The following is a 57,671-nucleotide window of genomic DNA, read 5'->3' on the forward strand; positions in this document are numbered from 1 at the left end:
GGCGACCATAGCGGTCTGGAACCACCTGAATCCATCTCGAACTCAGAAGTGAAACAGACCCGCGCCGATGATAGTGTGGGGTCTCCCCATGTGAAAGTAGGTCATCGCCAGGGCTTTTTTTCTTAAGCGGCTTATTGCCGCTTTTTTTATACCTGCTATTCCTGTCAAAATTATGATTTGAAGTGCCTGTGATTTTGAAAGCAAAAAATAGCAGCAAGTAGCCTGGGTGAAACGAAATGAAGCCCGAGACTCAGACATTAAACTTTTTATCAAGACTTATAGCTTGAAATCTGCTTGTATATTACTCGCTATGGGTATCCATCAAGACTCCTCAACAGCATATCGTACTGTGCAGAGAATAATAATGATTCTCAATTGCAGTGATTATTGCTATCCTTTTCCTGGCGTTTATAGTTTTGAGCTTAAAGAGGTTCTGCAATGAATCAATATAAAGGTGAATGTTTATGCGGTTCTTGTCGCTATGTCATTACCGGGGAAAAGCCAACAGCGATGTATTTATGCCATTGTAGCCGGTGTAGAAAAGAAACCGGTACAATTCATGGAGCCACTGTTTTCTTTAATAATGCTCAATTATTATGGGAAAAAGGTCAAAGTAACATTACCCATTTCAAGTTAGAGGGGACAAGAAAACAACGTGCATTCTGCAATACCTGCGGCTGTCCACTCCCTAGGCAGGAGAAAGACGCTTATGTGGTTTTACCGGCAGGGACCGTTGATGACGATGCATTTCTAGAACCAACGGCTCATATTTATTACGCCAGTCGCTCATCCTGGGAAGATAAAGTAGCAGATTTGAAACAATTTGATGAACTGCCAGAGAGTGATTAAAGGTCGGATAAGTAGTCATCTTTAAGTTTTACATAATGATTGGCTGAGTACTCTAGATTAGTCCATTCTTCCTCGGTTAGCGGGCGTATTGCACGAGCTGGATTTCCAAGGTATAAATAGCCGCTTTGCAGATGTTTTCCCGGAGGAACAAGGCTTCCTGCAGCGACCATCACATGATTCTCAATATGGACATTATCAAGAATTAATGCATTCATTCCAATTAAGCAGTAATCCTCTATGAGGCAAGCATGCAAAACCGCTTTATGGCCGACAGTAATTCCTTTGCCAAGTATTAATGGCACTCCTCCTGGCGTATAGGGGCCATCATGAGTAACGTGTAAGACTGCACCATCCTGAATGTTACATAAATCATCGATCCTTATGAAATTAACATCACCACGAATTACTGCCATAGGCCATATGGAAACATCATTTCCAAGTGTTACATCACCAATGACAGTTGCTTGAGGATCAATGTAAACTCGTTCTCCAAGGATAGGAAATTTGTTTCTATAAGCTCGAATACTATCCATTTATATTTTAAACCATTGTGACCAGTTCTTCAGAGCTGGTAGGGTGGATTGCAACAGTATTGTCGAAGTCACGTTTACAAGCGCCCATCTTAATCGCGACACCAAAGCCTTGTAACATTTCATCAACCCCATAACCTATCATGTGAAGGCCGACAATCTTCTCATCTTTACCAGTAGTTACCAGCTTCATAACGGTGGGTGTTTTTTCTTCACTGAGTGCATCAGACATGGGATTGAATTTTGTCTTATAAATCTTAATTTGCTCGTTGCCAAATTTGGCAATAGCTTCTTCTTCGCTTAAGCCAACAGAACCAATCGGTGGATGACTGAAGACAACGGAACAAATATTCTCATAATTCAGGTGAGCCTCTTTCTGGCCGCCAAAAAGACGATCAGAAAGCTTACGTCCAGCTGCAATGGCTACTGGAGTTAACGCGGGGGCATCCGTTACATCACCCAGAGCATAGATACCTGGGATAGAACTATTCTGGTACTGATCGACTTCAATAAGCCCTCGTTGATCTTTGACAACGCCTATAGCATCAAGATTAAGATCAAAGGTACGTGGTATTCTACCTACGGCTGCAATGACGGAATCTAAGTCCTCAATGACTGAGCCACTATGGCATTTGATTGTTTTGAGATTATTTTCTTGTAATACAATACTATGTGCCTGGTGGTTAAGATGGGTTTTAATTCCTTGTTGTTGCATGATTTCCAGCAATGTTTCCCCTAATGTGGAATCAAATCGTGTGAGTGGGCGGTCGCCTCGTATAAGTAAATGGGTTTCTGCCCCCAGGCTGTGTAGCAAGCCTGCTAACTCAACACCTATATAGCCGCTACCAATAACGGCTACTTTATCAGGTCTTGCAGAAAGTGAAAAAAATCCGTCAGAATCAATAGCATGTTCAATACCGAGGAGATCATGGGGAAGTAATGGCTCGCCGCCTGTGGCAATGATGATATGATCCGCCTGATATTGTTTTCCGCAAACATCAACGGTATTGGCATCCACAAAGACCCCTTTACCATGGAGGTAGGTCATTTTATATTCATTAAAACGCTTGGCATATACTTCACGTAACTTTTCAATATAGGCATTTCGTTTGGCGACTAGCATTTGCCAGTCCAGCTTCATTTCACTTGGGTGAAAGCCGTAGTCAGGTGATTTTCTTAATGCCTCAGCTATCATGGAAACATTAAACATTACTTTTTTAGGAACGCAGCCGAGATTAACACAGGTTCCTCCCAGATGTTGTTCCTCAACTACCGCAACACTGGCTCCATGTCGAGCGGCCCGTACGGCGCTGGCGATGCCACCACTGCCGCCACCTAAAACAATCAAATCAAATTTCATATATCCTCATCTGGATTTGTTATGTAAGGTTATTTCCCTATAAGGCAGGATAGGGTGTGGATTGTATACTATTTCATATTAAAGATCAGATTACCAGAATATGAGACAGTTCTGGTAATCCCGTTAATTGGTCAGTGTTAGTTATCTCAGTTAGAAGGTTTAAACACAGTGGATGATGGCTCGATGGATTCTGCATTGGTCGATTTTTTTCTTCTATCAAAAAAAGCGGAGTCTTGGGGTGTAGCCTCTTCATCTTCTAAATAGCGTTTTCTGGTTTGTGAGCGATTAGCTTCTTCCAATGCCATGCTGGCTTCTTTATTATTCAAATGCGTATCGGCGCGATAAAGCCAGGTTTTGGAGGATGTTACATGGTCATAATTTTTCCGCAAAATTTGATCAAAAAGCGTGTAAGGTATTCGATGAATCATCCTGGGGAGCTCTGGATAACTCGCGTTATTGGGGTCGATAAAGTAGATATTGCCGTCATCATCATTTAACTCTGCTCCAATAATCCTTATCACATGCGTATCAATATCTTCTTCAGCAGCAACAGCAACATTGTCAAAAATCAGATAACCTTTTTCATCCTTCCCTGAATATTCTACAAATGGCGCTTTTTCCGAATTGACCTCTATATTGGAAGTAACAGTAGCGATAAAGTGTGTTTCTCGCAGAGCCTCCAGTAGGGATTTTAGTCCGTACCTTGGGTGCCAGTCTGTGGCGGAGTAACCTTGGAGATGCCAAATATGAGCATGGAGGGCATTATCATAGAAGGATGCTTTATCTTCCAATGCCAAATCGTTAATAGCCACCCCATTTGCTATGAGCTCTTCAGCTACGGCTTTTGCTATGTCGAAATCAAATGTTTTAGCTGCTTTTTGGGCTGCATTTAAAAGTGCTTCTGATTGACGATTGATGGCAAAATAAGTCAGGTCATCTTCTTTACTAGCTATGAATTCAGTAAGAAGGTTACGATGGGTTATGGAGAAGTTACTGGAGTTATCCAAAATGGATTTGGCAAAATGCTTCTCGGATTTATGTATATCAGGATTGAAGTATTGATTAAATTTATCGATAAGCTCATCTTCCTCTGCTTTCTCTTTTGTTAGTGTTGTGGTTGTTTTGCGGTAATCGGAAATTAATATTTCATTGTAGCGTTCCGGACCTGGAAAAAATTTGCCATAGAATTGATATTTAGCTGCTACAAATGCGCACACACCTTCTTTTTGTGCCGATTGGATTTCTGCTGTTCTTGACTCAGGTAGTTGGACGAGGTTTCCTTTATTATCGAGATAGGAAAGCGTCTTCCCCAGTGATTTGAGTCCGGCTGTTGTCGAGTCGCTTTGATATAATTTGCCACCGGGGACTTTGTGAATAACTTTATTTTCCGAATTTACATAAAAGTCTGGCATGGAGTTAGTTACTATAATTTTGCTTAAATTGTCTCATAAGGCCACGACATGGAATTTTTGCAATCATAGATAAAAAATAGCCTGCACTTTTAGAAGAGCTGAAATACCCATTAGCTTCCATTATACTAATTAAAAAATATCAGAGATTCTATGAAAGCTAGATATCCGTTCATTATTCTGCTGGCAGTAATGGCAATAAGCTGTCAGCAAACTGAAAAACGCAGCTACCAAGGTTATGTGGAAGGCGAGACGGTCTATCTGGCTTCACCTAATTCAGGAATTCTTGAAAAATTGTTTGTTGACCGAGGGGACAAGGTAAAGAAAGGGCAACTACTTTTTCAGCTGGATGAAAATCCTCAGGCGTTAATTGTAAAGCAAAACCAAGCCGATTTATTGCAGGCGCAAAAAATTCTCAATGACCTGGAACAACCACGTCGAAACCCTGAAATTGCGGCTATCAAGGCGCAAATTGAACAAACTGATGCCAGGTTAAAGCTTACAGAAATCAGAGTTCACCGAATGCAGGAACTTTTTAAAAAAGGGGCTACGGATAAAGACAGCCTGGATGAAGCCATCGCTCAGCATAAAGAACAGCAACAGCTTAAGGCTCAATATCAATCTAACCTTGAGCTGGCAAGGCTTGGCAGTCGCGATGAGCAAATTAAAGCGCAACAAGCTCAAGTTACTTCATTACTTGCCAAGCTGAATGAAGCTCGTTGGCAGTTGGAGCAAAAAAAAATGTACTCATCTGATGACGGTTATGTTTTTGATACCTACTATCAGGTTGGTGAATTCGTAGGAAGTCAACAGGCGGTATTATCCATCCTGTCTCCTGAAAATACTCGTATCGAATTTTATGTTCCTGCAGAAAGTTTGCCGCTATTAAAGAAAGGGCAAACAATCCGGTTTATTTGTTATGGTTGCTCTGAAACAAGTAACGCAATAATCACTTATATCTCCCCTGAGGCAGAGTATGTACCCCCGTTAGTTTATAGTCGAGAAAATAGTGATAAGCTTGTTTTCCGGATCAAGGCAAGGATTATGCAGCCTGAAGCGTTTAAACCAGGTCAACCCGTAACGGTAATATTGCCATGAATCAAGAAGAGCCTGTTATTAATGTCAGTAATCTGCGTAAATCGTTTGATGAAAAGATAGTCGTCAACGATATTGCCTTACGCGTTAATAAAGGCGATGTTTTCGGATTTTTAGGACCTAATGGCAGCGGGAAAACCACCACTATCCGGATGTTATGCGGACTGCTCACACCTGATGCAGGCCAGGGAACCTGTTTAGGCTATGATATTTTGACGGAGTCTGAAAAAATAAAACAACATGTTGGTTATATGACGCAGAAATTTAGTTTCTATACTGATTTGAGTATTGAGGAAAACTTAAATTTCATTGCCCGTGTTTATAACATGGATAATAAAAAAGCAAGAGTGGAAAAAGCCTTGCAAGATCTTGGATTGGTTCATCGACGCAAACAACTTACAGGACAATTGTCTGGAGGCTGGAAACAACGCGTTGCCCTTGCTGCTTGCCTGCTTCATGAACCTGATTTATTACTTCTGGATGAACCCACTGCAGGTGTAGACCCAATCGCTCGTCGTGAATTCTGGGATCGGATCCATGCATTAAGTGAACAGGGAATTACTACATTGGTTTCAACTCATTATATGGATGAAGCGGAGCGCTGCACTTGCCTGGCATATCTGGCTTATGGTGATTTACTGATAACCGGGACGGTTAAAGAGGTGATTGAGAAAACAGGACTCAGCACATGGCAGATTGATGGCAAGGTCACTACTTCGTTGCTGCAGAAGACTAAACAGATAAAGGGAATAACTCAGGCTGCGTTATTTGGCAATAAAATTCATATCTGTGGTTATGAGCAGTTATTGATAGAATCAGAATTGGAAGCGCTGGCCAAAGAACATCCCATCGTCTGGAAGGCAATAGAATCTACCTTGGAAGACGCGTTTATAAGTCTTGTGAAGTCTCACGGAGAAGTCGATTGAAGATTTTATCAATCCCCCGCCTGCTAGCTGTCATCGTCAAAGAATTTATTCAAATGGGGCGAGATAAAGCAACGTTTGCAATGATTATTGGTATTCCCTTGATTCAATTAATATTATTTGGCTATGCGATCAATACAAACCCGCGAGATTTACCAACCGCGATTGTGAATCCGGACCATAGCGATTTAGCTAGACGGATCCTTGCTGGCATGGAAAAATCGACCTATTTTAAATTTATAAAGCCCGCATCAAGTGAGGCAGAGGCAGATGATTTATTAAATAGAGGTGTAGTACAATTTGTAGTCAATTTTCCACCTGATTTTTCTAATGACCTGGTGAGAGGTTTAAAACCTACCCTATTGCTTGAAGCTGATGCCACTGATCCGGCAGCAACCAGTCGGGCAGTTAATGTATTTGCAGAGCTCGCTTCTTTGGTACTGAAGGAAGAATTAGTCGGACCGCTCAATCATTTGGCCGCATCATCACCTCCTTATATTCCTCTGGTGCATGCGAAATATAATCCCCTGGCGATTACTGCCTATAACATTGTACCCGCTTTACTGGGTGTTGTATTGACTATGACAATGGTGATCATTACCGCGTTGGTTATTACAAGGGAATTTGAGCGGGGAACAATGGAAAATTTACTGGCCACTCCGCTTCGGCCTATTGAGGTCATGTTAGGAAAAATTATTCCCTATATTATTGTCGGTTATATGCAGGTGTTGTTGATTTTGTTAACAGCAAAGACCCTGTTTGGTGTACCCATGCAGGGAAGTATTCTGCTGTTACTTGTTCTTTGCTTACCGTTTATTGCTGCAAACCTGTCAATGGGATTAACTTTTTCAACGCTTGCATCCAATCAACTGCAGGCAGTGCAGGGGGCAATGTTTTTCTTTTTGCCGTCTATCTTATTATCGGGTTTTATGTTTCCCTTTCGCGGGATGCCTGAATGGGCGCAGTGGATAGGTGAGCTGCTGCCTTTGACCCATTTTCTGATTATAGTGCGAGGTATTTTGTTGAAAGGGAATGGTTTTATGGAAGTTTGGCGTGAAGTGGTCCCCATCGTTTTGTTTACCCTTGTTATCATGTCGATTGGTTTTAAGCGTTACCGACAAACGCTTGATTAACAAGTCAGTAGAATGAGCCATATCAAAATAAAAATTGCGAAACAGTTTTCTCTACCCTCTCATCAACCAGCACGCTGACATGATCAGCACCAGGCAGCAAGGCTAAGTACCCATAAGGATATTTTTCACAGAAAGTTGTTGATTCATTCGGTTCAATGGATTCATCTTCGGTTCCATGAATACATAAAACAGGGGTTTTTGCACGCATAATATAGTGATGAAAATCAAGATTTTTCAAATCAGTCATGGCATGCTGACGAAAAAGCTCACGCAACAATAAAAAGCCCCTGCTGCTTAGCTTAAAGCGTCTGGCCAATTTGCCAACAGGTGTTCGCATGCGCGTGGGAGAGGCGATAAGTACTACCCGCTCAGGTTCTCTTTCTACATGCCACTCTGGAAATTGACTCGAAAGGTTTAAAGTGTTTAAAAGCATGGAGCCGCCAAATGAGTGGCCAATTACAGAATAAAATGGCCCTAAATGGTTTAATACATGTTTCAGCAGTGATACCGCATCAGTCCAGGGCAATTGCATCCCCTTTGCTTCACCATGTGCCGGGAAATCTAAGGCATAGACATCAAACCCTTGCTGCTGTAGTGTATTTATAAGCCTTATCATGTAAGCGGCTCTTGACATCCAGCCATGAGTGATAAGTATCTTTCGGCCGTGTGATTTAATCGCTGGTGCAAAACGATGGATGACATGGTGTCGCGGAATAGGGCAGTGAATGACCTCTGTGCGTTTTTCTGTGAAAATTTCGCAGGCTTTGCGCGCGAACTCCCGGTATTCCTTTTCAATGGGAAGGTGCAAAGGAGTAATAAATAACTGGTAACATAATTGCGCATGGAGCAGGTCTCTAAATTCTGTCAATGCATTTGCAAGCATATCTAGTCCCTATTTTTGCTACCATAAGTTAATATTAGTTCAGAAATACCCGATTTGGCTATATTTGAAATGAAATGATTTTAATTCAGGGATACTGGACATTTACGAAGATCAATTTAGACTTAGAAACAATTATGGAAAAAGGATTAATTTATGCATACGTCAAACTATATTTATCACCATGGGGAGCAGGAACTGTATGGATTTCTGGCTTATGATGATGAAATTGATCAGTCGCGGCCGGCAGTATTGGTAGTTCATGATTGGTCAGGACGTAATGAATTTGCCTGTGAAAAGGCAGAAATGCTGGCAAAAATGGGCTACGTCGGCTTTGCATTAGACATGTATGGGCATGGGCGTCTGGGAGCCAGTACCCATGAAAAAATGGGGCTTATGCAGCCTTTGGTGAATGATCGTGTTTTATTGCGCGAGCGTATACGTGCCGCTTATGATGCAATAATAGGCATGCCAGAAGTGGATAATAACCGCATTGCAGTTATTGGTTTTTGCTTTGGCGGCCTTTGTGCCCTGGATTTGGCACGTAGCGGGGCTGAATTAAGAGGAGTAGTCAGTTTTCATGGCCTATTGGAGAAACCCAAAGATCTTTCCAATGAGAAAATTTGCGCCAGGATCTTAGTTTTACATGGCTATGATGACCCAATGGTCAAGCCTGAACAGGTTAATGATTTTTGTCGTGAAATGACAGAGGCTGATGTTGATTGGCAAGTCCATATGTATGGGCATACCCAGCATGCGTTTGCTAATCCACATGCTCACGATACCCAACTGGGAACTGTTTATAACGCCAAGGCAGAACGTCGTGCTTTGCAAGCGATGACTAATTTCCTAAAAGAAGTGCTTGCATAATAACCTTAATGGAATTAAACGCATCAAGGTTATTAAGATGCCTATTAGTAATATTCAATCGTTGTAGTTGTTACATCCGCAGGTTCAGTGTCGATGATACTTACCGAATCATAGACAGCACTGGTAACAACGGGAGTTGTCACCACAGTAGAGCGACAACAGCTGGGCCTGGTTACTACAGTAGATGCACAACATTTGGGTGTTCTGACAACAGCAGTTGGACAACAACGTTTGGTTACTACTGGTGTAGAAACGACCCGGGTAGTGACTACCGGGGCTACGGAAACTTGCCTGTATTCAACAACTTCAGTATTGGTGAAACCGCAAGCACTCAAAACGATTGACATAGGTAATAATGCTATCCGTTTCATAATAACCTCAAGTCTGTTCCGATAGCTAAATTGTAGAATATTTGAACAGTTTTTGCCAATCAGGGTTATTCATGGTAATCCTTGGGTGTTTTCCCATTAATGTGATAAAGGAATGTGAGCAATTGAGCCACAGCGATATAAAGTTTGGGGGGGATTTCCTGATTTAATTTAACTTCTGAAAGCAGGGTGGTCAATTGTTCGTTCTGCTGCAAGGGAATACCCTGTTGTTTGGCGACACGGATGATTTGTTCGGCAATCAATCCTTCCCCTTTCGCCGTGACTTTCGGTGCTGATTTGCCGTCATAATGCAAGGCAATGGCTTGTTTTTTTTTCTTTTTCATATGCGTATGTCCAGTAAATGGAGGTTGCTGGTGTCAATATCGCCATCCTGAAGCCCCAGATGCAGTCCCCATAGGCCAAGGGTCAATCCTGAACCTTTGAGTAAATCAGCAAAAATTGGCTGGCAGAGTGCCAGTAATTCCAGTGTTGCCGGGTTATCAGAATTCAGGTTTATATCAATTATTGTCTTCTGCAGTTTAATTTTTGCTTGAATGTCGCCTAAATTTGAAAGATTAACAGCAAAACTGATAGACCAGGCTGAGGCAGATGTGTCTAATTGACGTTCTTCCTGTATTAATAAGGGGATGATTTCTGGACCTTCCTGGGTCTTGACTGGTAAATCGATCATGAGGCTATAGGGCTGATCTGGGGAGTTCAAAAGATGCATTAACTGGCCGGTTTTGATCCTTTCTAACGTTTGTCCCGTTTGCTCCTGCAAAAGCATAAGCATATCATCCAATGACTGATTGTTGAGGGGGCAGGAAGGGAAACGTGGTAAAGGTTGGGGAATTGCGCCAGGTAAAGGCAATGTTTCATCCTGATAAGATGCTTTCATTGGGTTATTAGATGAAACGGAGGAAATGCTTCCTTCTTCACATAACAGCGCCAAAAGGCGTAGGCACTGCGCTTTAAAATCCTGCTCTGCAATGTCGTTGGTTTTATTATGACGCCATTGGAGCAACACATTTTCCAGAAAGAATCCGCTATGAACGAGAGCCTGGGCTAATTGCTGCGGAAGCTGGTTGAGTGGTGAAATACTGCCTAATAATTGTTGAATTTGCTGTTGAATTGCTGCGGGTATATTGGGCATATTTTCAAAAGCACTTAGTGTTGCAAATAAATAAGTGGCTGGAGCCTGCCTGGGAATTGCCTGCGCCAAAGCCGTTTGTATCGGATTTAACGAGGATGGTTTTTCCCCTAATATTTGCAGGACAACTTCTCCTTTTGTTTGGATTACCTTGGCTTGCAGTAACTCGCCAGGGGTTAAATGATGCGAGGTTTTGGCATTAATATTCTGGCCATTGATATTAATCAGTACCTGACTTTCGCTTAGCGCCTTTACAACAACCGTTTTTAAAATTTGACCTACATAAAGCTCCGTATCGGCTTTAGTAATTTTCAATTCCTGTGTAGGATTTAACCTAACAATGGGATTATATGAAATATCAACCGCCATCTTCGTTCCTTTAACTGAATTTTCTTGTCATTTATAAAGGCATTTCACTATACTGATGCCCATTGTATCGGCTGAGATGTTAATTGCTTGATGCTACCAAAAGGATATTCAGGATATAAGACAGGGTGCTAAGATGCTAGATAGAGCGAGTGTAGTCGATGAACAATTTATCCGCCGCGTAAAGCAGGCAGATTTTCCTTCTATTAGAAGTTCCTCCACTCCCCTGGAGGCAGGGGTAAACAAGAAAACTGCTATTGAATTATTCGATTCCCAAATTAAATCGCGTTTATTGGATCTTATTTCTCGTCAGCTGAAAGAGAAAGGCTTGTCCTATTATACTATAGGTAGCAGCGGTCATGAGGGTAATGCAGTCCTGGGGAAAGTGTTTCGATTAAGCGATATGGCTTTTTTACATTATCGCAGCGGCGCTTTTTATTTACAGCGTGCAAAACAATTGTCGAGTTCTGATGGGGTTCGCGATATTTTACTTTCTTTAGTGGCTGCAGCTGATGACCCCATCGCTGGTGGCCGGCATAAGGTCTTTGGCAGTGTCTCCTTAAATATTCCGCCACAGACTTCTACTATTGCTTCACACCTGCCTAAGGCATTGGGTGCTGCGTTATCCATTACTCGAGCCAGGGAACTGTCAATCAGCAGTAAATTACCTGATGATGCGCTTATTCTCTGCTCCTTTGGAGATGCTTCAACGAATCATGCATCAGCCCAAACTACACTCAACGCCTGCTCCTGGATTGCAACCCAGTCTTATCCCCTGCCATTAGTGCTGATTTGTGAAGATAACGGGATTGGCATTTCAGTCCCCACGCCTGCTGATTGGATAGAAGCGTCAATAAGCCAACGTCCAGGATTGAATTATATTGCTTGTGACGGTTTAAATATCGCTGATGTTTATCAGAAAGCAATGCAGGCAGAGCAGTTGGCAAGAATTAAAAAACAACCGGTATTTTTGCATGTGAAATGTGAGCGTCTGTTAGGCCATGCTGGCTCTGATATTGAATCCCAATACTCCAGTCAGGCTGAAATAGAGCATCGGGAAGGGAATGATCCTCTGCTTTATACGGCTGGCATTTTATACCGTGAAGGCTGGATGAGCACCAAGGCAATGCTCAGTTTGTATGAAGACAACCGAACGCTGATTGAAGCGAAGGCAATGGAGGCCATTCGGTTGCCGAAAATGAATAGCGCCCAGGAAGTAATGTCAGCATTACTGCCAAAAACGCGTAACAAGCGCGTGTATTTGCCACCTGATGAAAGCCGGCGTCGGAAGATTTTTGCCAGTGCTTATAACCAATTAGCCATGAAGCGTAATTTATGCCAGAACATTAATTTCGCTTTAACGGATTTAATGATGCAATACCCCAATATGCTGGTATTTGGTGAGGATGTGGGCAAAAAGGGAGGCGTTTACCGGGTGACAGCGGATTTGCAGGCACGATTTGGCCAGCGGCGAGTGTTTGATTCGCTGTTGGATGAAACTACAATTCTGGGAACCGCTATTGGCTTGGCGCATAACGGGTTTATCCCTGTGCCGGAGATTCAGTTTCTGGCTTATCTGCATAATGCGGAAGATCAGTTACGGGGTGAAGCCTCTACTTTATCCTTCTTTTCCAATGGGCAATACCAGAATCCCATGGTTATTCGTATTGCCTCTCTGGCGTATCAGAAGGGCTTTGGCGGTCATTTTCATAATGATAATTCCATTGCCATATTACGCGATTTACCGGGGGTTATTGTCGCATGTCCGTCTAATGGACCGGATGCGGCGATGATGCTGCGCACCTGCATGAAATTGGCTCATCAAGACGGGCGGGTAGTGGTGTTTTTAGAGCCGATTGCTTTGTATATGACCAAAGATTTGCATGAGACAGGAGATAATGGCTGGTTATTTGAATACCCTGCGATAGAAAAAACTATCGACATGGGCGAGGTCGGAGTTTATGGTGAAGGTGATACAGTTATCCTGAGTTATGCAAATGGTTATTATCTATCCAGGCAGGCAGCCAAGTTATTAAAAGAACAACATAATATCAGCGTGAAGGTAGTTGATCTGCGCTGGTTAAGTCCCTTGCCTGCGGAAGCCCTGTTGCGCGAAGTTGCCAAAGCCAAGCGGGTGTTAATTGTTGATGAAGGGAGGCAAAGCGCATCACTTAGTGAGGGATTAATCACCTTGTTGGTGGAGCAGGCTTCAAGCCGTTTAAAAATAAAACGAATTACTGGAGAAGATTGCTTTATTCCATTAGGCGCTGCCTGGCAATATTTGTTACCTAGCCGCGAGTCAATTATTGCGGCGGTGCTGGCATTACATTCAGTGAAAAGGGAGAAGGAACGTGGACGATTTGTTATTTCTTGATGAGCAGCTACATGATGATGAGCGCATGATTCGCGATAGTGTTTCACGTTTTGTCAGCCAGGATGTGATACCTTTGATGGAAGATGCTTTCGAGCATGCAGAATTTCCCCAACAACTGATTAAAAAATCGGCTGATTTGGGGTTGTTAGGTCTAACCTTGCCTGCCGAATACGGAGGGGCTGAAGCTTCTTACGTGGCTTATGGCTTAGTTTGTCAGGAATTAGAACGTGGCGACAGCGGTTTGCGCAGCTTTGTTTCAGTACAGAGTTCATTATGCATGTACCCTATTTTCCGTTATGGAAGTGAAGAACAAAAGAAGCGCTTTTTGCCTGCAATGGCGGCAGGGGATGTTATTGGCTGTTTTGGTTTGACAGAGCCTGACTCGGGCTCCGATCCGGGCAGCATGAGAACTTATGCCAAAAAAGTCAATGGCGGCTGGTGTTTGAACGGTGCCAAAATGTGGATTACCAATGCGCCAATTGCCGATATTGCCATTGTTTGGGCTAAAACCGATTCAGGTATTCGTGGTTTCATTGTCGAAAAAGAATTCAAGGGTTTCAAGCGCTTGGAAATTAAGCATAAAATGTCGTTACGTGCTTCAATTACCGGTGAGTTGGTTTTTGACGATGTGTTTGTTCCTGATGAGAATCTCTTGCCTTTAAGTGATAAGGGGCTAGGTGCTGCTTTAAGTTGCCTAAGCCAGGCTCGCTATGGCATTGCCTGGGGGGCAATGGGGGCGGCGATGGCTTGTTTTGATATTACGCGTGACTATTTATTGGAGCGTAAACAGTTTGCAAAACCGCTGGCCTCTTTTCAGCTGATCCAAAAAGATCTGGCTGATATGTATACTGAGGTTATTAAAGCACAATGCCTTAATTTGCAGATTGGCCGTTTGAAGGATGAGCAGCGTGAAACACCGGTTATGATTTCACTGGCAAAGGGGAACGCCTGCCGGGAAGCGTTAAAAATTGCAAGAGCTTGCCGCAACCTCCTGGGGGGCAATGGCATAAGTCTTGAATATCATGTTATTCGCCATATGCTTAATTTAGAGTCTGTATTCACTTATGAAGGGACTGATAATGTGCATACTTTGGTGCTTGGGCGTCACATTACTGGCATTAATGCTTTTGGTTAAAGTTTTGTTAATCAGGGCTTCAGCCGTCTTTTCTGCAGGTTGAAATTTGGTTAGCAGTCAGCGGCGCCAAAATGGCGCCGATATTTGTTTAAAATAAGGTTAACTCATCTTCTTCAATATAGAACCAGTTTTTCCTTGCTCAACAATTGCCCTGTTGGCTTCCTTGTCTTGAAGTAGATTATCAATTTCCCGAATCTTATCTTCGCGAGGATATCCCTTAGGAAAGAAGGGAATTCGATAGGAAGTCTTCCGTCCCTCTAATGCTTCTTTATGTTTCAGAAGGTGAAACTTTTGCCACCAGGACAGATTGTAACGACGAGCATTGTTAGATGCTTCTATTGAGTCAGGAGAAGGCTTGGTTATTTCCTCCGCTTCTTCACTATCTTCAGAGGACGACAAAACCAAATCAATTGGGTCTAAGTCTGTTGAGTCATTGGATGTTTTTTCGCCTGACGTTTCAAGAGAGGACATTTTTTCTTTTCCTTTCAACTCGCTTGAAGCAGGGATCTGGTTTTCCTGCCCTAGATCAGGGTAATCTGCAAGTTTCAGCAGGAGTTCTTCAGATTCTATTTCGGAGAGGTTGAGAAAATTTGTTCCGCAAGCGTAGCCTTTACTATGAGTTTCTATTTTTAATAGCAGGTAGTTTTTACTATCTTTGAAATTTGCACATATCAGACTAAAACTCTGATTATCAGGTGCTGCAAGCTGATATTCACAATGGGCTTCCAATTTTTTGCCTGAAACAATAGGCATTTTTTTCCAATGTTCTTTTTCAAGCATAAAAAATGAAAGAATGCCTGTTTCATCGGTTCCAAATTTAAAATAATGCCCGTTGTTGTTAGAAAAATACTTAAACATATCTTCTCCATTTTAAATAGATAATAAATTGTACAATTTAAATCTTAAGGGAGGGTTAATTGGTTTTGAAAAATCATTGAATTTATTATTCTCCGGCAACCGTTCCATTGAGGAATCAGGTATAAATAGTCATTATGAAAAGGAGGAGTTATTTTTTTAAGGTCTTTTTGTTTAATTTATGGCTAAATAGTGTTATTATTGACTTTCTTTTGACTTTAATAGACCTATATGAAGATGATTTTTTCTATTTTAGGTGGCGTTTTATTAATAACGAATGCTTTTGCTGCATCGCAAATACCCCAATTTAGCCCCTATGCGGATATCACTATCAATACTTACTGGGATCCACAAACCCAAAATATGGAGCCGATGAATGTTGCCAGTATTGCAACTGAGCAGGGAATTAAGGCTTATCATTTGGCATTTATAACCGATAGTGGAAATTGCCAGCCTGCCTGGGGAGCTCAAGCCACTTATAGTTTAGAAAATCAATGGGGAAAACACTTAACTGACATGCTCGTGCAAAATGGTGTGGATATTACTGTTTCCTTTGGTGGGGCCAGTGGCAATGATATTTCTTTAAACTGCAATAAGAACCAGTTGATGACGATATTTGAGCAGGTTATAAAATCTTATCAAGCAAAGGCGTTGGATTTTGATATTGAAAATGGAACTGCAGATGTGTCTAAACTAATGCAGGCATTACAAGATTTTCAACAAAAAAATCCCGACATTCAATTAAGTTTCACCCTGCCTGTTTTGCCTGAAGGATTGACCTTCCAAGGTAAAGAAGTTCTAAAGGCGGCAAAAGATACTGGTTTAAATTACCAGGTGAATATTATGGCTATGGATTATGGCCCTGCCTATAATGGTGACATGGGGGCTTATGCAATTCAGGCTGCTACTGCTTTACATGATACGTTACAAGCACTTTATCCTGATAAGTCCGAAGCTGCCTTATGGAAACAAATTATAGTAACCCCGATGATTGGCGTTAATGACATCAACACGGAACAATTTACCTTGAAAAACGTAGATGCCTTACGTCAATTTGCCCAGCAGAAACATCTCGGAGGATTAGCCATGTGGTCAATTGCTCGAGATAAACCTTGTGCTGACAAATGGGCCAGTCCTGTTTGCAGCGGCAGTAATCTGCAGACAAAGGAATATGAATTCGTGAGACATTTCCTGGCTCCCTTACCTGAAACTCAAACCCATTAACTTTATCATGACAAAATTGGCGGATGTCATTTCCATGCATCCGCATTAATTCACTTCGTTGTTTTGGCAGAGAATCTATACCCAGTTAACCTGGCAGAATAATTAAGATAAGAAACTAATTATAGAATAGAGAAAGCTTGGCCTTGTTATTTAATACAAGACAAGTTATTATTCGCTTCCATCGGGGCGTAGCGCAGCCTGGTAGCGTACTAGCATGGGGTGCTAGTGGTCGAAGGTTCAAATCCTTCCGTCCCGACCATCAATTCCCCTTTAAAATCAAGCAGTTACACAATCAAATCAAAACACTTTTTCCACGCTAATAAATTTTAGGTACACTTCTAGGTACACTTTTTAAAAATTCTGAGATATACCAATCCCGGGTCTGATTTCCAACTTGTATTAAAATACGATAATGCGCCCAGTTCAATTTGGACCGCAATGAGGTCCAAATTGGAAACTTTAGGTGACTTTTTTATGGGGTGCGTTAAGCAATTAAAAGACAAAAAAAAGCAGGCCTGAAGCCTGCTCGTCTAATGTATTGGTAATGTTAAGAGGCATCCCTCTCACCATTTAAAATGGTTTGCTCAATCCATTGTTCTATTTCATCGCTATGCCAAGCCAGCGTTGTGCCATTGAGTTTGACAGGGCGAGGGAACTTATCTGTAAGCCACCAACGACGTAATGTTACTCTATTTCTGCCGATCATTTTTTCAAGGTCTGGTATGAATAATACTTTTTGTGAAATTCGCTGTTGTATTCCTTCCATCATGGTGATCTCCTTTGCATCAAGTTCTGTTCTGGTATTAGTATTGGCTTGGTCGTAAGACTTCTCGTTATTCACTGTTTTAAACATAAACTGGTTCATAATAAAAATTCCTTCTTTATTAATGAGGGCTATCCCGCTAAAGAACGATTTTTGGGATTCGTGTTGAGCTCAAGAACAATTTGATACAGCTTCAGCAATTGCACCTCTGATTTGAAATTGCATGGTGCGGAATCATGGCAGTATATGGCTCGAATGTTGTCGAGGGGTGTTTCGGAAAGATCTGCTATATTTTTTAGTGTGTAGTGTGTGGAATCCAGGATGTACCGTATAATTCCTCTATAAATTTGTAACTTTATGGTTGAGTCTTTCATTCTATAAGTCCTTTACAATAATTAATATAAGCCATAAAATGATACATTGAAATCATATTAATGATATGTGTATATCATTAATTCAGAATAATATGATATGTTGATATCATTGTAAAGGGGTATTTATGAGTATAGATAGTTTCTCAATAGAGATGGAAGTTCGTGATAATGAACTTGACGCTCAAGGCATTGTAAATAATGCAAATTATATGATTTATCTTTCACATGCTAGACACAAGCATGGTGAGCTATTGAATATCAACCACACTGAATTTGCTAAACGAGGATTAAAATTGATCGTGACCTCATGTACGATGAAATTCAAAAACTCATTAACTGCGAATGACTCATTTATCGTGACAAGCAAGATTACTGAAGGTGAGCTTCCGTTCCACTGGGCGCACAAGCAAGATATAAAAAGAGTCAGTGATGGTGCAGTCATTATGAAAGCTATATTTAACGCAACATGCGTTAACAGCAATCCTGATGCTGAATCAAAGCTATTTATTCCCCCTGAGATTGAACAACTTATTTCATGACAAGAATTGAAAAAATTATTCTAGCGGCGCTGATATCATCAGCTTCTGTAATGGCCTCTTTTATTAGCCCAGAGCTAGCGTTAATTAAACAATTTTTCTCATTGTCAAAGAATCAACTTAGCTATGTCATGACTTTTTACTTGGCGGGTTATTTATCTGGCCAAGTGGTATGGGCTTATGCCTCAAATAGAATTGGCAGGTTACTCAGCATAAAGCTCGGTATGGCCACTTCTATCCTGGGTGCAATAGTCATCATTGTTGCCATGAAAACAGAATCATTTAATTTGTTTTTATTGGGACGAGTATTGATTGCTCTAGGACTTGCTTCAGGATTGGTGTGTGGATTTACCATGATTAAGGAAAAGCTATCAGATCATGAGAGCAAGCCATACTTATCAATAATCGCTGTTGTTTTTACTGCATCAATTTATTTTGCGATATTGTTGTCGGGATATCTTGTTAAGTTTACGTCACTAGATTTTGTAATGTACTTCGTGTTTCTTTATAACACGGCTATGTTCCTTCTTTGCTTTTACATGAATAACAATCCCTTGCAGCCTCAATTCGCTGGAAAACTAAAATCCTTAGTAAATATTGAATTACAACCTAAAGTTATAGTCTTTTCTTTAGTGCTTTCCATAACAACAATTATTTCATACAGCTACGCACTGTATGCGCCAATTATCACTAATGAATTGTTTTCTATGTCACCCACAGAATTTGGTATCTGTAGTTTAAGTAACATGATTTTTATACTCTTAGGTGGGGTACTGTATCTGAAGTTAGCCAAAAAATTACCAGAGCATGTGATCATTTCGTTTGGGCTTTTAATAATAATTGCTGCATGCTCAGCCTCTCTTTTAGCGGCAAAATTGAACATACAGATGACTACTTTTGGATTTTTTATTTTGTGTTCTTTATTAAATTTAGCAAATGGCGTGATCTACCCAGCAGCAACCTTTAAAGCACTAGAGTTTGGGATCTGCAAGGCAACTTCGTCCGCTATAATGAATTTAATTAAACTGACTATGCCTATAATTGCTTTATATTCATCAGCCCATTTTGCTGTAAAAGAATTAACAGCATTTGCATTAACAATTCTTTTGTTTGCAGTCTCATATCTCTTTATATTGCAATTAACAAAAATTCGGTTACCACGATTATTTCGAGATAAACTGGCGCAATGATTTAAAAACTGCGGCTCTGTTTCTAAGTATGGAAAGGCCAAAATTGAAATCAGAATACTTTCCGGCGACACTCAAAATAATCCTTGAGCCATCTGGGTTTGTTGTACAAAACCCTACTCCATGAGTAATGTCTTTATATTGTCTTATTTCATTTAACTCGTTGGCTTTATCGGTGGTAGGCTTGTATAAATCCCAAACCAAGGTAAACGATGATTGATTAGATTGCATTTGAGCATTTGCTTCGCTCAACAAATGGCAGTGCTTATAAAGTCCAGTTGAAGTAAATTCCTCACTCCACTCAGGATTGCTTGATTTTGAAAACAGTACCTTATTATTTTCTGAAAAAATCAGCACTGATGAGTACGTTGCACCAAAATCCATGAGATCATTACTCAGCAATGAAAACTTTCTATCGATTGCTATGGTCTTCTTACTATCCATTTTACTCTTCCCACTGACTCAATTACGCTTTTATCAAATGACTCATGGTGGTTTGTAAAGTTTTTTAAGATGATTTCATCTTCATACTTATCTAAAATACCAACAACTATGCCGCTGATTCGTTTTAAAAAAATCACATCGCCAACAACTGAAGTCAATGATGAAAATTCGCAATTATTCCCACCAACATAATCACCATATTTAATAAATGGTGCAATCAATGTATTTTTTACCTGTCCAAACGTGAAGTTCTTTTCCTGCATATTCACGTTTAATAAATTTTCTTGTGCAAGGCTATCAAAGTCCAATTCATCAAACGCATTATTGTTTATCAAAATGGGAGGAGCTTCAGATTGGTTTAAAATCCATCCTTGCGTAACAATTAAACCATTGTTAGAAAAAAAATCAATTAGAGAAGATAATTTTTTTAATGGTATTTTGACAGCGTCCAGTTCCCATCTTGCAATAGTTGGCACAGAAGCCATTTTCCATTGCTCTGATAAGTCTTTTCTAGTTAATTTTAATGCGGAACGACAGAAAGTAATCCGATCGCCAATTGTATTCATAAAAGTGTCATGCATGGTTTTTTAAAAGGTGTCCAAATCGACGTGATATATTGATATCATATTAAAATATAACGTACTAAAAATCCATGATTTCAAATGAGTTTTATCGAAGATAATTTAGTATCAGTTGCTATATGCAAAGTTTGAATGATAAAAAATCAAATCAATCACAAGAAATTTCTCAAGTAAGATTAGGTTTTTTGCTTAATGATTATCTTTTTAAATTTGATATTATTTTAATTACGAGGCGAGTAATTGAGGTACATCACGGATGATGTTAAGCCTACGGATAAGGTACTCAATTTTCGCACTCGACCAATAGTCTCACCAGTGGCGAGACTATTGTATGCGTTATAAGGACTTATGCTTAATAGCTATTGTCTTTAGCTAAAATTGAAGAATAAAGAGCAACATAAATAAACAAGACCCTGCCATCATTGCCGTTGACGAGAACAAAGCTATGCGGCTAAATTTCTTAGCTCGTTGAGTATGTTTATGAACTTCATCAACTGAATCTAAAATCATTTTTTTCATGATCTTTATCGATTCGTTTGTTGATTCCTGTATTAATCTAGACAGCACCTCTTTACTGGAGTTCAATGCTGCATTGAGAACGTTTTCAGCTTTTTCCTTCGCATCATCCTTCCACCGAGAGGAAATGCGTTCCATTTCCTCCCTAAATTGCACTAACATTTCCGCCTGTGCCTGACGGGTTTCTTCGAGCAATCTATCGTTCATAGTTTGCAGGATGAGGATGGGATCATCTTTACCGAGAACCACGCCGTGTTTTATAGCGATCTCCTGGATCGCCTTATCAAGTCTTTCTGACATTAGATCACCCGGGCGTTGTCTAATTGTTCAAACAGCTGATCACGGATGATTTTCAGGCGCTGACGGGTCATGATGCTTTTTTCTGGCATAGCCAGCACTTCATCAAAAGTCAGTTTTTGTTGCAGCATCTCAGTTAAATCCCTGCCGTAAGTTTCTTTTTTGAGATCCGGAATTTGAATTAAGGCTGATATGTTGTCTTTGTTATCTCGATAGGCTTTTAGCTGCTCAAAAGCCTTGCCCTCATGTGTTACTGCCCCCCAATAGGGATTGAGCCAGATGATAAATTGAGCTTCATCTCCAAACTGTTCTATCAGCTGCGCAAAACCATTAATGGTGTCAAAAAAGGCTTGTCCACCTGTGATGACAGTGTGGATCACCATTTCATGACCTAATTCCTTTAGTAAAGCTGGAACCTCATTGCTGATAAGGTAATGCGACAGGGGTACAAATGAACTGGCACCGTTGTCGATGATCACATCATGGGTGGTGGTTGCTATTTTTTCGATGAGGGCATCGAAGAGTCTTGGATTGATTTCATCGCCACTCATGACTTGGATGTGAGCCACGTTTAATGCTTTAAAGCCATGAAAAGTGGAGTTGATGGGGTCAGTATCAATACACAGTGGCGTTTGGCTTTTGTAGTGTTTGTATTGGGCTGTGGTTGCTGAAATAAATGATTTGCCGACACCGCCTTTGCCTTGCAGTGTGATATGAATTTTTGCCATTACAAGAGTTCCTCCAGGTTGGGTTTTGGATTAAAAGTAAAACCCCGAATTTCGGTTTTCGCCTTACTTTTAGCCTTTTCATCATCCTTGGTGTTTTCCTGCAACGCGGGCTTTTTCTCTGCCACAATCAAGCGTGCGACATAGCCACAAAATGTTTTATATGAAAATGAGATTTTGCCTTCCTCAAGCAACGTTTCCCAGACCAGCTTTATGGACCAGCCGTCAGATAAAGCACCCTCGATATCTTGCTTTAGTGCAAGAAAAGCGGCTTTGTTTACCGACTTATCAGAGCTTTTTCTGGTCACTTGCTTGGCTGCGATTCGTGCGCTGAGGGAGTTTCCCATGTCATACCATTCATTTGTTGTTGTTCTCTTCGATGGTATGAAATATTGTGCGGCACTGCAATAGTTTATGTTCTTTTTCTTCCTTTTGGCGCAATTTAAATCTCCCTGATATGGTGCTATGTGTAATTAATCGTAATTTATGGTAATTATTCGTAATTATTTGGGTGTTACGAAAAATAACCTTGTAATTACGGAAAATTACCTGTTACTATCCTATTAAGTGAACTTAAAACACTGGGCAAGATAGGTGAAGTTAGCTAACCAGCAAGCTGGCTACCAAATTTCACGAGCCTTATTCGCACCTACGGTGCTCAACGGAAACCCAGAGATTTAAGCTCATCATCAGAAACCCAAAGGATTGCAACCACTTAATTAAGAGGTCAGCATCCTTATGGACGAAACACCAAAAGCCATTACCAGAAAAAACGGGCGTCACCTGCGTGTGCCTGTGCTCCCCAATGAAGAAACTCAAATTAAAGCCAATGCGATTCAGGCAGGCTTGTCTGTTGCTGAGTATCTAAGGCGCATCAGTCTTGGGTATCCTTTGCAAAGTGTGATAGATAAAGAGCACATCATCCAACTTGCTAAAATCAATGCGGATCTGGGTCGACTGGGTGGTTTGCTAAAACTTTGGTTGACGCAGGACAAGCGGGTTGCGCATTTTGACCATGCCACGATAATCGCCCTGTTACGTAAGATCAGGGGGTTGCAAGACTCCATGTATCAAGTGGTGAAAAAGCTATGATCATTCGCCACATTCCGATGAAAAAAGCACGTCTTAGTAGTTTCTCCGGGCTTGTTCGATACATAACCGATCCGCAGGATAAACAGGAGCGGGTGGGAAAAATTCGTATATCGAATTGTAATAGCAGTGAGCTTTCGTGGGCAGTTCAAGAGGTATTGGCTACTCAGGCTCAAAATCAACGCGCCAAAGCCGATAAAACCTATCACGTCTTAATCTCTTTTGCTCAAGGGGAAGTCGTTTCAAATAATCTTTTGAACCTGATAGAAGATCGGATCATCTCAGCCATTGGGTTTAGGGAGCATCAAAGAATCAGTACTGTTCATCATGATACGGACAATCTTCACATCCATGTCGCTATTAATAAAATCCACCCTGAAACCCTAAATATGATTGAGCCATACCGGGCATATAAAACCTTTGCCGAAGTGGCAACCCAGCTGGAGGTAGAGTTTGGATTGAAGGTGACCAATCATCATTCGCGAAAAGGGCACTCTGAGAACCTCGCAGATGATATGGAGCAGCATTCCGGCATTGAAAGCCTCATCAATTGGATGAAGCGTCATTGCAGGGAGCCGATTGAAGCTGCAAAAAGTTGGGCGGAGTTGCACCAAATATTGGCTGCACATGGATTGAGCATAAAACAAAGAGGCAATGGATTTGTTTTTTGTGACAAGAAGGGGCTGATAGTCAAGGCCAGCTCTATTTCGCGGAACTTTTCAAAACAACCTCTTGTTTCCAGGCTGGGTGCGTTTGTGGCAGCACCATTGCATGACGATACCATGTCACAAAATACCTACCGTTATGAACCGCTTCATAAAACGATGTCGAGTATGGCGCTTTACGCCTACTATCGTGAGGAACGGCTGAATAATAAAACCATCCTTTCAGGTAAGCTCAAAACGCTGCGTTCAGCTAAGACAAGAGCCATTGAACAGGCAAAAAAACGCGCTAGACTCAAACGTTCCGCATTGAAACTCATGAAAATGCCTGGCATTCAGAAAAAATACCTTTACTCCAAAATTAGTCAAACGCTTCTCAATGAGATAGAGCAGATTCGAAATAACTATGCCAAACAACGGCAACAGCAGATGAATGATCGTCAAAATCGAACCTGGGCTGATTGGCTCAGGTATAAAGCTGAGGCTGGCGATACAGAGGCATTAACAGCACTACGTTTTCGAAATCGCAAAAATCCGGCTAAATATACGTTTTCTGGCGAAATGGGGGATTTTTTTCATGGGCAGATGAATGATATCGACTCTATCACCAAAGAAGGCACCGCAATTTTCAAAATCAACAGGGCAATCATTCGAAATAATGGCCATGAGATCACGATCTCAAAAGGGGGATCGATTGAAGCTCTAAAAAAAGCACTGGAGATGTCGCGACAACAGTATGGTGACTGCCTTCGCATCCATGGTACAGCACTATTTAAAAAAATCATCCTTCAGCTTGTGATTAAAAATGACATCCCAATCACATTTGCTGATCCCGATATGGAATCCCAGCGCATAAAACTAAAACAGGAGAATAATGATGAAGTTACAAGACGACACCGATATGGTAATGGAGCAGGAGCTTCTGGACGCAATGAAGCTGTTAGAACAGCAGGCCGAAGAAGCAGAAAACCATCAGCAGCAAAGCCCAACCCTTGCTGCATTAGAAACCGCTCGCCGGCCGAAAATCAAAACAGCCTGCGAGACGTGTCCCAACTCGATGTGGTTCAGTTCACCAGAAGAAGTGAAGTGCTATTGCCGGATCATGCACATGCTCAGTTGGAGCGGCAAGGACTCAAACCTGATAACCATGTGCGACGGCAATCTTCTGGTGTGAAGCCGGAAGGGAAAATTCAAAAACCATAATATATGATCTATATTTATCCAATTGATGTTGTTAGTTATTTAACAAATAGATAAATGGAAATATTATGCTAAAGCAATGGAAAGATATAAGCCAAAAGTATGAAGGGGCCTCACTTATTTTAGGAAATGGGGCGAGCATTGCATTCAATGAGATATTTAGCTACACCAGATTATATGAAGTGGCGAGTGAGAATAATTATATTAATCAAAAACTAGGTAGTTTATTCGACAAGTTTGGAACGAAAAATTTTGAGGTCGTTTTATATAGGCTTTGGCAGGCAAAAGAAGTGCTAAATTTACTTGAAGGAAACACGAACATAGTTGATGAAAATTATTTTTTGTGCAGAAATGCGCTAATTAACACGGTTAAAGCTGCACATATTCAATATGATAAAGATGATGAGGTATTCGTTGAAAAATTACAAAATGCATCGAATTTTTTAAAGAATTTTACCATCGTATATTCGCTAAATTATGACCTTATTCTTTATTGGGTGATTGCAATGGGCAATCGGGGCGGAAATATCTTTAAAGATTGTTTCTGGGAAAAGTTGACTGATACAAATTTTAACTTATTTAATTCGGATTGGGATTTTTTAAAGACACCAACTCTTGGTCAAAAAAAGGCAATTTTAATATTTTATCCCCATGGAAATTTAACTTTAGCCAGGGTAAAGCAAAAGCATCTAAATGAGATTGATTTAAAAATAGTTTCAGCTGATCAAATGCACTTAGATGCGATAATTAAAACGTGGGAAAATGAAAATCTTGAACCAGTATTTATCTCAGAGGGCGATTATAACGAAAAAAAGAATCGGATTTATGAAAGCAATTATTTAAGAAAAATATATGAAAAAGGATTTGAAGAAGTTGGACAAAAATTGGTATTTTATGGTTGGGGTATATCTCAAGAAGATTATCATATTTTAGAAAGGCTTCAAAATATCCAAAAAGAAAGAAAAAATCAGCAAGATGACACTACAAAAAAACCTATTGAAAGCATAGCGGTGTCTGTTTACCAAGATGGTGATGAACAAAAATTCAAAAAACATGTGAAGGATATGCTTAAATCCATAGCAACTGATATAGATTTCTTTGATTCAAGTCAAGGCTGTTGGTGCTTTCACTAAACAGTTAATGTAAGGCTTCAAAACTTAGTCAGAATTGGTTTTGGCCAATCTGACAGCCTGAAACCTTATAGATCTATTGACCATAAGAGAAAGGGACGACATTGCTTCTTTGGGATTGGCGTAATTGACGATTTTGTTTACTAATGCTAACAACCTTGGGTTTTATCTGTCGTTTCACACCCTCAATCCCCAAACAACTCTGATTCGCCAGATCATTAAAATCGCTAAATCTCTTAGGATGTTCCGACTGCTCATTGGGCGCAAAGGTTGGCAGAATCATGATGCCGTTAACCGCCTTGGCTGCTTCCATTGCTTTCTCTTTGCCCGGATTGACTCTTTGGGTGATCTCAAGATGCTTGTCATCGTCTGCAGCGATGATGATGGGGGTTTTGGGGTATTTTTCATGTAATGCCTTGGCGACTGCCTTAAGGTTTCCTGCATCAAAGGCTGAAACAACAGCTGGCAGCTCCGTGGCTTCTTTTATCGTTGCTGCAGTGGCGTAGCCTTCAGCGATGATAATAACCGGTGCTTTGGACAATTGTTCCAGCCCACCCAAGACATGAAAACAGCCTTCTTTTTTAGAATCTTTTGCAAAGCGTTTGGTGCCATCCTCGGCGATGTATTGAATGGACCAAATAGTGCCGTTAACATCCATGGCAGGAATGCAGGTGCGTTTGTTTTCATTATCGGTGTATGCACCTGAGTGTACCTGAATGCCTTTGGCGTTCATGTAGGGTGTGGGTTCTCTCACTTCACTCATTTGGGATAGCTTTTGCTGGAGTCTTAGCGCGGTATGATGTTGTTTGGCTTCCAATTCACGCTGACGGGCTTGCTGATGTTCAAGCGCTTGCGTCTTAAGCGCTGATTTTTGCTCGGCAGTTAGAATATAGCCTTTGCTTTTCCAGTGAAGTTCAGCACCAGTACGATTGTTTTTAATGTACCCAGCTGGAACGCCATCTAAGTGCGCTACATAAAATCCAGCTTTTTCTCCTTGTTTATCCCCATCCATAGCGATGCGATGCGGATTACCATCCATGATGGGATGCTCGCCTGCAAGGATAGCACCAAGGCTTAGCAAGGCTTCTTTAAATTCATCAATGGGAGCAGGCGCTTTTTCTTGAGTAACTGCCTGTTGCTCTGGAAGCCAGGGTTTGATTTTTTCCATGGGAACACCTGGATTTGCATACCAGCATTTTTGAATTTTATCCCAGGCAATTCCAGGTGTTCCATCGGGGAGTTTACCAATCCTGGCTTTGGCTGTTTCCTTGTCTTTGTAGGGGATATTTAGCCATCGTTTTTCAGTGGTGATCGGTTCAGCATTCATGTGGATCTCCTCTTCGAATTGATCATCCCTGATTTCAATAGAAGCTATTTTTTGCAGATCTTGCGTTTGTTCAAGCGCGAACAGATGACTCACAATTTTTTCTGCATCCGCACAGGCTCTGAAAATTTCAAGCGGATCATCTTCCAATCCCCGAATCCATGATTTGATATAAGCGGTATGTTGGGATGGGTCGTGACCAATGCCTAGCTCTGCACCTAAGATCATGCTGGCAATTTCTGCCCGGAGTTCCTCACGTGCATAGGCATCTGAGCCAAAAGGATGACCTAAATCGCGCTGAAGCCGTGACGGGTGACCACTCCAATGCCCCAGCTCATGCAATGCAGTTGCGTAATAATGTGCTGCGGATTTAAATTGTTCTTTTGGCGGCAGATGGATGCTGTCGGTCGATAATCGGTAAAAGGCTCGGTCTGCCTCGGAATGAATGATGGTAGCACCCGATTGATGTAACAAGGCTTCAGCCCTGTCAATTAAAGACCAGTCGAGTTCCTTCCTGACGATCTCGGGCATGTTATCAATCTGTGAGGCATGAAAAACCGTTGCGTAAAATACTTTGGGACGTTCCAGATTGACCTGCACCTTTATCGGATTTCCTTCTGCATCCAGCACAGGATGACCACTATCATCCTTTTTGATGCGTTCTTCTTGAAACTTCCAATATTGAATGCTGGTGCCTTTTTCCCCTTTACGCACTTGCGCATTGATGTCTTGAGCTTGCTTGTAGGTAAGCCAGCGGTTGTCATTGCTTGGATGAAGCATCAAATACAAGGCATTAATGCCGCGATAGCGTTTGCCAGTCACGGGATTATAAGGCATCTGACCATCACCTGTGCCTGGCTCCCATGGTTTTAACCACGGGGCGGTTCCTGCTTTCAGGCTTTCAATGATTTGATTGGCGACCACTTGATGGTAAGGCATTTTAGTCATACATCGCCTCCATCGCATCGGCTTCATTCAGTGCATCTTCGAAAAATGCGCCCATCATATCGGCTTCTATTGGACTAACTTCGGTAATAAAGCCCGGAACCTCCAGATCTTCGAATTTGTCTCCAATGATGTCCATGAGATCAATGTTATCGTTCATGTGGTGTACTCCTGTTTGTTAAATACCCATATGGGTGTGATCATTCCTTTGATTTGCCTTGTGTGAACAAAGCCGTAATACCGACCATCAAATGACCATTCACTTTGGTTGGTCATTGTCATCACTTCATCATGTTGAAGTGGGTAATGCGTTACACGCCATTGAGGCAAGGCGCGGTTCATGCCGTCTTTAAGTTTTGGTTTGGAGTAAGGAAGCCGTTCTTGATTTACAAATACTCCTTGGGGTGTCACAGAAATCACATCCCCAGAGACCGCGACCAATTTTTTCATTAAATAACCATAGCCTCCACAAGGCAGACCGTGATCAATATAGCCTCTGCTTTTAGCTAATCGAAACGCAGTTCGGTCATCCGGGCAAAAAATCACATAAGCATTTTTGAAGTGGTCTGTTGAAGTTATGCGGTATAAACCCACAGGAATCGATTCTGTCAGGTTTATTCTGAATCCCAACGCATGAAATAGCATCCCGCTCGTTATCAGTGCTATGAGTACCATCGCTATTTTTTTCATAGTTTAATAAGCTCATCATCACTCAATTGAGCGCGTAATCTATCGGAGTGTGTGGGAGCTTCGACCGATGCTCTTGCAATAAATACAGGATCTTTAAAGTAAAGCGGTTGCTTTCCGTAAATGGCAGGAAAGCCAGCGGCATAAATTACCATGTCGCCGGCTTCAACAATCAAGCCATTAGCATCCTTTTTAGGGCCTGGCATACGCAGGCATTCATCTATCGTCAGAAGGGGTCTTGATATTTCCTGCACGGTTCTTGATATCTGATTTAAGAAGGTTGAAAACCGTCTGCCACTGGTGGTGATGTGTTCCTTAACAATCGTTGTTTGGCCAGTGAGCTTGGAAAGGTGCTCAGCAGTCTCCACGCGATTGGGTGGATAGGCATTTTGGATATGGCAATTAGAGGTGATGGTTTCATCAGGACCATAGCCTCGTTCACGACTTTTTAGCTGATTGATGTCCTGGCAAATTAAGTAAAACTTTAGGCCATATCCTGCAACAAAGGCTAATGACTCTTGCAGAATGTCGAGTTTTCCAAGGCTTGGAAATTCATCAATCATGCACAACAGGCGATGTTTATAGGTTTTTTTAGTTTGAACATAGGACTGACCCTTATCATCCGATACACGCTCAAACTCCATTTTGTCAGCCAATAATCGCACTATCATGTTGATCATCACGCGTACCAGAGGTTGCAGTCTGGCTTTATCATTTGGTTGGGTCACGATATAAAGGCTTACAGGACTGTCATGGTTCATCAAATCGCGAATGCAAAAATCAGAAGCCGACACGTTATGTGCGACCACTGGGTCACGGTATAACGCCAGATAAGATTTTAAGGTGGATAAGACAGAGCCTGCCTCTTCTTCGGGTCGATCTATCATGTCTCGAGCCGAGGCAGAAATGACCGGGTGGGTTTTACCATCAACATGAGGGTATTGCGTCATTTCAATCAGTAGGTCTGCAATATTAATGTTGGGATCGACCAGCATGCGGTCAATGTTAGGAAATGTCGCCGGCTCTCCTTGTTGTTTTAGTTTGTAAATGGCATGGAGAATAAACCCAACCAAGAGGGCTTGTGAGGTTTTTTGCCAATGCGTTTCCAGCCCTTTGCCATCAGGATCAACCACAAGGGTTGCCAGGTTTTGTACGTCTCCCACTTCAGATTCTGTACCAACCCTGATTTCATCAAGCGGGTTCCAGCGCGCACTGCCTTTTAGTGTTGCAGGCTCAAAGCGAATGACTTTGTTATGCGCATGCTTTTGTCTCCAGCCAGCGGTCATGGCCCAAAGCTCGCCTTTCAAATCGGTGATCACGCAGGAATGTTTCCATGATAGAAGTGTCGGAATCACAAGACCAACACCTTTCCCCGAACGTGTTGGGGCATAGGTTAAAACATGCTCTGGTCCATTATGATGCAGGTAATGAATGGTACCTTTGTCATCTTCATAAGCCCCAACATAAACACCTTCATCGTGACCAATGAGGCTTGCTTGCTTTAAGTCCTCCCAATTCGCCCAACGAGCAGAGCCATGCAGGTAATCACTGATCTCATTCTTTTTAAAATATCTGGAGGTCATTACGATCATCATTAAAAGCAATGAGCCGCTCATCACCATGACACCAAAGGCCGCATGAAACGTATCGGGGTAAAACGATTGGTATTTTACAGCCCAAATGAACAGGTGCCAGGGCATATAAACATGCGAAAGAGAGCTGCCTAAGCCTTCGGCATAATGAAACTGGTAAGCCAGGAACTGTGTGCCGATTTGCATGCTCATTAAAAAAGCCCCGATGACCAGCACGACTAATGATGTATTGAATCTGCCAGATTTTTTTTGTCTGACTTGAGGGCCTATGGCTTTATCAGGTTTGCTATGATTCATTCATACGCTCCGGCGGCTTTCTGGTTTACAAACTGACTGACTTCATCAAATGCCTCCTGTCCTGCGCTAAAAACGCCTTCTGGCGCACCCATGGAAACAATCTGTTCTGAGTCAGTCTCTTGCGATTCTGTGGCCGAGGCATCCATTCTGCTTTGGATGGCATCCGCAATTTTACCACCCGTGGTGTCAGCAATTTTTTCAGAAACGGCTTCTTTAATCGCATTTGCTTTTTCACGAGCCACATCCATTGCGCCTGAGGCTAAATGGGAACCAAAGGAACCCGCAAATTTGGCAGCACTGCCCATAGCTTCTGCTAACCCACCGGTTTTGGAGCTTTTATCCTGACCTGACATGGAGTCTGTAGTGCCGGAACCGAGGCTTTGACTCGCGGCCTTAAAGGCTGCGTTCAGTGCCGATAAGCCACCAGCTCCTTGAGTCATTGCAGCGCCTGCCGCACTTGCTATCGCAGCTCCGGCGATTCCTGCCGCACCCATGGCGGCACCAAGGCCAATACCTCCACCGCCACCTGAACCACCGCCTGATACGATGCCTGCGAGTACGGGAGGGATTTTATTAATGAGAACCAGCAAAAGGACTGCAACCACCAACATGACAAACATTTCTTTAAGCGTCATGCTCTCAGAAAGAGCCGCATAATATTGATCCACAAAGGATTTGCCGATGCCGATGATTAAAATCATGGCAAACGCTTGCAGTGCTATCCCCAAGACGGTTTTGTAGTAGTTAATCGCAATATCCTGAGTCCAGCGTCCACCACCAAAACCTAATAAAATGATGCCGCCATAAGTTAAAACCCATGCGGTGATTAAGATAATGAGCATGTTAATACTGACTAAAGCCAGCACGATGAGAATAACCCCTGCAACGATGAGTCCTACTGTGGTTGCTGCAGGCGACCAGATGGATGAGCTGTTGATGGCGCGAGATACAATATCAAATCCCACATCGACAATATCCGAGGGCGATACGTGGTCATCAATGCCTGAGGCGCGTGCCGCCAGTTGTCGCATAGAATCGATGATGGATTTTGCAATGGCCGGACCATTCTCCAAAAGCCAGTAGAAAAAGCCGACCACAACAAAAAACCGCACCGTTTCAGCTAAAAACTCCTGCAGATCTGCCTTGCGTAAAGCCATTAATCCATACGTCCACACCATGCTCACCAAGGCCAAAGACCAAAAGAGGTATCGGGCGTATCCAAGCATGGTTTGACTCCAAAGCGCAGACGTGCTGGAAAAGCGATACAAAATGTTATCCAACAAATCGCGACTGTCGATGTCATGCCCTTTGGCATGACAGCAAGCAGAAAATCCAAGCCAGAACAGGGTAATCAAATAAGGGGTTATTCGTTTATTCATAGGATTACCATTTTTTCCCTGAGCTTTTTGTATAGCTGCCACCCCGAAAACAGGCATCCCCAATGGCCTGCAGTTCCTCTGTAGTGCGATGTTCTCTGGAGCTTTCACAGGTTAATGAGGCAAGATGCTGAGCCTTTTTGGCTTCAGAGTTATTGCATCCAGACAGCAGCGCAACACATACCATCATCCATAGTGTTAAATGTTTCATGTTTTCTCCTTGTTATTAAAAATTACCATTTTTTTCCTGAACTCTTGTGATACACACCCGATCTGAAATGTTCATCACCCGCTGTTTGTATGGCCTCTTTATTGGCATTTGCCGCATCTTTAACGGCCTGCGCGTTTTGCTGGGCTAAGAGCAGACCTCTGATTTGAAGCAATTGGTGGGATTGTTGACTGGCCAATTGAGAGCCGGCCTGGAGTGCCTGCTTTTGTCCTGTGGCGTTTTGTGCCTGAGATTGCAACACGCGAAGTTTGGCCGAATCCTCTTTTAGACTGTGTTGCTGCTTATCAATCCCTTTAATCAAGGCATCATTGGCGCGTTTTTCGGCAACTGACGCGCGGAGTCGGTTTTGTTTGATTTTTCGGATTTCCTCAGGATTGCATTCACTTTGTTCATTAAAGCAGGCATTGTTTTGGTAGTATTCCTGACTTTGAAATCGATCCAGATAGTCCTGAAGACTGCCTGCCTCCTGTTTGTAATAATCAATGGTGTTGGTTGATTCCAGCAGATTATTAATCACCGAGTTGGCATTGTCCCATTCATAGGAGGTCAGTGATTTGGTGTTTTCGAGCATGTTTTGGTATTGATCGAGCTGGTTTTTGTATTGGTCGACTTGAGTTCTATACTCACTAAGTTGTGTTGCAATCATTTTTCCATTTTGAATCCAGTTCGCAACGTCAAATACGGGTGCACCATTTGCCAAGACTGGCAGAGTGCAACAATAAATTAATAAGGCTTTCAGTTTCATATCGTGCTCCTTTCTTAATAGACAAACTGTTGATAAGGTTGTTTAAAGGTTAGGTCTTTCACCACTATGATATTGAAGAGGTATCCTGGACGTACATTAACAGTTGGCGATACGTTCAGGTTTTTTGAAACGAGCTGCGAGGTCACTTCGCCAAGCTGCTGCCCCAACGCCTGACTCATCACACTGCCTGCTGTGGGTTGTGCATACCCGTACTGGTTGGCCTGATTAGTATTTTGACTGTAGGTGATGCCAGCAATAATCCCTGACATTAACAGCGCTGAGCCATAAATACGCCCGTAATGATGATTCACCTCATCGCGAAATCCAGAAAATCCGGCACTATCAGCTCCGGGCATGGAGCCGATATCCAGTGCTTTACTGTCTGGAAATATCAGTCGTTGCCACGCTACCAGCACCGAGTTTTGGCCAAAGCCCACATCACTGGAATAAATCCCCAGGATTTTGGTTCCCTGTGGAATTAACAAATACTTACCGGTCGCGGTGTCATACACATTTTGTGATACCTGAGCGATGATTTGTCCGGGCAACTCGGAAGAAATGCCACTAATCATCACCCCGGGAATTACACTGCCCGCTCTTAATTCATAGCGACTGTTGGGGCTTTGAAGGGTTGAATTTAAATGCCAGCGCGACTCATTTTCTTCCCCACCTAAAGGTTGCGGCATGGATTTTGTTTGTCGTTCTTGTAATAAGGCAAGCTGCGCTTTAAACACCGTTGCGGGATCACTATTTGAGGTCATTTGCTGGTGGTTGGTCAATCGTGAGTTATCAACCATAACCGAAGTTTTAGCCTTAACCGCTTCTTCAAAATCTTGCGTTTTTTCTTGGCGAATACGCTCGATTTCAGCATCCGATACTTCTTGTGTCGGCGCATCTTCCTTGCGGAATTGCTGAGGTTCTGGCATCGATAATGGCGCCATTTCATTGCGACTTGATGGTGCATCAGGTGGTGGGATGATGGCCATTTTATGGTTTCCTACCACCTCACTGGCAAGGCTCATGGTGTTTTTTCGAAGCGATTTTATTTTTACCGGCTCTGATGGCTGGTTTTGCGCATTAGCGCGTTTCGTTGCAACCCATGCGATAAGCAACACAAACAGCGTTAATACACTAATTGCAATGATAAGTGGCATCTGATTCACGCGCTTCACGCCCATAGGTTGCAGCTTTTGTGGTGATTGGTCGGGTGATAAATACTCTTTATTGGGATTCATGGTTCTTACTCCTTATGGGTCCATGCACTGACAGGGAAGAAGGATTCCTGGTTTTTTGCATACATGCGGCTTAACGTCTGCATGCCTACAAAAAGACTCACGCGATACAGTCTTTGGGGTTCAAGCGTATCAAGCACATAGAGCAAATGAGCGTTTTGTTTGGGGCATTGTCGCTCCATCACGCCATAACCTTTTTTTCGTAGGTTCTGAACCAATTGAATGCCAAAGCCATCGCGCACTTTTTGCCCCATGCATAAGGTGTGTTGTGCCGGAGGAAAGACGCGGCTTAATTGATTGGCTGAGTCTTGTGCCAAAACCGCACCCTGAACTTGTGATACTGGCGTAAAATTCCCATAGTTCATGCTTGCACAACTGGATAACAACAATGCTATAAATAGAACAGTTATGTTTTTCATCTGGAGCACCTTGTGATGGTAATTTTTTCTTGATAAGCACCGCTTCCGATAATAAGTATCGCTTTATCAAATACACCGTCTACGATGTAGCGACAGCCTTGAACGCGATAATTCACCATGACCGATTCAGACTTTCCAAAAAGACCTTTGCTTCTTAAAACCAAAAGCGCAGGAGCATCATTTTGAGCCATGGCTTTGGGCATCTCGATGATGGTTTTAACACCGTTGTTATAGACTCGAACCGGCTTCAATCGGGAGTTGCCTTGAACTTTATAGTTAAAGTTAAGATCGCCCAGATACTCATGGGTTTCTGGCAAGGTATCCATTTTGCGTCTTTCAGCTTGCATGTGTTGAATGAGTTGCCACTTGGCTTTTGCTTCATCGGGGTATGTGAATGAAATGTAGGGCATAAACTCGGTGCGATCTGACTTTAGTCTGAAGTGATACGTCCTTCGGTCAGTCGTGACAACCATTGATGAATCAAGCCCTACATCTTTAGGTTTGATGAGCAGATGGATTTGTTGTGAGCTGCCGGAACCTGTGATGGAGGGTTCTACGACAAAACGCGGATCACCGACATTCATGTCGTTAAACTGTTCACCGGGTTGCAGGGCAATATCACAAACCTGTAAGGGTGCACACACCACTCTGATTTGTCCTGAGCCATAAATAAAACTGACCGAACCATCGGCAGAGGCAAAAGGCTTACTCGTTTTTTCGCCCTTTTGGGTACGCTCTGCAATATCTAGTGCCTGCTTTTCCTGAGTTGAGAGCTTAGGATCGGTTTCTGAAAAATATCGGTTGGCAATCTCGGTATTATCCAATGCAAACCCAGCCAGCGGGGTGAGTAAACACAAGGTGCTGATGATTCGTTTCATTGCTGTTCTCCATGCTTTAATTCGTAGGACCAGTTAAAGTCACGCACATAAATCAGGTGAGGATTTTTCAACATGGACTCACTGGCGGCATCATGGACTTCATTGTCCTGATATAGGGTAATCATCGCTTTCATCATGCGTGGTTTTTCTTTGAGCGTACCATCACGATTTCTCACGGTTTCAATCCAGTCGACTTGCCAGGTTTCATCCGACTCTTGAAGCACCGAACGGATATCAATACTCACAATTTCATGAGTGGCTCGCTCAAATGGATTGGATTGTTGCTTGTCGCTATAGAATTCCTGAACTTTCGTTAAGGCGGCATCGTTGGCATTGAGGTAAGCGTACACTTGAAAAACCGCTTTCTTTTGCAGCTCCGCATCAAGACTTACCATGCGAATGTTTTCAATAAAATGGGCAGCTGCCGCGCGATAATCATCCAAAGTTGCATCACCCACTTTATCGGCGCGTGTGATGGAGAGCGTATTCCCATTGGCATCTTGCTGAAACACCAACGGGATGAATTTCGATTGGCTACCAATAGCTATGAGTCCACCTACGGCCGCCAAGGCAATCAGAAGGCTAGATAAGCCTACCAGTTGCCAAACCTGCAGTGATTTCATAAGCCCTGCGGTATGAACATTCCATGCGCGTCTGGCGTTGAGATAAGGGTTGTTTGTTAATGCTTGTTTCATGCTGCTTCTCCATAGAGTTCTGTGGAAATCCCTTTTTCTAAAAGCCATTGATTGACCCACACATCCCCATGCTTTTGTTCCAGTTGCTGCATGCGAGCGATAGAGTCGGGATCGGTTGTGCCAACGACTGCCAGGGCATAAGGCCCCAAGGCTAACTGATACAATCGCTGACCTTTTTCACTGACATAGTAATAATCACGTTTGGGTTGGGCTGTTGCTATGATGTCAATCTGGCGTGGGTTTAAGCCCATACGCTCATAAATCAGGCGTGTTTCAGGATCTCTGGCATACAGATTCGGTAAAAAGATTTTGGTGGCGGTTGATTCAACAATAATGTCTAAGATGCCAGAATTGGCTGCATGGGATAAATGCTGGGTTGCCATAAATACCACGCAGTTTTTCTTGGCTATGGAATCAAGCCATTCTGCAATTTTGTTTTTGAACACTGGATGCGCCAGCATCAACCAGGCTTCATCAAGTAGGATTAGCGTGGGTCGGCCATCTAATGAGGTTTCAATACGTCTAAAGAGATAGAGCAACACTGGCAAGGCAAATTTCTCGCCCAAACCCATAAGATGCTCTATTTCAAAGGTCATGAAGGACGACAAACCCAGCCCATCGGATTCGGCATCTAACAAATGCCCCATCAAACCATCAATAGTGTATTGCTTTAAGGTTTCTCGTATAGGTTCATCCTGTATGGTCATGACAAATTCGGATAAGGTTTTAGAGCCACTTTGATGCATGCTGATGATGGCATGGCCGATTTCATTGCGTTGCGCGGGTGTTGTATTTAAACCATTCAAGGCCAGAATGGTATCAATCCACTCCATAGCCCAGGCTCTATCGGCTTTTGTTTCTAAAAACTGTAAGGGTGCGAACGCCAGGCGGGAGTTTTTATCTGCAATGGTAAAATGCTCGCCACCGGTTGCCTTACAGGTAGGATACATGGACATGCCCTTATCAAAAGCATAAATACGAGCATCTTTATAACGACGCCAGGACAATGCCAATAAACCTAGATGGGTTGATTTACCGGAGCGTGTGGGTCCAAACATAATGCCATGACCTAAATCTCTCACGTGAAGATTCAAACGAAATGGCGCGTTGCCGCTGGTGAGGCAGTGCATCAAGGGTGGTGCATTGAGTGGAAACAGCGGACAAGGCGCTTTATTTTCGCCTGTCCAAATACTGGATGTGGGGAGTAAATCCGCCAAATTCATGGTGTTTATCAAAGGCCGTCTAATGTTTTCAACGCCATGACCGGGTAGGCTTCCCATAAACGCATCCATGGTATTGATGGTTTCAGTGCGTGCACTAAAGCCCAAGGCATTGATATTTTTTTCAATAAAGAGAGCGGCTTTTTCAACTTGCGCTCTATCTTCATCCATTAATACCACTACAGAGGTGTAATAGCCTTGACCCACCATGCCCGAGTTGGTTTCAGCAATTGCGGCTTGCGCATCCTGAACCATATTTAGCGCATCTTCATCGATAACCCCTGAGTTGGTCTGAAACATCTGATCAAAAAAGCCCCTGATTTTTTGCTTCCATTTTTTACGAAACTTGGTGAAATGCGCCACGGCTTCATGGGCATCCAGGAAGATAAAGCGAGAGTTCCAACGGTATTCAACGGGTAATTGCGTTAGAAGCGTTAAAATGCCAGGATACGACTCCATGGGAAATCCTTCTATGGCAACGCATTGAATGAACTTACGACCGATTTTAGGAGTAATGCCCGACGTTAATTCCTGTCCACCAATCAGTGCATCCAGATACATTGGATTCTTGGGCAGGTTCACCGGGTGATTCAGCCCTGTGACGCAGTATTGTATGTGTCTTAAGAAATGGTCCTGGGTGATTTTTTGGTCGTCATGGATGATCACTTCAGAACCTAGTCGTTCAAGGTGTACTGCAGCACTCATGCGTGACTCAAAGTTTCTGCAGGCTTGCTTAAACGTCTCAATCAATTGATGTGTTTGTGCTTTTTGACTCAGTGACTCACCGGAATCATCAAACAGCAATTCAACAAAGCGTTTTTGTGCCAATACCGGTGGATACCAGGTGAGCGTAATAACAAAATATCCCTCGAACAACGTGCCTATATTTTCAAATAACTGCCGTCTTTCTTCATCGACTGCCTTTGATACTGAATCGGGAAAGTATGAGGCGCTGCGTTCACTATAACTAGGAGCTGCACGTCTTATCGCATCGACATGAATCATCCAGCCATTACCCATGGCAGATAAGGCTTGATTGATACGAAAAGCCATCGTTTCGCGCGCTTCATCGGTTGTGTTGGCAATGTCTTCCCCCTGATACATCCAGGCAGACATGAACGAGCCATTTTTGCCGACAATCACGCCATCATCGACTACTGCCGCATAGTTCAATAAATCCACCAGACCAGCCGTTTGGCTGCGATGCTTTCTGACATGGTGCTCGCGGCTTTTCAATCGAGTGACACTAAATAGCGTTCCTAAAAGCAAAAGCCCTGTGATGCTGATTAAAAAGCTAATGCATGCAATCATAAATACCCCCGTTTATTATTGCGAAAGGGGGTTGAACGCGCTGGGTAATAGTCTTGATAGCCTCTTTGTCTTAGATAAACCGCTCTCATATAAGGATCGGACTTGGCCATCAGGCGAAGTCCTTTTAATGATAAAAACCAAAGGGCAGCGCCAGAAATGGCAGCCAGCCAATCTTGAGCCGCAAAGATTAAAATGGCGGACAACAATCCTGAAAACATCACCAGTTCGCGATCCCCTCCCATAAAAAGACTGGGGCGGTTACCGCATTGTCGTATTGGAATCGTTCGAAGGCTCATGGCGCAAACTCCACTACCGATGGTCTGGAAATTTCAGCTCCTTTGCCTGTAATTGCCGTCATGGTATTTTGTGCGGCGACTAAGAATGAGAGTACCAACACAAAAAACACCAAGGTACGCATAAAGCCATTCATGTCGCCACCAAAAATAAGCGTGGCTCCTGCGGCAACAAGACCGATGATGGCAGCAGAAAAAGCAAAGGGGCCGGTAATGGATTTTTGGATTTTGGTAAGCCACGAATCAAAAGGAAGTCCACCACCGGCACTCGATGCGCATGCGGGATGCGTGATGAGTAGTAGTAATAAAATGACAGTGCCTGTCATCAAAAGGTTTTTATAATTAAACAGTGTTGCTTGATTCATGGGGTTCTCCTTAAATGAGTGTTTCAATAATGTAATGTCCGTTTTCAAAGCCTTTTATGGATATGATGTCTTCAACGCGCCGCCCTTGTGGGGTTCTTGCGATATGCACCACACAGTGAACTGCCTCACCAATGAGTGGCTCAATCTCAGCCGGTGCAGCAGGATTGCGGCTAATCAGAGATTTCAAACGCTGAAGCCCCGCCAGGCAGTTATTGGCATGCAGTGTGGCGGCACCGCCTTCATGACCGGTATTCCAGGCATCAAGTAAATCCAGCGCTTCTCCACCTCTGACCTCACCGACCAGGATTCGGTCAGGGCGCATTCGAAGGGTGGTTTTCAACAGTTGCGTCATGTTGACATCAAGTGTTGTGTGGTATTGAACACAGTTTTCAGCAGCACATTGAATTTCTCCCGTGTCTTCGATAATAAAGACGCGCTCAGTGGGTGAGTGATTCACCATTTCATTGATAATGGCGTTAACCAATGTGGTTTTACCCGACCCCGTGCCGCCAACAACCAGAATGTTTCGATGCGTTTTCACTGCATTTTTAATCACCGCACATTGTGCTGTAGTCATTACCTCTGATTGCACATAGTCATCCAGGCTAAATACCGAGATGGCTTTTTTACGAATGGCAAAAGTGGGCTTGGATACCACGGGGGGTAATTGCCCTGCAAAGCGAGATCCATCCAGTGGCAGTTCGCCTTCAAGTATTGGATTAAATCGAGTGACCTCTTTTCCATGAAATCCAGCCACCGTTTTAATGATGGATTCTGCGCGTGCCTCAATGATGCTTCCTATGCAATGCATGGTTTCGCCAAGGCGCTCTTGCCAGAGTTTGCCATCGGCATTAAGCATGATTTCAACTGTTTTTGGATCGTTTAACGCACTTTCGATTAAAGGCCCTAAATCACGCCGTAGTTTCTCTTTGGCTCTATCTTTTACCGTAACACTTTCATCGTCATGTCCTGTCATCATGGTCCTTGTTCTTGAGATTAAAATACGATGGATAACCCAACGAGTATGGAGTCCTGAGAAGGGATCCCCTCGATGTACCCGGTTTCAGTAAATGGATTGACCTGATAATTGGGATGACTGCCAAACACATGCTGATAGCCCAAAAAGAAGGCGCTGTTATCACTCATGCCATATCCAAGCCCGGCCTGAAGTTCAGGGTTTGTTTTTGCTAAATCGTTGACTTCATTCCTGTCGACTTGTAATTGCCTGTAGGCAAATCCTCCTTTAACAAAGCCAAACAAACCGGGGTTATCAAAAGGAGTTACCTTAAGGGTGAGCAACGCATCAATCAGAGGCTTAATCACAATACCCACCGGCTCACCGCCTAATACATCAAGCATGGGTTTGGGTGTGTCCAGTCGCATGGTGTTTCCGTTTTGCGCCCCGATTTCAAGACCCACGCTCAGCAGTTCAGAAACATCGTATTGCGCATCCAAACTCAACCGCCCCAGGACGCTTTGCCCATCATGGGCATAAGCATGTTGATACTGAGTGGCTCCAGTGCTGCCGGAAATACCGAAGCGGAGTCCTTTGCAATCAAAGCAATTACTTGCCTGAGCCAGAGGGCTAAAAAGCGCTAGCCCCAAAAACAGATAGTGAATTTTCATCGTGCATCCTTGTTGATTAAAAACGGGATATTGCCCTGACACGACCCATCGTGTTTGCCTTATCGCTAGCAACTAATTCACCGCTTGAAAAATTAATCAGCCATGCGTTCGAAGCACTTGCTTCGGTTGAGGTCCAATAAAAGTCGGGGGCAAAGGATGCACGATTGCCTGCGCGCAAATTGGTGTGCATCAATTGCAACTCAAAAGCCGAGGGTAAATACCAGCCGCCATAACAAACACCTTGATTGACGATGGGCGTTTTACAGGGCGTGATGCCATCGGCTTGAACTTGAAATTGAGAGGCCAGGAGGGCAGCAAATCGGCCTTTTTGATTATCAATGGTCTGGCTTGCAATGATGAGGCGCGTATTGGTCTCACCAGAACCGATACCATCACCTCGTGCATTGGTTATTTTGTTGCCTGAAGCCCCATTGCGCCATTGAATACCTTCTTCAGTCACGTCAATTTTGCTGGCGATCAAGCCGTGTTGTTTAGATTCATCCACCCAGAAAATAATGCCACCATGATATGCTTCACCAAGCTGGTGCAGGTTTTGATTGGCTTTTAAATGTCCGATTTCGTCAAAGAGTTTCTGGATATTAATATTGGCTTCACCAATTAGAGTGTAGGCATACTGAATTTTCGCCCACATTTCAGTATCATCGGCTGCAAATGAGGATGCAGCTGGGAGCAATAAAGCAAGTCCAAGTAATTTTTTTAATGTCATGGTTTGATTCCTTATCGGTTAAAATGCATGGATGGGAAGAACATGAGCCTCCATAGCCTTATCTGTACTAGACTGGGCACCACTGCCAAAGTCGAACACATAAGCACTAGAAACACTGTCTTCACTAGAACTCCAATAACGACCTGCAATCCATTGTCCTAACCCATGAAGGTAGAGGTTTTGTCGTATCAGTTGTAACTCGGCCAATGACGGCAAATACCAGTTGCCATAACAAGCTTGAGTTTGATTACAAGGGGTCTCGCCATCTTCCTGAACCGCGAATTGATGGGCAATCAGTGCAGCAAATTGGCCTTCCTGATCGTCAATCGTTTGTTCAGAAATGATAAGATGCGTGTTTGAAAGACCTGCAAAAAGGCCATTCGCTCTGGCATTGGTGGTTTTGTCGCCACTTTCACCATTTCTCCAGGGAATGCCTGCACCCGTTGTTGGGATCACGCGGGCGGCAACCAAGCCATGCTGCTGCGACTCATCCAACCAAAACACCACGCCGCCTTGATACAACTCACCAATACGATGCTTCAGTTCGGTGATTTGCGCCTCAATTCGGGTGTTTTCTTGGTGGATTTGAATCTGAACCTGTTCAACCGCCTCTTTAATTTGTTTATCCACATATTCTTTGGAAGCAGGACTTGCCGAGACAAAGGGGGATAGCACTATCAGAGCTAATGCTATGGCCGTTGAACCTGGCTTTTGATTCATGGAGCGCTTAGTCATGACTCACTTCCTCGTTATTGATGATGTGCTGCAGGCTGGCTGCTGTGTTTAAATTTGGAGATGAGTCGATCCACGATGCTTACTTTGTTAGGGGCGGCTTCATAAAACCAGGCATCCTGTTGACGCTCTCTGTAGATGCGTCTTTGAATTTCATCGCGGTGAACAGGAAGCGATTGTGGGGCATCAAAGGCCAGACGCACTTCACCTTGACGATAACCCACCACTGTGCAGTACACGTCTTCACCGATAACTACCGACTCACCAACTTTTCTTGTTAAAACCAACATGGTTTTTCTCCTTGTTTTGTTAAATTAAATAGGCTTTGCATTGCCTGATATGTAGTTCAACCACAGCTTCGCTTACTGGCTGGTAAGCATCTTTTGCTACATAAAACGAACGGCGTTTCTTGATAGAACGACAAAGACCAATCATCTGCGGCAAACTTGGCGGCATTTCGGTATGATCGCGACAGGTTAAAATCGCCTCATTCAAAACCGCATCACTGAACGGCTCTAAACCCTCCAGCCACTCTTTTTTTGCAAACTCTAAAAATCCTTCACTCTTAAACTGGCTGCGCCATAAATGCCCGTAAAACACAGCAAAGCGGGTAAACAGATTCTCAATCCGCTTTTTAGAGCTGTCGGTAGCTCCGCAGGCTGATGACGTTGGATTGCTGCTGTTCGTCTTCACTGCTTCCTGCTTCTGGATTCCAGAAGGGGTCAATGGCTTCGTTGTTAGTATTTGTGCGACGCTTCTCATTCCTTTTCTCCTGCGTTAATTCGATTTTGACTTCATCTTCCCAACATCTTTGCGATAACCAGTTCGCTGGAAATTTCCATGCAGGAACCCATTCGTCATGGGCTTCTTTTGCATGACGGGCTTTAATTTGGCTGTCTAATGCTTGCAGCATGGTTTGCAGTAAACGCTCATCGGGATTGATTTGTTGGAAAATTTCAAAAGCACGCTCGCGAGATTTTTTCTCGGGGTATAAACGCCAGAAGTGATCGAATTGGCGTAATAAATAAATATAATTATCTTCTTTTAGAGGTATGGCGGCTTTTGGGGTTTCAGCTATGTCGGCTTTTACTTCCACATCCTCAGAAAACCCAGTATTTACAAGGATTTTCTCGAGCGGCTTTGTGGCGGCTTTCCATGGCGGGTTTATGGCGGCTTTATTTTGGACAGAATAATCCAATGAAGCTAAAGAACATTTTAAAATAAGCTGCATACCGTCAGATTGAATTTCAATTAAGCCAGCACGTGCCAAACCATAAATGGCACGACGTACCTGATCACGAGAGAAACTTTGGCTTTTAATTCCCCGATTGGGCTCAATATAAAGCTGTTCAGATATCGACTGATGACTAATTCGCCGCTTGATACCCGTTATTCCAGTTTTAAGATCCATATACGGTCGTATTCCTCTAAGATAAGTCAACTGCTGGATATGAGGTAAGCCACTCATTGCCGCCAGCTCATTACCATTTATGACAAAATCCATCATCATGCCTATCCCTGTTAAATCTCGTTTTTACTTTCATAGTGTGATATATTTATAAAAATGAAACTTAAATATCACAAAATGTGAATAATAAGATTCACTATATATCACGTTACGTGATATATCAATGGGTAAACTACATTTTTTGGGGTAAATTTGACTGAGCTGAATATCAAAAAGGAAATTGGCAAGCGTATTCTTGAAGCACGGAAGGCTAAAGGCTTGACGTTAAAAGCTCTCGGTGAGCTTGCTGGGGGATTGAAACAAACGCGCCTGACGAATTGGGAGCAGGGTGTGCGTACACCCGGGCCGGAAGAGATTAAATCACTTGCGCGTGCGTTGGATGTTTCGCCTGCTTATTTGATGTGTTTGTCGGATGAAACACTCGTAAAAAGCATAAAAAAAACCAGTCACTTAATTCCGCTTTTGGATCATCATCAGGCTTGTCAAGCAAGGTTACATGTCAATGAATTTCGTGAACAAGGTACATGTATCGATGCTGCATTAATTTCTGTAAGTGCTGCATTACTACCGGAATTAAGTGATGAAGCATTTGCTCTTAAAATGACAGATGAAAGTATGATACCTGAAATTCGAGTTAATGACTTACTGGTTATTGATCCTTTAATTTTACCTAAGCCTGGAGATTACGTTGCGGTTAAAGTTGAGGGGCAAAAGGAGGTAATTATTTGTCAGTATAAGAAATTGTCTTATACCTCATCCGAATTTGAGCTGATAACGTCGAATGACAATTGGCCAAATATTAAACTGGATGATGGTCTTGAAATAGAAATTCTTGGTAGAGTAGTCCAGAAGATTCATTCATATTAATGATTATTTTTTCTATCGACTCTTTATTTCAATGACCTCCAATAAAACCCATTATCCATTCTCTCTACAAATTTTAGTTATATACTCTAATAGAAATAATAGTTTGCTTCGCAAATAATCGGCTTAAATCGGCAAAGATCGGTTGACATCAGTTAATCTGTTTGTATACTTTAAAGATATTTAAATGGGGAGAGACATACCAATTTTTCTCCCATACTTCGATTTAGGCAATTACATCGTTTTACACCATCGCCCACGAGGAGTTTGAAAAATGGAAGAGATGGAAGACCGCTGGTTATCAATAAGTGAAATATGTAAATACCTCGGTGTTAGCAGTGACACCGTGTACAAGTGGATTGATAAACATGAAATGCCCGCGCATCGTATGGGTCGCCTTTGGAAGCTTAAGAAAAATGAAGTGGATAAGTGGGTGAAGGCTGGTGGTGCAGCGGATCATTACTGCAAGGAAACATAAGAAAAAATGAGTACCGAAAGATATAACATGTCATTTATAGGGGGTAGTCTTCTTCATCGTGAATCGGTGAAGCTGGCCGAGTTATATCTTGAACTTGGAGATTGGGATGCTGTTCGAGAAATAGTCATGCTAGAAAACATGTTGCAAACTAGAACACTAAGCACGCTCAAGCGAATTTCTAAGGAGATTATATCCAGGCTTCAAGTTCTAAACCGAGCAGAACTGGAGATGTTCGTTGGGGGTCACCATCAAGAGCAAGCCTATCTTTTGTGGCTAGCAATATGCCGTCGGTATAAATTTATTGCTCATTTTGCCGTCGAGGTACTTCGAGAGCGTTTTATTACATTAAAAACTGATCTGACACACGAAGATTTTAACTCATTCTTGAACCGAAAATCAGAATGGCATTCTGAGCTTGATGAAATCGCTCCGTCGACAAAATACAAATTAAGACAAATTCTGTTCAAGATTCTTCGAGAAGCAGAGCTCTTAACGACAAAAAATATAATTAATGGCGCTATATTGAGTCCCAGACTATTGGATCTTCTGCATAAGGGGAATCCTCGCGAAGTATTGTATTTCCCTTTATTTGAATCCGATTTAAAAGAGAAGGAAAAATGTCAGACGATATAGCCAAAATGCCTATACAAGATAGATTTCAGCATCTCTTATCCGTCTTATCAAGTCAGCGATTTCTTGATAAGCAGGGACTTGGTAATGAAGTTCCATTCTTCATATGTCCTTTTAAGCCAGAAGAATCTGTTGAAATAAAACGCCATATGCATCAATTGGTAAAGCGCCTTGAGTTGCTCGGTATTCGTATTTTGGAAATAAATCTTTACGATTTATCGATCGAAATTCTTAAAGATCGAGCTATTTGGGATCAGATCCTCGAAATGGAGGAATTTGTCTCAAAAGATCAACTAAAAGAGCTGTTGCAAGGCGTACTCGATCCTGAAGCGCATCTTGTGCCAGCTATAGCGACTAAACTGTTAAATGAAGACTTTGAAGTACTTTTTCTTACTGGAATTGGTGAAGTTTTTCCGTACATTCGTTCACACAATGTTTTAAATAATTTACAGAGCACGGCTAAAGAAAAGCCGACTGTGATGTTTTTCCCCGGAGATTATACTCATTCATTGGAATCCGGAGCATCGCTCGATCTTTTTGGGAGGCTACATGACGATAAATATTATCGGGCATTCAATATTTTTCACTGCGAAGCATAAAAGAGGAAAGTTTGATGACTCTTAAGACCATTTTTAACAAACCATTAGATCGTCCGATTGAGGGAGTCATAAAAGCTGATGATGCTGCAAGTCTTCGTCTCGAAATTGAAGAGTATGTGTTGACTAATGAAGTTGAGAAAAGATTGGAATCTTTTTTGGATGCCTACAACAACTATGAAGGTGCTAATGGTGTTTGGATTTCAGGTTTCTTTGGTTCAGGTAAGTCTCATTTATTGAAGATGCTGGCAATTTTAGTCGAAAATAGAACAATAGATGGGGCTTCTGCTCTGGAACTATTCTTGCCCAAATGTGCGGACAATGAAATATTACGTGGTGATCTTAAACGAGCTGTAGCCATTCCTTCAAAAAGCATTCTCTTTAATATTGACCAAAAGGCGGATGTCATCAGCAAAACTGAGATTGATGCTTTACTCGCAGTTTTCGTAAAAGTTTTTGATGATATGTGTGGCTATTATGGTAAACAAGGACATATTGCTCAGTTTGAGAGAGATCTTGACAGTCGTGGTTGCTACGAGAAGTTCAAATCAGCCTATGTATCCATAGCAGGAAAACCATGGCAAAAGGGTCGTGAACAAGCGCTATTGGAGTCAAAAAACATAGCCATAGCGTATGCTAAGGCAACGAATGGTGATGAGTCTTCAGCCATGGGGATTCTCGATAAGTACCGCAGCGACTATCGAGTCTCGATCGAAGATTTTGCGGAGCAAGTACATGCATATATAGAGCGGCAATCACCCAACTTCCGTCTAAACTTTTTTGTCGATGAAGTCGGGCAGTATATTGCAGATAATGTCAAGTTGATGACAAATCTCCAGACTATTGCTGAGAGTTTGGCTACCAAATGTCGGGGACGCGCCTGGGTGATCGTCACAGCACAGGAAGACATGGGAACCGTCGTTGGTGAAATGAGCAAACAGCAAGGTAACGATTTCACAAAAATTCAGGCCCGGTTTAATAATCGTATGAAACTGACCAGTGCAGATGTAGCTGAGGTTATACAAAAACGTCTGCTCATGAAAACAGCGAAAGGCATTAATCTACTCTCAGATATATATCGTTTGCAGTCGAATAATTTTAAAACGCTATTTGATTTTGTAGATGGTGCTCAATCTTATCGTAACTTCCAAGATCGTGATCATTTCATTCATAGTTATCCCTTCATTCCTTATCAATTTAGCCTTTTCCAATCAGCCATTCAAAATCTATCATCTCATGATGCTTTTGAGGGCAAACACAGTTCTGTTGGAGAGCGCTCCATGTTGGGTGTGTTTCAGCAAGTAGCAGTTAAAATTGGGGATAAGGAAATAGGTCAGCTTGCAACTTTTGATTTGATGTTTGAAGGGATTCGAACTGCTTTAAAGTCAAATATTCAAAGAGCGATTATTCATGCTGAGAACAACCTTGATAATGACTTCGCAATTCAATTGTTAAAAGCTCTTTTTTTAATCAAATACGTCAAGGAGTTTAAGGCAACTGCTCGAAATTTATGTGTTCTGATGCTTGAAAGATTTAATCAGGATCTCCACGCACTGAGCAAAAGAGTTGAAGAAACGCTTAATCTTCTGGAACAACAAACTTATTTGCAACGTAATGGTGACTTATATGAATATCTTACGGATGAAGAAAAAGATGTTGAAAAAGAAATTAAAAACACAGAGGTGGAGTCAACTGATATTGCCTCAGAACTTGAGACTATTGTATTCGATCATATTATCAAGCATAGAAAAATACGGTTTGACAAAAATGGACAAGATTATATTTTTTCCAGGAAAATGGATGATCGGTTATATGGCCGTGAGCAAGAGCTAGCTATTCATATCATTAGTCCATTTCATGAACACGCTGAAAATGAACAGATGCTGCTTACTAACTCAATGTATAAGAACGATGAATTATTTGTTGTCTTACCAGCGGATGATAGATTGATGCGTGATTTATTGATGTATAAGCAGACTGAAAAATACATCCGGCAGAATATGTCAATGACCCAACAGGAGGCAGTAAAGCGGATTTTGAATGATAAAGGATTCCAAAATCAGGAACGATATGTCGAGCTTAAACTGCATGTTCACGGTCTTATTTCCAAGGCCAGATTTTTTATTGCAGGTGAAGAAGTTGAGATTAGTTCTGAAGATGCACAAGTCCGAGTACAGCGTGGATTTCATGAACTCATCACTCGCGCCTATCCGAATCTAAATATGCTGCGAGGTATTAATTATACTGAAAATGATATTATAACGTGTCTTAATAAATCCCAGCAGATTCTTTTGGGCAATGATGTAACGTCATTGGTTGAGTCGGAGCAAGAACTATTGGCTTTCATCCATAGCAATAATCGAGGTGGTGTACGTACAACACTAAAAAGTTTGCTGGAGAAATTTGAGCATAAGCCCTATGGTTGGCCGTTTGCCGCTGTTCTTTGTACATTAGCTAAACTGTGTGCTCGTGGCAAAATTGAGCTAAGAGTTGCTGGCAACCTTCTTGAAGATGATGAATTGGAACGTGCATTGCGTAATACTCATGGACATGGCAATGTGGTATTGGAGCCCCAGATTGAATTTACAGCATCTCAGGTGCGTGCACTAAAAGAATTTTTTCAAGATTTTTTTGATGCCCCACCACCAGCTAATGAGGCTAAGATTCTAGGTAGGGAAACGGGTATTGCTTTTCATAGTCTCATGCAAGAGCTCAAAACAAGTGCTGGTGAGACATCCAAGTATCCATTCTTACAATCGCTGATACCAGTAATCGAAAAGCTCAAAGAACTTAATGGTAAGTCGTATACTTGGTATCTAACTGAACTTATCCCTCAAGAAGACATTCTTTTTGATATGAAAGAAAGCATTATCGATCCGGTTCGCAAATTTATGAGTGGCCCACAAAAAGATATCTTCGATAACGCCTGTAAGTTTGTTCAAATTCAGAAGCCAAATTTTACCTATATCAAAGGTGATGAAGCCGAACAAATAACCATCAGTCTTGAGGATCCTAAATGTTTCAAAGGTAATCAGATGCAACAAGTGAAATTGCTGCTCGAAACATTGCAGAAGAAAGTCAATGCTCAGCTTGTGGAAGAGATTACCAAAGGCAAAGAGAAGATTCTTTCCCTCAAAGATCGTCTCTGTGGCATGGAGGAATTCGGTATGCTGAATAAAGAGCAACAGGAGCAACTCACCCGAGCGTTCAATACATTTAGTGCGAATTTTGAGTGTCAGGATTTAATTGCTGTCATCCGAGATGAGCTGCGCCGATTTGAAGAAAGCGACTACCGAAATTTACTTTGCCAGATGGCAACCTGGGCACAACCGACGACACCAGCACTGAAACTAGGGCCTGAACCCTGCACCTCTACTATCACGGTCAAAGGTGAGATCCCTTCACCAACGGCCAAGCAGGAGCCACAAATTGAGTATGTATCCTGCCGAGAAATGAAAATCTCATTTGATAAAGCCTGGCTGGCTAACGAGAGCGATGTAGATAGTTACCTAGAATCTATGCGTGAGTCACTGCTAAAAGAGATACGTAAGGGCAAGCGTATTCAAATTTGAGAAACAGATCAATTTCCTGGCGCCAGGAAATTGATCACCTGGAGAAATAACAATGAAATCAGACATGATTCAAATACTTCAAAGTCAATTTGACTCACTCAGTCAACAGATACCTGAAGAAAAAGGTAACTAAATGGAAACGGCTAAGCTCAAAAAATTTGCTCAGCTTGCTCGACGAATCCTCAGAGAACAGGTTTCTGCAAAGCTCAAGTTTGTACTAACAAAAGACAGTGCAGCCCGCCGAGAAAGTCCAGAGGCTATTAAGAAGCTTGAAGAAGCTATTGATTGTTATGGTAAGGATCAGGTCATCGAACGCGTGGCTTACACCTGGTTTAACCGATTCTGCGCCTTGCGTTTTATGGATGTAAACCGTTACACTCGTATTGGAGTGGTTTCACCTTCCAAAGACCAGTCCCAGCCTGAAATTTTGGCTGAAGCCAAGATGGGCCATATCGACGAAGAAATGGTACCAGACACGATAAGAAAGAATATTTTTGCACTGCTCCAAGGTAGCTCCCCTAGCCGTGACCCACAGGGTGAAGCTTACCGCTTGTTAGTCGTGGCGGTCTGTAACTTCTTTCACCATGCCATGCCGTTTTTGTTTCAGCGCATAGACGACTATACCGAATTACTGATGCCTGATGACCTACTCTCAAGTAACTCTATTCTCAATTATACGCGCGAAGCAATGACATCAAATGATTGCAATGATGTTGAGGTAATTGGCTGGCTCTACCAATTCTATATTTCCGAGAAAAAGGATGAAGTGTTTGATGGGCTGAAGAAGAATAAAAAAGTAACACCTGAAAACATCCCTGCTGCCACTCAGCTTTTTACACCGCACTGGATTGTGCGCTATTTAGTTGAAAACTCACTCGGTCGTCTTTGGCTTCTCAACCGCCCTGATTCAAAGCTGGTTGAACGCATGGATTACTATATTAAATCAGAGCAACAAGAAACAGACTTCCTAAAAATTGATAAACCTGAAGATATTAAAATTTGTGACCCAGCCTGTGGTTCTGGTCATATGCTCACTTATGCCTTTGATCTGCTTTATACCATCTACGAAGAAGAAGGCTATGAACCCACTGAAATCCCGGAAAAAATTCTTACCCATAACCTATTTGGCATCGAAATCGACGAACGTGCCGGTGAGTTGGCTGCCTTCGCCCTTACCATGAAAGCTCGTGCCAAACAAAGGCGGTTCTTTAACAAAGGAATTAAGCCAAACATCTGCGTGTTGGAGAATTTGCATTTTGAAGAAGGAGAGCTTCATGACTATATGAACTTTGCAGGTCAAGAACTCTTCACAACACCACTTCTGACCACATTGAACCAGTTTAAAGAATCAGACAACTTCGGCTCCTTGATACGTCCTGATATTACTGACATAAAGAACATATTGCAGAATTTAAAGGCTAAGGATTTAAGTAGCGACTGGATTTATGAGTCAACCCATAAAAAGATATTGCAAGCTCTTCGACAGGCGGATTATCTTAGCCCTAAATACCATGTTGTAATCGCCAACCCACCTTATATGGGTGGTAAAGGGATGAATGGGAGATTGTCTGCATGGCTAAAAGATAACTATGCAGATGTGAAATCAGATTTGTTCTCTGCTTTCATTGTCCGTAATACAGAACTTACGTTAACCAAAGGTCAACTTGGTTTTATGACGCCATTTACTTGGATGTTTATTTCATCCTATGAAAAGTTACGTTCTTTTTTAATTAATCAAAAAACTATATCTTCATTGGTTCAATTAGAATATTCGGGATTCGATGGCGCCACTGTACCAATATGTGCCTTCACAGTTGAAAATTCGCACAATCTTAAATACAAAGGTGGATACGTTAGGTTATCTGATTTTAAAGGCTCTGCTAATCAAGGACCAAAGACCATTGAAGCTATTAATAACCCCGATTGTGGCTGGTTTTATCGTGCCTCCGGTACTGATTTTAAAAAGATTCCAGCTAGTCCAATTAATTACTGGATAAGCAATAATATTAGAGATATCTTTATAAAGAGTACTAAAATCGTTGGGGATATTGCTAATCCAAATCAAGCCTTAGTTACAGGAAATACTAATTTTTACATTCGAAAATGGAGTGAGGTTTCTAAAGAGAAAATAGGTTTTGGGTATAATTCTCGTGAAGAAGCAAAATATTCACAAAAAAAATGGTTCCCCTACAATAAAGGCGGTGATTTTCGAAATTGGTATGGAAACTTTGAGCATATTATTGATTGGGAAAATGATGGTTATAAGTTACAGACAACGCTACATCCAAACGGTGATAGATTGTGGGCACACAATTTTGTTTTAGAAAGTATCTTCAAAGAAGCAATAGTGTGGAGCAAAATCACCTCAGGGAAGCCCTGCTTTAGATATTCACCCGACGGTTTTCTCTTTGATGATGCATCTGGTGTCTGCTCTTTTCAGGCAGATAGAAAGGAACTTATTCTTGGACTATTCTGCAGCAAAATAAACTATTTAATTCAAAGCATTACTAATCCCACGTTAAATATACAACCAGCTAACCTTCGAAATGTACCGTTGCCAGAAATTATACCTAATAATATTAAGAGATTAGTGAATAAGATTATTTTAATATCGAAATCAGATTGGGATTCCTATGAAATATCCTGGAATTTCACTGGCATACCAATACTAAATCGGGGCTATCATCAAATATCACTGAAAACTATATATCAAAAAATTCGCTCCCACTGGTGGGAAATGACACTTGATATGCAAAAATTGGAAGAAGAGAATAACAGCAACTTCATAGAAGCTTATGGTCTTCAGAATGCAGTTTCGCCAAAAGTGCCGCTAAATGAAATCACCCTAACCTGTAATCCGCATTACCGCTACGGTAACGACAAGAGCGAAGAGGAGCTTGAAGCACTATTGCTTGCCGATACCATGCGAGAATTGGTTTCTTATGCTGTGGGCTGCATGCTAGGCCGCTATGCTTTAGAAAAACCAGGTTTGATCCTAGCTAACCAGGGAGAAACCATCGAGGACTATCTAAAGCGAGTCCCTTCTCCAATCTTTCCAGCTGATGAAGACAACGTTATCCCCATTCTCGATAGTAACTGGTTTTCCGATGATATTACTGAACGCTTCCATAAATTCCTGCAAGTAGCCTTTGGTGAGGAACAATATGGGGAAAACCTGAGGTTTATAGAACAGAGCCTAAACATCAAAGAGAAACAAAACTATAGCATTAGAGACTATTTTTTAAATGAATTCTATACCGACCATGTGAAGCGGTATAAGAAACGCCCTATCTACTGGCTATTTTCAAGCCCCAATGGAAGTTTTAATGTATTAATTTACATGCACCGTTACCGTCCAGATACAGTCAGTGTGGTGTTGAATGACTATTTACGCGAATACCGCACCAAACTTATTGCACATAAAAAATATTTAGAAGCAGTAAGTATAAGTGCCAGCACCTCAAAAAACGAGAAGACAAAGGCATTTAAGGAGATTGATAAGACTAACAAGATCCTGAAAGAATTGGAAGAATATGAGCGCGACATTCTTTATCCACTTGCTGCTGAACAGTTAGAAATAGATCTTGATGACGGCGTGAAGGTTAACTATCCAAAGTTTGGTGCGGCTTTGAAGAAAATTAAGGGGTTAACGGATGAGTAACCGTATTGCTCTGACATTAAGTAAATTATTTGAGCGCCATCGGATCGTTTTTTGGTATGACACCAAAAAAGAGTTGCGCGAGAACTTTGAGGCTATTCAGCTATCCGGTATTGAAAAATTGGAACTTAATAATAACCAGTATGGTATCAAATACAAAATTCTGCGTGAACAGCCGACACAAAAATTTCTACTCTACTATGAAGGACCTCAGCCTGATGATCTCAATAACTGGCTGCTTGACGTACAATTGGCTCAATGTGAATTCCGTACGGATCAAGTGGCTATCTGGCTATCCGAGTTGGGGCTTGGGTTTGAGTTCACTGAAGTTATTCAGCCCCATGTGGAATTCTTCCAGGCAGAAAAACGAAAGGATGCGCTCAAAAAATTACTGAAGGCCGATGATACGGCTGGACAGATTCGTCTGAAAATGCTGGCAGTATGCACAGATAGTGAACCGCGTATCGATGCTGTGGCAGAAACTTTATTACAAGAGCTGGCAGAGAGGCATGACGAGAAGATTAAATTGGTTGGCAGATGCGGTCTAGAAAACTTTCTTTGGGAGCAGATGACTCGTTGTTATGGTTATACTTCGAACGAGCCGGGTATCCGTGATTTTGTCATTGAACTTTTCAAATCATGCTACGCCATGGGTACAGACGGGCAGGTGAAACTGACTGGCGATGCTTTAGTTTTTCTTAAAAGATGGAAGGATAGCCGCCAATTTGAAGCTGGTTTTGAGGCATTATCAGAAGAATGTGCTGACGTACTTGGTATTGAACATAACTTAACCAACCAGGACTTTAGGGAGTTAATAGACTTAGATTATTTCCGTCTGATCGATTTGAAAGTCATAAGCGATCTAGTCCGAGCAGTTGCATCACGAACTGTTTCTAGCGGTGATGTATCACTTTGGGTTCGTCAACGAAGACAAAGCCATTGGTACGGACAATACCAACATCTTTATGAAGCTATTGATTATGCTTCTAGGTTTATCCATGCTTTGGGTGAAGCTAATCTAACGATGAATAGTCTTGCCGAGGGTGTGCAAAGATACAGTGATTGCTGGTATCAACTCGATCAGCTTTATCGTAAATTTACTTATCATGTACGCATATCGGGCCAATCTTCTTTGATGGCTACTCTGACTGAGCAGATTGAGAACTTTTACAGTAATAATTATCTATTTAAACTGGGTAATTGCTTCCAGACCTTTGTTGATGCGGCATCTAGGTGGGAAGCCGATCCAGTGAAGAATCAATCAGAATTTTTCGAGCAGTGGGTACGTCCATTCTTGCGCAAAGATACTAAGGTTTGTGTACTTATCTCGGATGCCATGCGTTATGAAATTGGCGATGAATTGTTGTCCCTCATTCGCCAGGAAGACCGTTATAGCGCTGAAATAAAACCGGCCCTATCGATGCTCCCGAGCTACACTCAGCTCGGTATGGCGGCACTACTTCCGCACAAGAAGCTAGAGATTGCAGACAATGAAAGCGGAGCCGTGTTAGTTGATGGATTAAGCTCACAAGGAACTATCAACCGCAAAAAGATCCTGGGACTTGTTCCAAATATACGCGCTACGGCCTGCAAAGCCGATGAGTTGATGGCCATGAAAAAAGATGATTGTCGAGCTTTAGTTCGTGATCATGATGTAATTTATGTTTATCATAACCGGATTGATGCTACAGGTGACAAACGGGAAACTGAAGAGCGTGTTTTCGAAGCAGTGGAAGAAACTTTGCAGGAATTAATTCGTTTGATTAAGAAACTTACTGGTGCCAATGCCACCAATTTGCTTGTGACAGCAGACCATGGCTTTATTTATCAAAATCGCACTATTGATGAAAGCGATTTTTCAGGTATTGATGCGGCAGGAGATAAAATTCTGTATCGAGATCGGCGTTTTCTGCTTGGTAAGGGGCTGATTGAATCTTCCAGTTTACGCAAGTTCGCGCCCAAACAACTAAGCCTTTCAGGTGAGGTAGAGGTTCAAATTCCCAAATCGATTAACCGTCTTAGATTAAAAGGTTCCGGCAGTCGTTTTGTACATGGAGGAGCATCATTGCAGGAGGTGGTCATTCCTGTTCTTAAAATTCACAAAAAACGCCAGAGCGATGTAACTGCTATAGAGGTAGATATCCTGCGCGGGTCCAGCTCGGTAATCACATCCGGGCAGCTGGCGGTGACGATGTATCAAGCTGGACCTGTTACAGATAAAGTCCAACCTCGTGTGCTAAGGGCTGGTATTTATACTGAAGCCGGCGAATTAATCTCTGATAGTCACGACCTGACTTTTGACCTGAGTTCGGATAATCCTCGAGAGCGCGAGCTTCAAGTACGCTTTGTCTTGACCCGTATGGCTGATGAAGTAAACGGTCAGGAAGTCATTCTTCGATTAGAGGAAAAACATGCTGGAACTTCACATTACAAAGAATACAAGTCGCTCCGATATGTGATGCGACGATCATTTACCAGTGACTTTGACTTTTAGAGGATAGACAACCGATGAATGAACTTGACCATAAAAGTAATTTCCATTTCCCAGGACTCGTTGTTCGCAAAGATCTTGTTAAAGCGGTGAAAGGTAATGCTATTGTCCCATCCTATGTGTTGGAATATCTTCTGGGACAATATTGTGCTACCAGTGATGAGCCAACTATCCAAACTGGTATTGAGACGGTTAAGGAAATTCTAAGAAAACATTATGTGCATCGTAATGAGTCTGGCTTGGTTCGTTCCAATATTAAAGAAAAAGGGCGTTACAAGGTTATCGATAAAATCAGTGTGTCTCTTAACGATAAGACTGATGCTTATGAAGCGCAGTTTTCCAACCTTGGTATTAAGAAGGTGCTTGTCGACTCAGGCACTGTCAAGGCGCATCCAAAGTTATTGGTCAGTGGCGTGTGGTGTATTGCAGACATTGAGTACTTATTCACTGAGGACAAGAACGCTAGTCCTTGGATCTTATCTACTCTGAAACCTATTCAACTGTCTCATTTTGATTTTGATTTATATACTGATGCTCGCAAGCAGTTCTCAACTGATGAGTGGATAGATCTGCTAATTCAAAGTATCGGCTTTAATCCTGAAATGTTTGGAAAGCGCAGTAAGCTGACCCAATTGATTCGCCTTATTCCATTTTGTGAGCGCAACTACAACCTGATTGAGCTTGGTCCAAAGGGTACTGGTAAATCTCATATTTACTCAGAGTTTTCTCCTCACGGGATTCTAATTTCTGGTGGTGAAGTCACCGTTCCTAAATTGTTTGTCAATAATTCTACTGGAAAAATTGGCTTAGTCGGCTACTGGGATTGTGTTGCTTTTGATGAGTTTGCAGGAAAGCAGAAACGGGTGGACAAAGCCTTAGTTGATATCATGAAGAACTACATGGCCAATAAGTCTTTCTCTCGAGGTGTAGAAACTTTAGGCGCTGAGGCATCGATGGTCTTTGTAGGTAATACCCAGCATACAGTTCCTTATATGTTAAAACACTCAGATTTGTTTTGTGAGTTACCAGATAAGTTCTATGACTCTGCATTTCTTGATCGAATACATTTTTATATCCCCGGCTGGGAAATTGATATTATTCGAGGTGAAATTTTTTCTAGTGATTATGGTTTTGTAGTCGATTATTTGGCTGAGATTTTGCGCTCATTACGTAATCACGACTACTCTGATCGTTAT

At 42.2% G+C, this 57,671-nt stretch carries 56 protein-coding genes, 1 tRNA gene and 1 rRNA gene (1 of these 58 running past the window's edge); 23 read left to right on the forward strand and 35 right to left on the reverse strand.

The features are described from left to right. Both rrf and E1O65_RS06650 read left to right on the forward strand, forming a co-directional pair. Positions 1-113 (forward strand): 5S ribosomal RNA (gene rrf / locus E1O65_RS06645); the annotation flags it as partial. Between the two features lie 325 nt (positions 114-438). Next, complete coding sequence (locus tag E1O65_RS06650) at positions 439-849, forward strand: GFA family protein (protein WP_133132820.1); 411 nt, start codon at positions 439-441, stop codon at positions 847-849. Here E1O65_RS06650 and E1O65_RS06655 read toward each other — a convergent pair. From E1O65_RS06655 to E1O65_RS06665, 3 genes are all read right to left on the reverse strand, one after another. Next, the gene (locus tag E1O65_RS06655) at positions 846-1,382 is read right to left on the reverse strand and encodes a gamma carbonic anhydrase family protein (protein WP_133132821.1); all 537 of its coding nucleotides are present in this window, start codon (positions 1,380-1,382) and stop codon (positions 846-848) included. The two genes, E1O65_RS06650 and E1O65_RS06655, sit on opposite strands and share 4 nt — an antisense overlap. Before the next feature lie 7 nt (positions 1,383-1,389). Next, on the reverse strand, positions 1,390-2,739 hold the full coding sequence (gorA, locus tag E1O65_RS06660; RefSeq protein WP_133132822.1) for a glutathione-disulfide reductase: 1,350 nt from the start codon (positions 2,737-2,739) through the stop codon (positions 1,390-1,392). Between the two features lie 146 nt (positions 2,740-2,885). Further along, positions 2,886-4,151 (reverse strand): hypothetical protein, encoded by a 1,266-nt coding sequence (locus E1O65_RS06665; RefSeq protein WP_133132823.1) that lies wholly within the window; start codon positions 4,149-4,151, stop codon positions 2,886-2,888. Between the two features lie 150 nt (positions 4,152-4,301). On the opposite strand from E1O65_RS06665, the gene E1O65_RS06670 reads away from it, so the two are divergent. The 3 genes from E1O65_RS06670 to E1O65_RS06680 are packed head-to-tail and all read left to right on the forward strand — an operon-like array spanning position 4,302 to position 7,299. Further along, a complete protein-coding gene (locus E1O65_RS06670) occupies positions 4,302-5,246 on the forward strand; it encodes an HlyD family efflux transporter periplasmic adaptor subunit (RefSeq protein WP_133132824.1) in 945 nt (314 codons plus the stop codon). Continuing rightward, on the forward strand, positions 5,243-6,169 hold the full coding sequence (locus tag E1O65_RS06675) for an ABC transporter ATP-binding protein (RefSeq protein WP_133132825.1): 927 nt from the start codon (positions 5,243-5,245) through the stop codon (positions 6,167-6,169). The genes E1O65_RS06670 and E1O65_RS06675 overlap by 4 nt, the downstream gene beginning before the upstream one ends. Then, a complete protein-coding gene (locus E1O65_RS06680; protein WP_242601551.1) occupies positions 6,166-7,299 on the forward strand; it encodes an ABC transporter permease in 1,134 nt (377 codons plus the stop codon). The genes E1O65_RS06675 and E1O65_RS06680 overlap by 4 nt, the downstream gene beginning before the upstream one ends. 22 nt (positions 7,300-7,321) lie before the next feature. Here the strand turns inward: E1O65_RS06680 and E1O65_RS06685 are convergent, their stop codons facing one another. Then, positions 7,322-8,182: an alpha/beta fold hydrolase gene (locus E1O65_RS06685; RefSeq protein WP_133132826.1), complete on the reverse strand. Its 861-nt coding sequence runs from the start codon at positions 8,180-8,182 to the stop codon at positions 7,322-7,324. Positions 8,183-8,335: 153 nt separating this feature from the next. Between E1O65_RS06685 and E1O65_RS06690 the strand changes: the two genes are divergently transcribed. Further along, the gene (locus E1O65_RS06690; RefSeq protein ID WP_133132827.1) at positions 8,336-9,049 is read left to right on the forward strand and encodes a dienelactone hydrolase family protein; all 714 of its coding nucleotides are present in this window, start codon (positions 8,336-8,338) and stop codon (positions 9,047-9,049) included. Between the two features lie 44 nt (positions 9,050-9,093). On the opposite strand, the gene E1O65_RS06695 is transcribed toward E1O65_RS06690, so the two are convergent. The 3 genes from E1O65_RS06695 to E1O65_RS06705 all read right to left on the reverse strand — a co-directional run bounded on the left by E1O65_RS06695 (position 9,094) and on the right by E1O65_RS06705 (position 10,936). Beyond that, positions 9,094-9,420, reverse strand: coding sequence for a hypothetical protein (locus tag E1O65_RS06695; protein WP_133132828.1), 327 nt, complete (start codon positions 9,418-9,420; stop codon positions 9,094-9,096). 65 nt (positions 9,421-9,485) lie between these two features. Then, on the reverse strand, positions 9,486-9,761 hold the full coding sequence (locus tag E1O65_RS06700; RefSeq protein WP_133132829.1) for an EscU/YscU/HrcU family type III secretion system export apparatus switch protein: 276 nt from the start codon (positions 9,759-9,761) through the stop codon (positions 9,486-9,488). Beyond that, positions 9,758-10,936 carry a flagellar hook-length control protein FliK gene (locus tag E1O65_RS06705; RefSeq protein WP_133132830.1) on the reverse strand — a complete coding sequence of 393 codons (1,179 nt, stop codon included), beginning with the start codon at positions 10,934-10,936 and terminating at the stop codon, positions 9,758-9,760. Before E1O65_RS06705 ends, E1O65_RS06700 begins: the two co-directional genes overlap by 4 nt. A gap of 133 nt (positions 10,937-11,069) precedes the next feature. Here E1O65_RS06705 and E1O65_RS06710 point away from each other — a divergent pair, with 133 nt between their 5' ends. Both E1O65_RS06710 and E1O65_RS06715 read left to right on the forward strand, forming a co-directional pair. Continuing rightward, complete coding sequence (locus tag E1O65_RS06710) at positions 11,070-13,307, forward strand: thiamine pyrophosphate-dependent enzyme (RefSeq protein WP_133132831.1); 2,238 nt, start codon at positions 11,070-11,072, stop codon at positions 13,305-13,307. A gap of 25 nt (positions 13,308-13,332) precedes the next feature. Then, entirely contained in the window at positions 13,333-14,442 is a 1,110-nt protein-coding gene (locus E1O65_RS06715; protein WP_207384235.1) for an acyl-CoA dehydrogenase family protein, read from the forward strand. A 99-nt stretch (positions 14,443-14,541) separates the two neighbouring features. Here the strand turns inward: E1O65_RS06715 and E1O65_RS06720 are convergent, their stop codons facing one another. After that, positions 14,542-15,300, reverse strand: a complete 759-nt coding sequence (locus E1O65_RS06720; RefSeq protein ID WP_133132833.1) for a hypothetical protein — start codon at positions 15,298-15,300, stop codon at positions 14,542-14,544. Positions 15,301-15,528: 228 nt separating this feature from the next. Here E1O65_RS06720 and E1O65_RS06725 point away from each other — a divergent pair, with 228 nt between their 5' ends. Both E1O65_RS06725 and E1O65_RS06730 read left to right on the forward strand, forming a co-directional pair. Then, positions 15,529-16,521, forward strand: coding sequence for a chitinase (locus E1O65_RS06725; RefSeq protein ID WP_133132834.1), 993 nt, complete (start codon positions 15,529-15,531; stop codon positions 16,519-16,521). 182 nt (positions 16,522-16,703) lie between these two features. Continuing rightward, positions 16,704-16,780: transfer RNA gene (locus tag E1O65_RS06730), tRNA-Pro, on the forward strand. 288 nt (positions 16,781-17,068) lie between these two features. On the opposite strand, the gene E1O65_RS06735 is transcribed toward E1O65_RS06730, so the two are convergent. Further along, positions 17,069-17,290, reverse strand: coding sequence for an AlpA family phage regulatory protein (locus E1O65_RS06735; protein ID WP_165474923.1), 222 nt, complete (start codon positions 17,288-17,290; stop codon positions 17,069-17,071). A gap of 493 nt (positions 17,291-17,783) precedes the next feature. Here E1O65_RS06735 and E1O65_RS06745 point away from each other — a divergent pair, with 493 nt between their 5' ends. Continuing rightward, the gene (locus E1O65_RS06745; RefSeq protein ID WP_133132836.1) at positions 17,784-18,197 is read left to right on the forward strand and encodes an acyl-CoA thioesterase; all 414 of its coding nucleotides are present in this window, start codon (positions 17,784-17,786) and stop codon (positions 18,195-18,197) included. Further along, positions 18,194-19,384: an MFS transporter gene (locus E1O65_RS06750; protein ID WP_133132837.1), complete on the forward strand. Its 1,191-nt coding sequence runs from the start codon at positions 18,194-18,196 to the stop codon at positions 19,382-19,384. Before E1O65_RS06745 ends, E1O65_RS06750 begins: the two co-directional genes overlap by 4 nt. Here the strand turns inward: E1O65_RS06750 and E1O65_RS06755 are convergent. The 5 genes from E1O65_RS06755 to E1O65_RS06775 all read right to left on the reverse strand — a co-directional run bounded on the left by E1O65_RS06755 (position 19,358) and on the right by E1O65_RS06775 (position 22,291). Further along, positions 19,358-19,765 carry a hypothetical protein gene (locus tag E1O65_RS06755; protein ID WP_133132838.1) on the reverse strand — a complete coding sequence of 136 codons (408 nt, stop codon included), beginning with the start codon at positions 19,763-19,765 and terminating at the stop codon, positions 19,358-19,360. The genes E1O65_RS06750 and E1O65_RS06755 overlap by 27 nt on opposite strands. Before the next feature lie 38 nt (positions 19,766-19,803). Continuing rightward, positions 19,804-20,391: a hypothetical protein gene (locus E1O65_RS06760; RefSeq protein WP_133132839.1), complete on the reverse strand. Its 588-nt coding sequence runs from the start codon at positions 20,389-20,391 to the stop codon at positions 19,804-19,806. A gap of 387 nt (positions 20,392-20,778) precedes the next feature. Continuing rightward, on the reverse strand, positions 20,779-21,222 hold the full coding sequence (locus E1O65_RS06765) for a conjugal transfer protein TraM (RefSeq protein ID WP_133132840.1): 444 nt from the start codon (positions 21,220-21,222) through the stop codon (positions 20,779-20,781). Next, a complete protein-coding gene (locus E1O65_RS06770) occupies positions 21,222-21,947 on the reverse strand; it encodes an ArsA-related P-loop ATPase (protein WP_133132841.1) in 726 nt (241 codons plus the stop codon). The genes E1O65_RS06765 and E1O65_RS06770 overlap by 1 nt, the downstream gene beginning before the upstream one ends. Next, on the reverse strand, positions 21,947-22,291 hold the full coding sequence (locus tag E1O65_RS06775) for a TraK family protein (protein ID WP_133132842.1): 345 nt from the start codon (positions 22,289-22,291) through the stop codon (positions 21,947-21,949). The genes E1O65_RS06770 and E1O65_RS06775 overlap by 1 nt, the downstream gene beginning before the upstream one ends. A gap of 391 nt (positions 22,292-22,682) precedes the next feature. Between E1O65_RS06775 and traJ the strand changes: the two genes are divergently transcribed. The 3 genes from traJ (at position 22,683) to E1O65_RS06790 (ending at position 26,028) form a co-directional block, all read left to right on the forward strand. Then, positions 22,683-23,036, forward strand: a complete 354-nt coding sequence (gene traJ / locus E1O65_RS06780) for a conjugal transfer transcriptional regulator TraJ (protein ID WP_133132843.1) — start codon at positions 22,683-22,685, stop codon at positions 23,034-23,036. Beyond that, positions 23,033-24,898, forward strand: a complete 1,866-nt coding sequence (gene traI, locus E1O65_RS06785) for a TraI/MobA(P) family conjugative relaxase (RefSeq protein WP_133132844.1) — start codon at positions 23,033-23,035, stop codon at positions 24,896-24,898. The genes traJ and traI overlap by 4 nt, the downstream gene beginning before the upstream one ends. A gap of 65 nt (positions 24,899-24,963) precedes the next feature. Then, complete coding sequence (locus E1O65_RS06790) at positions 24,964-26,028, forward strand: DUF4917 family protein (protein WP_133132845.1); 1,065 nt, start codon at positions 24,964-24,966, stop codon at positions 26,026-26,028. A gap of 73 nt (positions 26,029-26,101) precedes the next feature. Here E1O65_RS06790 and E1O65_RS06795 read toward each other — a convergent pair whose 3' ends face one another. From E1O65_RS06795 to E1O65_RS06890, 21 genes are read right to left on the reverse strand one after another with little or no spacing between them, the layout of a single operon-like run. Beyond that, positions 26,102-28,297: a zincin-like metallopeptidase domain-containing protein gene (locus tag E1O65_RS06795; RefSeq protein WP_133132846.1), complete on the reverse strand. Its 2,196-nt coding sequence runs from the start codon at positions 28,295-28,297 to the stop codon at positions 26,102-26,104. Next, on the reverse strand, positions 28,290-28,454 hold the full coding sequence (locus E1O65_RS12575) for a hypothetical protein (protein WP_027222710.1): 165 nt from the start codon (positions 28,452-28,454) through the stop codon (positions 28,290-28,292). Before E1O65_RS12575 ends, E1O65_RS06795 begins: the two co-directional genes overlap by 8 nt. Beyond that, entirely contained in the window at positions 28,451-28,984 is a 534-nt protein-coding gene (gene traF / locus E1O65_RS06800; protein WP_133132847.1) for a conjugative transfer signal peptidase TraF, read from the reverse strand. Before traF ends, E1O65_RS12575 begins: the two co-directional genes overlap by 4 nt. Then, the gene (locus tag E1O65_RS06805; RefSeq protein ID WP_133132848.1) at positions 28,981-30,870 is read right to left on the reverse strand and encodes a type IV secretory system conjugative DNA transfer family protein; all 1,890 of its coding nucleotides are present in this window, start codon (positions 30,868-30,870) and stop codon (positions 28,981-28,983) included. Before E1O65_RS06805 ends, traF begins: the two co-directional genes overlap by 4 nt. Further along, a complete protein-coding gene (gene trbL / locus E1O65_RS06810; protein ID WP_133132849.1) occupies positions 30,867-32,249 on the reverse strand; it encodes a P-type conjugative transfer protein TrbL in 1,383 nt (460 codons plus the stop codon). The genes E1O65_RS06805 and trbL overlap by 4 nt, the downstream gene beginning before the upstream one ends. 4 nt (positions 32,250-32,253) lie before the next feature. Next, positions 32,254-32,457 (reverse strand): hypothetical protein, encoded by a 204-nt coding sequence (locus E1O65_RS06815; protein WP_133132850.1) that lies wholly within the window; start codon positions 32,455-32,457, stop codon positions 32,254-32,256. A gap of 22 nt (positions 32,458-32,479) precedes the next feature. Next, positions 32,480-33,220: a P-type conjugative transfer protein TrbJ gene (trbJ, locus tag E1O65_RS06820; RefSeq protein WP_133132851.1), complete on the reverse strand. Its 741-nt coding sequence runs from the start codon at positions 33,218-33,220 to the stop codon at positions 32,480-32,482. Positions 33,221-33,234: 14 nt separating this feature from the next. Continuing rightward, positions 33,235-34,455: a TrbI/VirB10 family protein gene (locus E1O65_RS06825; RefSeq protein ID WP_133132852.1), complete on the reverse strand. Its 1,221-nt coding sequence runs from the start codon at positions 34,453-34,455 to the stop codon at positions 33,235-33,237. Positions 34,456-34,460: 5 nt separating this feature from the next. Further along, on the reverse strand, positions 34,461-34,871 hold the full coding sequence (locus E1O65_RS06830; protein WP_133132853.1) for a conjugal transfer protein TrbH: 411 nt from the start codon (positions 34,869-34,871) through the stop codon (positions 34,461-34,463). Beyond that, positions 34,868-35,749, reverse strand: coding sequence for a P-type conjugative transfer protein TrbG (trbG, locus tag E1O65_RS06835; protein WP_133132854.1), 882 nt, complete (start codon positions 35,747-35,749; stop codon positions 34,868-34,870). Before trbG ends, E1O65_RS06830 begins: the two co-directional genes overlap by 4 nt. Next, positions 35,746-36,444, reverse strand: a complete 699-nt coding sequence (locus E1O65_RS06840) for a conjugal transfer protein TrbF (protein ID WP_133132855.1) — start codon at positions 36,442-36,444, stop codon at positions 35,746-35,748. The genes trbG and E1O65_RS06840 overlap by 4 nt, the downstream gene beginning before the upstream one ends. Continuing rightward, a complete protein-coding gene (locus E1O65_RS06845; RefSeq protein WP_133132856.1) occupies positions 36,441-38,975 on the reverse strand; it encodes a conjugal transfer protein TrbE in 2,535 nt (844 codons plus the stop codon). The genes E1O65_RS06840 and E1O65_RS06845 overlap by 4 nt, the downstream gene beginning before the upstream one ends. Beyond that, the gene (locus tag E1O65_RS06850; protein ID WP_133132857.1) at positions 38,972-39,271 is read right to left on the reverse strand and encodes a conjugal transfer protein TrbD; all 300 of its coding nucleotides are present in this window, start codon (positions 39,269-39,271) and stop codon (positions 38,972-38,974) included. Before E1O65_RS06850 ends, E1O65_RS06845 begins: the two co-directional genes overlap by 4 nt. Beyond that, positions 39,268-39,633, reverse strand: a complete 366-nt coding sequence (locus tag E1O65_RS06855; RefSeq protein ID WP_133132858.1) for a TrbC/VirB2 family protein — start codon at positions 39,631-39,633, stop codon at positions 39,268-39,270. Before E1O65_RS06855 ends, E1O65_RS06850 begins: the two co-directional genes overlap by 4 nt. A gap of 10 nt (positions 39,634-39,643) precedes the next feature. Further along, on the reverse strand, positions 39,644-40,609 hold the full coding sequence (trbB, locus tag E1O65_RS06860; RefSeq protein ID WP_133132908.1) for a P-type conjugative transfer ATPase TrbB: 966 nt from the start codon (positions 40,607-40,609) through the stop codon (positions 39,644-39,646). Positions 40,610-40,629: 20 nt separating this feature from the next. Continuing rightward, positions 40,630-41,259: an outer membrane beta-barrel protein gene (locus tag E1O65_RS06865; RefSeq protein ID WP_133132859.1), complete on the reverse strand. Its 630-nt coding sequence runs from the start codon at positions 41,257-41,259 to the stop codon at positions 40,630-40,632. Between the two features lie 16 nt (positions 41,260-41,275). Beyond that, complete coding sequence (locus E1O65_RS06870) at positions 41,276-41,986, reverse strand: DUF1566 domain-containing protein (protein WP_133132860.1); 711 nt, start codon at positions 41,984-41,986, stop codon at positions 41,276-41,278. An 18-nt stretch (positions 41,987-42,004) separates the two neighbouring features. Next, the gene (locus E1O65_RS06875) at positions 42,005-42,721 is read right to left on the reverse strand and encodes a DUF1566 domain-containing protein (RefSeq protein ID WP_242601552.1); all 717 of its coding nucleotides are present in this window, start codon (positions 42,719-42,721) and stop codon (positions 42,005-42,007) included. A 14-nt stretch (positions 42,722-42,735) separates the two neighbouring features. Next, positions 42,736-43,008, reverse strand: a complete 273-nt coding sequence (csrA, locus tag E1O65_RS06880; protein WP_133132861.1) for a carbon storage regulator CsrA — start codon at positions 43,006-43,008, stop codon at positions 42,736-42,738. A 19-nt stretch (positions 43,009-43,027) separates the two neighbouring features. Beyond that, positions 43,028-43,336 carry a Vir protein gene (locus E1O65_RS06885; protein WP_133132910.1) on the reverse strand — a complete coding sequence of 103 codons (309 nt, stop codon included), beginning with the start codon at positions 43,334-43,336 and terminating at the stop codon, positions 43,028-43,030. A gap of 16 nt (positions 43,337-43,352) precedes the next feature. Continuing rightward, a complete protein-coding gene (locus E1O65_RS06890; RefSeq protein WP_133132911.1) occupies positions 43,353-44,222 on the reverse strand; it encodes a hypothetical protein in 870 nt (289 codons plus the stop codon). Positions 44,223-44,378: 156 nt separating this feature from the next. Between E1O65_RS06890 and E1O65_RS06895 the strand changes: the two genes are divergently transcribed. From E1O65_RS06895 to brxL, 8 genes are all read left to right on the forward strand, one after another. Next, positions 44,379-45,053 (forward strand): S24 family peptidase, encoded by a 675-nt coding sequence (locus E1O65_RS06895; protein ID WP_133132862.1) that lies wholly within the window; start codon positions 44,379-44,381, stop codon positions 45,051-45,053. A 271-nt stretch (positions 45,054-45,324) separates the two neighbouring features. Further along, positions 45,325-45,528 carry a helix-turn-helix domain-containing protein gene (locus E1O65_RS06900; protein ID WP_027222690.1) on the forward strand — a complete coding sequence of 68 codons (204 nt, stop codon included), beginning with the start codon at positions 45,325-45,327 and terminating at the stop codon, positions 45,526-45,528. Between the two features lie 6 nt (positions 45,529-45,534). Continuing rightward, positions 45,535-46,161, forward strand: coding sequence for a DUF1819 family protein (locus E1O65_RS06905; RefSeq protein WP_133132863.1), 627 nt, complete (start codon positions 45,535-45,537; stop codon positions 46,159-46,161). Between the two features lie 5 nt (positions 46,162-46,166). Continuing rightward, the gene (locus tag E1O65_RS06910; RefSeq protein WP_133132912.1) at positions 46,167-46,757 is read left to right on the forward strand and encodes a DUF1788 domain-containing protein; all 591 of its coding nucleotides are present in this window, start codon (positions 46,167-46,169) and stop codon (positions 46,755-46,757) included. 14 nt (positions 46,758-46,771) lie between these two features. Beyond that, a complete protein-coding gene (gene brxC, locus E1O65_RS06915) occupies positions 46,772-50,326 on the forward strand; it encodes a BREX system P-loop protein BrxC (RefSeq protein ID WP_165474921.1) in 3,555 nt (1,184 codons plus the stop codon). A 133-nt stretch (positions 50,327-50,459) separates the two neighbouring features. Next, positions 50,460-53,987 carry a BREX-1 system adenine-specific DNA-methyltransferase PglX gene (gene pglX / locus E1O65_RS06920; protein WP_133132865.1) on the forward strand — a complete coding sequence of 1,176 codons (3,528 nt, stop codon included), beginning with the start codon at positions 50,460-50,462 and terminating at the stop codon, positions 53,985-53,987. After that, complete coding sequence (pglZ, locus tag E1O65_RS06925) at positions 53,980-56,478, forward strand: BREX-1 system phosphatase PglZ type A (protein WP_133132866.1); 2,499 nt, start codon at positions 53,980-53,982, stop codon at positions 56,476-56,478. Before pglX ends, pglZ begins: the two co-directional genes overlap by 8 nt. 14 nt (positions 56,479-56,492) lie before the next feature. Continuing rightward, positions 56,493-57,671: the 5' portion of a BREX system Lon protease-like protein BrxL gene (gene brxL / locus E1O65_RS06930; protein WP_133132867.1), read on the forward strand. Its footprint extends 885 nt past the window's final position; the window shows 1,179 of its 2,064 coding nt (coding positions 1-1,179); it begins with the start codon at positions 56,493-56,495; its stop codon lies beyond the right edge, outside the window.

It is taken from the genome of Legionella sp. W10-070, assembly GCF_900640175.1.
In the GTDB taxonomy this organism is placed as follows: Bacteria; Pseudomonadota; Gammaproteobacteria; order Legionellales; family Legionellaceae; genus Tatlockia.

What these genes read in the sequence shown, in the direction of transcription:
- E1O65_RS06710 (WP_133132831.1), top strand. Translation starts at nt 11,070, where the DNA reads ATGCTAGATAGAGCGAGTGTAGTCGATGAACAATTTATCCGCCGCGTA.
- E1O65_RS06830 (WP_133132853.1), bottom strand. Translation starts at nt 34,871, where the DNA reads ATGAAAAACATAACTGTTCTATTTATAGCATTGTTGTTATCCAGTTGT.
- E1O65_RS06865 (WP_133132859.1), bottom strand. Translation starts at nt 41,259, where the DNA reads ATGAAAATTCACTATCTGTTTTTGGGGCTAGCGCTTTTTAGCCCTCTG.
- E1O65_RS06650 (WP_133132820.1), top strand. Translation starts at nt 439, where the DNA reads ATGAATCAATATAAAGGTGAATGTTTATGCGGTTCTTGTCGCTATGTC.
- E1O65_RS06910 (WP_133132912.1), top strand. Translation starts at nt 46,167, where the DNA reads ATGCCTATACAAGATAGATTTCAGCATCTCTTATCCGTCTTATCAAGT.
- traJ (WP_133132843.1), top strand. Translation starts at nt 22,683, where the DNA reads ATGGACGAAACACCAAAAGCCATTACCAGAAAAAACGGGCGTCACCTG.
- E1O65_RS06745 (WP_133132836.1), top strand. Translation starts at nt 17,784, where the DNA reads ATGAGTATAGATAGTTTCTCAATAGAGATGGAAGTTCGTGATAATGAA.
- E1O65_RS06870 (WP_133132860.1), bottom strand. Translation starts at nt 41,986, where the DNA reads ATGACATTAAAAAAATTACTTGGACTTGCTTTATTGCTCCCAGCTGCA.
- E1O65_RS06685 (WP_133132826.1), bottom strand. Translation starts at nt 8,182, where the DNA reads ATGCTTGCAAATGCATTGACAGAATTTAGAGACCTGCTCCATGCGCAA.
- gorA (WP_133132822.1), bottom strand. Translation starts at nt 2,739, where the DNA reads ATGAAATTTGATTTGATTGTTTTAGGTGGCGGCAGTGGTGGCATCGCC.
- E1O65_RS06845 (WP_133132856.1), bottom strand. Translation starts at nt 38,975, where the DNA reads ATGATTGCATGCATTAGCTTTTTAATCAGCATCACAGGGCTTTTGCTT.
- E1O65_RS06695 (WP_133132828.1), bottom strand. Translation starts at nt 9,420, where the DNA reads ATGAAACGGATAGCATTATTACCTATGTCAATCGTTTTGAGTGCTTGC.
- E1O65_RS06705 (WP_133132830.1), bottom strand. Translation starts at nt 10,936, where the DNA reads ATGGCGGTTGATATTTCATATAATCCCATTGTTAGGTTAAATCCTACA.
- trbL (WP_133132849.1), bottom strand. Translation starts at nt 32,249, where the DNA reads ATGAATAAACGAATAACCCCTTATTTGATTACCCTGTTCTGGCTTGGA.
- traI (WP_133132844.1), top strand. Translation starts at nt 23,033, where the DNA reads ATGATCATTCGCCACATTCCGATGAAAAAAGCACGTCTTAGTAGTTTC.
- E1O65_RS06715 (WP_207384235.1), top strand. Translation starts at nt 13,333, where the DNA reads ATGATTCGCGATAGTGTTTCACGTTTTGTCAGCCAGGATGTGATACCT.
- E1O65_RS06770 (WP_133132841.1), bottom strand. Translation starts at nt 21,947, where the DNA reads ATGGCAAAAATTCATATCACACTGCAAGGCAAAGGCGGTGTCGGCAAA.
- E1O65_RS06655 (WP_133132821.1), bottom strand. Translation starts at nt 1,382, where the DNA reads ATGGATAGTATTCGAGCTTATAGAAACAAATTTCCTATCCTTGGAGAA.
- brxC (WP_165474921.1), top strand. Translation starts at nt 46,772, where the DNA reads ATGACTCTTAAGACCATTTTTAACAAACCATTAGATCGTCCGATTGAG.
- E1O65_RS06670 (WP_133132824.1), top strand. Translation starts at nt 4,302, where the DNA reads ATGAAAGCTAGATATCCGTTCATTATTCTGCTGGCAGTAATGGCAATA.
- E1O65_RS06850 (WP_133132857.1), bottom strand. Translation starts at nt 39,271, where the DNA reads ATGAGCCTTCGAACGATTCCAATACGACAATGCGGTAACCGCCCCAGT.
- E1O65_RS06665 (WP_133132823.1), bottom strand. Translation starts at nt 4,151, where the DNA reads ATGCCAGACTTTTATGTAAATTCGGAAAATAAAGTTATTCACAAAGTC.
- E1O65_RS06720 (WP_133132833.1), bottom strand. Translation starts at nt 15,300, where the DNA reads ATGTTTAAGTATTTTTCTAACAACAACGGGCATTATTTTAAATTTGGA.
- E1O65_RS06815 (WP_133132850.1), bottom strand. Translation starts at nt 32,457, where the DNA reads ATGAAACATTTAACACTATGGATGATGGTATGTGTTGCGCTGCTGTCT.
- trbJ (WP_133132851.1), bottom strand. Translation starts at nt 33,220, where the DNA reads ATGAAACTGAAAGCCTTATTAATTTATTGTTGCACTCTGCCAGTCTTG.
- pglX (WP_133132865.1), top strand. Translation starts at nt 50,460, where the DNA reads ATGGAAACGGCTAAGCTCAAAAAATTTGCTCAGCTTGCTCGACGAATC.
- trbB (WP_133132908.1), bottom strand. Translation starts at nt 40,609, where the DNA reads ATGACAGGACATGACGATGAAAGTGTTACGGTAAAAGATAGAGCCAAA.
- E1O65_RS06855 (WP_133132858.1), bottom strand. Translation starts at nt 39,633, where the DNA reads ATGAATCAAGCAACACTGTTTAATTATAAAAACCTTTTGATGACAGGC.
- E1O65_RS06905 (WP_133132863.1), top strand. Translation starts at nt 45,535, where the DNA reads ATGAGTACCGAAAGATATAACATGTCATTTATAGGGGGTAGTCTTCTT.
- E1O65_RS06795 (WP_133132846.1), bottom strand. Translation starts at nt 28,297, where the DNA reads ATGACTAAAATGCCTTACCATCAAGTGGTCGCCAATCAAATCATTGAA.
- E1O65_RS06755 (WP_133132838.1), bottom strand. Translation starts at nt 19,765, where the DNA reads ATGGATTTTGGTGCAACGTACTCATCAGTGCTGATTTTTTCAGAAAAT.
- E1O65_RS06890 (WP_133132911.1), bottom strand. Translation starts at nt 44,222, where the DNA reads ATGGATTTTGTCATAAATGGTAATGAGCTGGCGGCAATGAGTGGCTTA.
- E1O65_RS06760 (WP_133132839.1), bottom strand. Translation starts at nt 20,391, where the DNA reads ATGAATACAATTGGCGATCGGATTACTTTCTGTCGTTCCGCATTAAAA.
- E1O65_RS06875 (WP_242601552.1), bottom strand. Translation starts at nt 42,721, where the DNA reads ATGACTAAGCGCTCCATGAATCAAAAGCCAGGTTCAACGGCCATAGCA.
- E1O65_RS06725 (WP_133132834.1), top strand. Translation starts at nt 15,529, where the DNA reads ATGAAGATGATTTTTTCTATTTTAGGTGGCGTTTTATTAATAACGAAT.
- csrA (WP_133132861.1), bottom strand. Translation starts at nt 43,008, where the DNA reads ATGTTGGTTTTAACAAGAAAAGTTGGTGAGTCGGTAGTTATCGGTGAA.
- E1O65_RS06825 (WP_133132852.1), bottom strand. Translation starts at nt 34,455, where the DNA reads ATGAATCCCAATAAAGAGTATTTATCACCCGACCAATCACCACAAAAG.
- E1O65_RS06790 (WP_133132845.1), top strand. Translation starts at nt 24,964, where the DNA reads ATGCTAAAGCAATGGAAAGATATAAGCCAAAAGTATGAAGGGGCCTCA.
- pglZ (WP_133132866.1), top strand. Translation starts at nt 53,980, where the DNA reads ATGAGTAACCGTATTGCTCTGACATTAAGTAAATTATTTGAGCGCCAT.
- E1O65_RS06700 (WP_133132829.1), bottom strand. Translation starts at nt 9,761, where the DNA reads ATGAAAAAGAAAAAAAAACAAGCCATTGCCTTGCATTATGACGGCAAA.
- traF (WP_133132847.1), bottom strand. Translation starts at nt 28,984, where the DNA reads ATGAAAAAAATAGCGATGGTACTCATAGCACTGATAACGAGCGGGATG.
- E1O65_RS06735 (WP_165474923.1), bottom strand. Translation starts at nt 17,290, where the DNA reads ATGATGGAAGGAATACAACAGCGAATTTCACAAAAAGTATTATTCATA.
- E1O65_RS06840 (WP_133132855.1), bottom strand. Translation starts at nt 36,444, where the DNA reads ATGAAACAAGCATTAACAAACAACCCTTATCTCAACGCCAGACGCGCA.
- E1O65_RS06900 (WP_027222690.1), top strand. Translation starts at nt 45,325, where the DNA reads ATGGAAGAGATGGAAGACCGCTGGTTATCAATAAGTGAAATATGTAAA.
- E1O65_RS06765 (WP_133132840.1), bottom strand. Translation starts at nt 21,222, where the DNA reads ATGTCAGAAAGACTTGATAAGGCGATCCAGGAGATCGCTATAAAACAC.
- E1O65_RS06775 (WP_133132842.1), bottom strand. Translation starts at nt 22,291, where the DNA reads ATGGGAAACTCCCTCAGCGCACGAATCGCAGCCAAGCAAGTGACCAGA.
- E1O65_RS06690 (WP_133132827.1), top strand. Translation starts at nt 8,336, where the DNA reads ATGCATACGTCAAACTATATTTATCACCATGGGGAGCAGGAACTGTAT.
- trbG (WP_133132854.1), bottom strand. Translation starts at nt 35,749, where the DNA reads ATGAAACGAATCATCAGCACCTTGTGTTTACTCACCCCGCTGGCTGGG.
- E1O65_RS06675 (WP_133132825.1), top strand. Translation starts at nt 5,243, where the DNA reads ATGAATCAAGAAGAGCCTGTTATTAATGTCAGTAATCTGCGTAAATCG.
- E1O65_RS06750 (WP_133132837.1), top strand. Translation starts at nt 18,194, where the DNA reads ATGACAAGAATTGAAAAAATTATTCTAGCGGCGCTGATATCATCAGCT.
- E1O65_RS06805 (WP_133132848.1), bottom strand. Translation starts at nt 30,870, where the DNA reads ATGAATCATAGCAAACCTGATAAAGCCATAGGCCCTCAAGTCAGACAA.
- E1O65_RS12575 (WP_027222710.1), bottom strand. Translation starts at nt 28,454, where the DNA reads ATGAACGATAACATTGATCTCATGGACATCATTGGAGACAAATTCGAA.